The following is a 57671-nucleotide window of genomic DNA, read 5'->3' as shown; positions in this document are numbered from 1 at the left end:
GCCCGCCACCTGCCGCCGGAGAGTTCGGGCGGTCTGTTCCACGGGGGAACGGAAGCCGGTAACGGCCATCAAGGAGGAGATTCGTGAGCGTAGGGACGGGAGCCGACGTCGCATGGCTCGTCGACGGGTTCACCCAGCGGGTGCCCGGCGTCGCGCATGCCGCGGTGGTCTCCGCCGACGGGCTGCTGATGGCGAGTTCGGCCGGCCTTCCCCGTGACCGTGCCGACCAGTTGTCCGCGGTCGCATCGGGGCTGGGGAGTCTGACCAACGGCGCGGCATTGTGCTTCTCCGCGGGTTCGGTCGTTCAGACGGTGGTCGAGATGCAGGGAGGCTTCCTGCTGCTCATGGCCATCTCCGACGGTTCATGGCTGGCGGTGTTGGCCTCACCGACCTCGGACATCGGGTTGGTGGGCTACGAGATGACCATGCTGGTTGACCGGGTTGGTGATCACTTGTCGCCCGAATTGCGCCACGCCGAGTCCGACTGGGCCGGCAGGGCCTGAGATCCGGAGTCACGAACATGCCCAGACAGGCTCGCCCGGACGGCACAGATCCGCCGCCCCCTCGTAACCGGCGCGTTCATCGCACCGGCGATGCCGTGCGGCGTCGCTCGACGAGCGAGGTCGACGTGACCGGGCAGATTCCCGTGGTGCCGGACGGCCAGGCGGCACCCACGGACCCGACCGGAACCCCGCTGGACGGCTCAGGCCGAGCCGGGGGTCAGACGCGCGCCACCGGTGCCTCGGCATCGAGGACGACGCCCACGGAGCCCGCCTCCGGTGCGGACGGCGGCAGTCTGGACGCCGCAGCAGGGTTGTCGAACACCGGCCCGATGCCCGCCACCCCGGGTGGTTCGCGCGGTGGCCCCGCGCCGGTTGCCGAATCGGACTGGATGGCCATGGCCCGGCAGCAGGCCGAACTGGCCAGCCACCGGGACAGCGGCCTGGCCGCGTGGGTGCCGGGCAGCGGCCTGGACGAGGACGTGGAGATCGACCTGACCGGCTCGGCTTCCCTGGTGCGCCCGTACGCGCGGACCGGTGGCCGGACCCGTCCGGTGCGCGACCTGGACATGGAGGCGCTGGTCCGGACGACGCTGGCCGGCAAGGAGGCCTCGACCAGCCCGTGGCTCAACCCCGAACACACGAGCATCATCGAGATGAGCAGCGGCACGGTCTCGGTCGCCGAGATCGCCGCCCGGTTGTCCGTGCCGCTCGGCGTCGCCCGAGTGATCATCGCCGACATGATGGACCTGGGCCTGGTCGAGGTCATGAAGACCTCGGCCGCCGAAGGTGACGAACGTGACCCCGACTTCCTGAGGAGAGTACTCAGTGGCCTTCAGCGGCTCTGACGCGCGGCCGACCCGGTCGACCAAGATCGTTATTTCGGGCGGGTTCGGGGCCGGCAAGACCACCTTCGTGGGCGCCGTCTCCGAGATCGTGCCGTTGCGCACCGAGGCCGTCATGACGGCCGCGAGCACCGGTGTGGACGACCTGTCCGCCACGCCGCACAAGACCACGACCACCGTCGCGATGGACTTCGGGCGCATCTCCATCGACGAGCAGCTCGTGCTCTACCTGTTCGGCTCCCCCGGCCAGAACCGATTCTGGTTCATGTGGGACGACCTGGTGCGGGGCGCCATCGGCGCGATCGTGCTGGTCGACTCCCGCCGGCTCGAGGACTGCTTCGGCCCCATCGACTTCTTCGAGGCTCGCGGGTTGCCCTTCATCGTGGCCCTGAACGCCTTCGACAGCCACGTTCCGCACGCGCCCGAGGCCGTGCGTGACGCTCTGCAGCTCAGTGAGGGCACCCCGGTGATCGTCTGCGACGCCCGCGACAAGGAGTCGGCCAAGCAGGCCCTCATCGCGGTCGTGGAGCATGCCCTGCGCACCTGGTCCAAGATGGCCACCCAGGCGCAGTCCACCCCCGCCTGACTCGGCTGACGCGGCTGGTTGGGGTTCCTCGCCATCCATCGGGACCACTCGTGGCGTCCCCGACCACCTGATCACCCACCACAGGCATGATCACGTTGAAGATCACGTTGAGGGTTTCCGACGCATCGACGCAGACGACGTCCTCAACGTGATCTTCGGTGGCGCTCCAAGGCCTCACCGTGATCTTCAACGTGATCACAGGTGGTGTCGGCGCGTGCCCTCGGTGCCAGAGACGCCACTGGCCCCTCCCGTCCGAGGACGGGAGGGGCCAGTGGCGTGTGTCCGACGAACGGCTCAGGCGCCGGCCGCCGCGGGCACCTCGGCGTGCATCGCCGAGGCACGACGCTTGGACGTCGTGACCGCAGCGACGATCACCACGACGGCCACCAGGCTGATCGCCAGGCGCACCCCGGTGTTGTCGCTGGTCTGCACGATCGCGGGCGCGATCAGCACCGACACCAGGTTCATCACCTTGATCAACGGGTTGATCGACGGACCGGCGGTGTCCTTGAACGGGTCACCCACGGTGTCGCCGATGACCGTGGCGGCGTGGGCGTCCGAGCCCTTGCCACCGTGCAGGCCGTCCTCGACCAGCTTCTTGGCGTTGTCCCAGGCGCCGCCGGAGTTGGCCAGGAACACCGCCATCAGCACGCCGGTGCCGATGGCGCCGGCCAGGTAGCCGGCCAACGCACCGACGCCGAGGCCGAAGCCCACGGCGATCGGGGCCATGGCGGCCAGCAGACCGGGCGTGGCCAGCTCGCGCAGCGAGTCCCGGGTGCAGATGTCGACCACTCGGCCGTAGTCCGGCTTGACCGAGTAGTCCATGATCCCGGGGTTCTCCTTGAACTGCCGGCGAACCTCGAACACGATGGCGCCCGCGGCCCGGGTCACGGCGTCGATGGCCAGACCCGAGAACAGGAACACCACGGCTGCACCGATCATCAGGCCGACCAGCACGTTCGGCGAGACCACCTGGTAGATCAGGTCCGCGTCACCGATGGCGTCCTTGACCCCCTGGGAGGCGTCGCCCAGCGCGGTGTTCACCGCATCGTTGTACGAACCGAACAGCGCCGTCGCGGCCAGCACAGCGGTCGCGATGGCGATGCCCTTGGTGATCGCCTTGGTGGTGTTGCCCACCGCGTCGAGCTCGGTGAGGATCTGGGCGCCCTCACCGCTGACGTCGCCGGACATCTCGGCGATGCCCTGGGCGTTGTCACTGACCGGCCCGAAGGTGTCCATGGCCACGATCACGCCGACCGTGGTCAGCAGGCCACACCCGGCCAGCGCGATCAGGAACAGCGACAGGATGACCGAACCGCCACCCAGCAGGTAGGCGGCATAGACCGCGGCACCGATGGTGACCGAGGTGTAGACGGCCGACTCCAGGCCGACACCGATACCGGACAGCACGACCGTGGCCGCACCGGTCAGCGCCGTGTCGGCAACGTTGTGCGTCGGCGGGTGGTCGGTGCCGGTGAAGTACCCGGTCAGCCAGAGGATGGCCCCGGCGAGCACGATGCCGAGCACCACGGCAGAGATGGCGAGCAGGCGCGGGTCGCCGTCCAGTTTGGCGATCTCGTCGCTGACATCTGTCAGTCCGGCGAAGGTGGCCGGCAGGTAGGTGTAGGCCGCCACCGCGCAGAACACGGCCGAGATCACGGCCGACAGGTAGAAGCCGCGGTTGATGGCCTTCAGGCCGCTCTCGCCGTCCCGGGGCTTGGTCAGGTACACGCCGAAGGCGGCCGTGATGGCGCCCAGGGCGGGCACGATCAGCGGGAACACCAGACCCTCGGTGCCGAAGGCCGCCTTGCCCAGGATGAGCGCGGCGACCAGGGTCACCGCGTAGGACTCGAAGAGGTCGGCGGCCATACCGGCGCAGTCGCCGACGTTGTCACCGACGTTGTCGGCGATGGTCGCGGCGTTGCGTGGGTCATCCTCGGGGATGCCCTGCTCGACCTTGCCGACCAGGTCGGCGCCGACGTCCGCCGCCTTGGTGAAGATCCCGCCGCCGACACGCATGAACATGGCGAGCAGCGCCGCGCCGAAGCCGAAGCCCTCGAGCACAGCCGGGGCGTCACCCTTGTAGATCAGGACGACGATGCTGGCGCCCAGCAGGCCCAGACCCACCGTGGCCATGCCGACCACGCCACCGGTACGGAAGGCGACCCGCATACCGTTGTCGCGGCCGTTGGCCTCACGGGCCGCCGCGGCCACGCGCAGGTTCGCGCGCACGGCCAGGGTCATGCCCAGGTAGCCGATGCTGGCCGAGAACACCGCGCCGACGATGAAGAAGATGCTGCGCCCCAAGCGGATCGACTGGTCGTCGGCCGGCAGCAGGAACAGCAGGGCGAAGACCAGGACCACGAACGGCACCAGGGTCTTGAACTGACGGTTGAGGTAGGCGGCGGCGCCCTCTTGGACGGCGCGCGCGATGGTCTTCATCTTGTCGGTGCCCTCACCAGCAGCGAGAACTTGACCCCGGAACAGGACAGCGAGGGCCAACGCGGCCACCGAGATCGCTGTCACAACGTAGACCAGGGTCATGTTTCCGCCTGCAAGGGTGACCGCTTGGCCGTCTGCGGCCTGGGCGCTCCCCAGCATCCGTCCTCCTCGACGTGTGCGTGCGCACCCGCCCAGATGGCTCCGCTGATCAATGGGTGAAGATCAGGTATTGGACGGGGCATAGCGGCGCATCAGGTGACAACCTGTGCGGTGATCGCGGCGCAGTCTACGGAATGTGACCGGCGCCGCAAAAGCCTGCCACCTGTGACCTTACGCATGGCTCCCAAAGGTTTCGAGATGGCAACAAATGCGCCATGAACCGTAGAAGTACGGCATGCTAACCCGCTCTGTGCCAGCCGAGTTCGACCCCGGACAGCCCGCCGTCGACCTCCGGAACGAGGCGCAGCGAGTCGGACAGCGTGGCGGCCATCGCGAAGGTGACGGCGTCCTCGGGTAGCTCCACGCTGCCCGCGGGATCACAGACGCACACCTGCACGTCCGGCCCGTCGTCGAGCACCTCGACCCTGATCCGCCACCCAACCTCCGGCGGATCGACAGCCGGTGCCGCGCCGGCCCCGACCGGCACCACCGGCATGACGGGCGCAACGGGTGCGACGGATGCGGTGGCCTGCTTCGCGCAACGGTTCACGGCACGGGCGCACATCTCACCCACGGCGAGCCGGACGTCGTCCAAACGGACCTCGTCCACCCCCGCCCGGCGCGCGGCGGCCACGACCACCAAGCGGGCCATGCGCACATGTTCGGCCGCGGGGGCGAAGGTGAGCACCACGGGCGGCATGGTCGTCGTGATCGCGGATCAGTTGCCGGTGACCGGCGGCAGGTCCGATGCCGCGAGCGCATCGGCGAGCGAGGCATGGATCGGGAACACCTTGGTCAGCCCGGTGATCCGGAACACCTTGAGGATCTTCTCCTGGGTGCAGACCAGGTGGAGTGAGCCGTCCTGCGTGCGCACCCGGTTGAGACCACCGACCAGGACTCCCAGACCGGTGGAATCCAGGAAGTCCACCGAGGACAGGTCCACCACCAACCGATAGTGCCCGGCGGCGACCAGGTCGTTGATCCGTTCACGCAGTGCCGGGGCGGTGTAGACGTCGATCTCACCGACGACCGACACCACCGATCGGTCACCTTCCTGTCGGCTGGTGACGCTGAGATCCACTGGCCCCTCCCCTTGGGACGTCGGCGGGCTGACGCGGCTACCGGGCGCAGGGCTGCGCCCGGGACACCCTGGTGCCGATTCGGTGACGCTCGCGCTCCGGTCACTCGGTGTCGCGCTTGGCATTCAACACCATTCGCGAGCCCACGACGTCTTCGGAGGGTCATGTGGTGGTTCGCCACAGTGACGAAACGGTGCCCGGAGGCCGAGGGACGGCTCGCCGCGGGGCGGGACAGGGGGCCAGACTGAAGGGATGAGCGCCCCGCGGCTGCCGGCGTACCCGAGACTCGCCGACGGCCGAGGCGAACGGGTGCTGCACGCTCACACCATCCCGGCCCGGCCCGGCGAGCACTCCCCCTGGCCGACCTGGGCCGACCCGGTGGTGGTGCAGGCCTTCGGCCGGTGCGGCGTCGACCGGCCGTGGCGGCACCAGACGCTCGCCGCCGAGGCCGCCTGGCGCGGGCACCACGTGGCCCTGGCGACGGGCACTGCCTCGGGGAAGTCCCTGGTCTACCAATTGGCCGCCCTGTCCGCGGCTCGGGGCTCGACCTCGGGGTACGTCGGCGGCTCGGGGCCACGGCGTCCGGACGGCGGGAGCGGTCGTGCCACCGGCTGGGGCTCCGGCCGGGCCGCGGGCACCTTGTACCTGGCTCCCACCAAGGCGCTGGCCGCCGATCAGCTCGCCTCACTCGAGGCGTTGGGGGTGCCGGGGGTCCGAGCGGCCACCTACGACGGGGACACCCCACTCGATCAGCGCCGTTGGATCCGCGACCATGTCGAGATCGTCCTGACCAACCCGGACCTGCTGCATCACGGTCTGCTGCCGAGTCACCCACGGTGGGCCTCGTTCCTGCGCAGCCTGCAGTTCGTGGTGGTGGACGAGGCGCACCACTATCGCGGGGTGTTCGGCGCTCACGTGGCCGCGACCCTGCGGCGGCTCCGGCGGGTCGCGCGGCACTACGGCGCCGACCCGGTGTTCCTCACCGCCTCGGCCACCGCGGCCGACCCCGAACGCACCGCCGCCGACCTCACCGGCCTGGACGCCGGACAGTTCGAGGTCGTCACGCGAGACCACTCCCCGCGGGGGGCCACCACGTTCCTGCTGTGGGAACCGCCGCTGCTGCCCGGCGGTGGTGAGCACGGCGCTCCCACCCGGCGCAGCGCGATCCTGGAGACGGCCGAGCTGGTGACCGACCTGGTGGCAGCCGGCGTGGCCACCCTCGCCTTCATCCCCTCGCGACGTGGTGTCGAGACCGTCGCCGCCACCTCCCGGCGATTGCTGGCCGAGGTCGACCCGGAGTTGCCCTCGCGGGTGGCGGCCTACCGCGGTGGGTATCTGCCCGAGGAGCGGCGTGCCCTCGAGGCGGATCTGCGGGCGGGACGACTGGTGGCCCTGGCCGCCACGAATGCCCTCGAACTGGGCATCGACATCTCCGGCCTGGACGCGGTGGTGATCTGCGGCTGGCCCGGACGACGAGCCTCGCTGTGGCAGCAGGCGGGCCGGGCCGGGCGCGACGGCGGCGAGGCCCTGGCGGTGCTCGTCGCGCGCGACGATCCGTTGGACACCTACCTGGTGCATCACCCCGAGGCCATCTTCGGGCGGTCCGTCGAGGCCACGGTGCTCGACCCGTCCAATCCGTATGTCCTCGCCCCGCACCTGTGTGCCGCCGCTGCCGAACTGCCGCTGCGCGAGGTGGACGTCGACCTGTTCGGTGAGCACACGGCGTCCGTGCTCGACGCACTCACCGTGCGGGGCGCACTGCGACGCCGCCCGACCGGCTGGTTCTGGACCCGATCGGAACCGGCGAGCCGACTGGCCGATCTGCGGGGCACCGGCGGCGACCCGATCCGGATCGTGCAGCCCAGCACCGGCCGGATGCTCGGCAGTGTCGATGCCGGCGCCGCCCACCACACGGTGCACCCGGGGGCGGTCTACGTGCACCAGGGCGAGAGTTGGGTGGTGAACGATCTCGACCTGGACGACGGGCTGGCGCTGGTCGAGCCCACCGGCGACGAGATCTTCACCCAGGCCCGCGAGATCACCGATGTGCGGCTGCTCGACGTCCGGCGCAGCCGTCGGTGGGGTCGGGTCCAGCTGGCCACGGGCACCGTGGAGGTGACCTCGCAGGTGGTCTCGTATCTGCGACGCACCGTCGTCGATGGCCGGGTGATCGCCGAACAGCCGCTCGACCTGCCACCTCGCACCCTGCGCACCACCGCAGTCTGGTGGACCGTGCCCGCCGAACTGCTCGCCGAGCACGGCGTCGGCGCAACTCGGGTGCCGGGTGCCGCCCACGCCGCCGAGCACGCGGCCATCGGGATGCTGCCGTTGGTCGCCACCTGTGATCGCTGGGACATCGGTGGCGTCTCGACCGCCCTGCACGCCGACACCGGCGAACCCACGATCGTGGTCTACGACGGCCATCCCGGTGGTGCCGGATTCAGCGAGCGGGGTTTCTCGGCCGCCGCGACCTGGCTCACCGCCACCGTCACGGTGATCCGCGACTGCGAGTGCGAGAGCGGCTGCCCGTCGTGTGTGCAGTCGCCCAAGTGCGGCAACGGCAACGAGCCGCTGGACAAGGACGGCGCGGTGCGCCTGCTGAACGCCGTGCTGGCCGAGGCGGAGCCGGACGCCTGACCGGCACTAGGGTGCGCGGCCATGGGAACGGTGATCGTGCTCGCCGTCCGGCTGCTGGTGCCGTTGCTGATCCTGCGCAGGCCCTGATCGTGTTCCCCAACGTGTTCGCATGGTGGGTCCTGCTCGTGCTGCTCTGCGCCACCAGTGGGTGCTCGCGGACGTCGTCCGTGAGCTGGTGACCCGCGCCCGGTACTCCGGCGCGGGCGCGTCCCACCGCCGGTCGGCCCAGTCCGGGCACACCGATCGGAACCTGGACCGTGACGGTGACGCTGCCATCCGCGGCGACCACACACCCACTGAGCCGGCCACCGTTACGCCGGGCGAGGTCGGCCGCGACAGCGCAGGACGGCGGCTCGACCCCGGCTGCCGCCAAGGCAGCGAGATCCGCGGCGGCAGTGGCCCGATGGCGGGCGATCACGGCCAGTCCCAGGTCGCAGACCAGCAGGGCCAGCGCCGCACCCACCAGGGCGATCGCCAGGGCCAGAACCGTTCCGCTGCCCTCGTCCGATCGCGGCGCACCGCGTCGATGTCCCGCGTTCACGGCAGCCCTCCCACGCCCGGCTCGCGGGGCGCACTCGCCGTGCTCGACACCTCGACGGACGGCGCACCGGGCAGCGGCAACGTGACCGTCGCCCTCACCCCGACCGAGACCGTGGTCGCGGCAGTGACGAGCTGCACCCGGGAACCGGGAGGCCCGGCCCTGGTCGCGGTGGCGATCACCGCGCCGGCTGCCTCCCCCCGGGCCGCGACGCGTGCCCCGGCGCGGGCTGCATCGACGCACTCCACCTGAGCGGTGACGACCCGGGCGGCGGCGAAGACCACGGCGATCAGCAGCACGACCGCCGGCAGAGCGAGGGCGAGCTCGGCCGTCACCGCTCCGTCCTCGCCCCGGCGAGCTGCTGCTCGTCGTCCTGCAGACCGTCCCCGACCGCCACCCGGGCCGCACACCTCAGGCCGCCGACAGAGCTCGCGTGATGATCCCCAACAACAGCCCCCGCACCTCGCTGCCGCGCAACAAGGTCAGCAGCAGGACGGCGAAGCCGCAGGCCGCGAGGGTGGCGATCGCGTACTCCGCCGTGGCCATGCCCGCGTCGGCACGCACCCCTCGGCGTCGGCCGATGACCTCCCGGATGCCCGCTCGCACGCTCGCCACGACCCGGCGCAGTCGCGCGGTCAGGTTCCTCATGATGTCGCCCCTCTCCCCGGCCGTTCGAGACCGGAACCGGCCGACCCGATCGGGGCGGCACTGCGACTGTGCAGCCGCGACCCACCAGCGCGCTGAACGCCTCCACCACCCTGTGGACAGTGGGACGAACACCGCCGCCTGGGGACGCAACGGCACTGACGTCGCGAGGTCTGGCGTGTGGTCGACGGGGCTCACAGGTGGCCGAGCAATCCGAGCAGCAGCGGCACGACCGTGAGCAGGACGAAGGCGGGCAACAGACACAGCCCCATCGGCAGCACCGCCATCACGGCCAACCGGTTGGCCGCCGCCGCATGGGCTGCAGCCTCACGCCGTCGGTGCTCCGCAGCGGCCGCGCCGACCAGCGCTGCCGGGGCGATACCGGTGCTGGTGGCGAGGTCCAGCGCGTCGAGCACCGGGTCGGCCCCGCCCGGCCCGGCCCAGGGAGCAGGGCCGGTCTGTTCGGCGAGCAGCTCCAGAGCGGTCTCGACCGGCAACCCGGCGTCGAGCAACGCCACCATCAGGTCGGCGATCACCGCGGCCGGCAGGCCGCCGGGCACCACCGCCGAGCGCCCTCCCTCGCCGGCACCGGACGGTGCGGTCGGCCGGCTCCTCTCGTCACGCACGCGCCCGGGCACCCTCCGGTGCACCGGCAGGCGCCTCGGCCACACCAGGAACACTGTCGCCGCCAGCGCCGCCGCGACCCACACCGTCACGGTCCGCCCCCTGAACCGGTCACGTCCGGCCGTCCGCCGCCTCGGCCCGGCGTACCAGTCGAGTTGCCCACCGCCGCCCGGCCCACCACAGGCCACCGCCGATCACCAGACACAGTCGTCCGGGACTCGTCGTCAGCAGCACCGAGACCGTGTCCACCCCGGTCAACGCCCCCAATCCGAGCCCGGCCAGTGGAAGCCAGCTGAGTACCGTCGCCGTGGCCCGCGGCCCCGCCAGCGCCGCGTCACGCTCACGCGCGGCCTGCAGCTCGGCGCGCACCGCCACCGCGAGACCGTCGAGGACCCGGGCCAACGGTGCCCCGCTCGTCTGAGAGACGGCACAGGCTGCCGCCAACCAGCTCAGGGCCTGCCCGGCGCCCGGATCTGCCACCCCCTGGCCGACCAACCGGTCACCGGCCAGGCGCAGGCCCTCGGCGGTGCTCCCGCCGAGAGCGGACGTCGTCACCACCGAGCGAGCAATGACCGCGAGACCGTCGGCACCGTCGGCACGCTCGTCGCGGTCGGCCAGGATCCGCCAGACCTGCTCGGCTGTCATCCCGGCCCGAGACAGCGCCGCCACCCGGTCGGCGAGCACCGCGATGTCGGCCCCGCCGACGAGAACCTGCCGACCCGCGAACCGGGTTCCTGCCCACCGGGTGAGTGCGCCGCGGGCCCGGAACCGGGCCGGTCCGGCTCGCCCGGGGCCTTCGAGGACCGAGGGGACGCCTCGCGCGCCGGGCGAGGCGGCGAGCACGGCCATCCCCATCAGCAGCCCAGCCGTCACCGCCTGCGCCGCGATCACGGTGGCGCCGCGACCGGGGAAGAGCTCAGGCCCAGTCGTCCGGCGAGCGCCGGCCAGGCCGGACCGCCGGCGATACGCTCGTCCTCGCCGCGGACCAAGGCACGCCGGACCACCAGCCGGCCCGCCTCGTCGCTGCCGACCACGCCGAGCTCGACCACTTCACGTCGCACCGGGGTGCGCCGCACGTGCACCACCACGTCCAGGGCCGCGGCGGCCTGGGCATGCACTCCCTCCCGGCTCAGACCGGCGATGAGGCCGAGCGCCTCCAACCGTGCCGGCACCTCGGCGGCGGCGTTGGCGTGCAGTGTTCCGCACCCGCCGGAGTGGCCGGTGTTGAGCGCAGCCAACAGGTCGCGTACCTCGCTGCCGCGGCACTCACCGACCACGAGCCGGTCCGGGCGCATCCGTAGTGCCTGGCGGACGAGGACGTCGAGCCCGACCTCGCCCCGGCCCTCGACGTTGGCGTGCCGAGCCTCCAGCCGCACCACGTGGGGATGGCGCGGCCGCAGCTCGCCCACGTCCTCCACCAGCACGAGCCGCTCGGTCGGGGGCACCAACGAGAGCAGCGCGGCCAGCAGGGTGGTCTTGCCGGCGCCGGTGCCACCGGTGACCAGGAAGGCCGCCCGAGCAGAGATCAACGCGGCCAGCACCCCGGACCAGGCAGCCGGCACGCTGCCGGCGCGCACCAGGGCGTCCAGATCGGCCGGCGCGCCGCGCAACGTACGCAGGCTGATGTGGGTGCCTTCGGGGGCCACCGGGGGCACCACGGCGTGCAGCCGGATCCCACCCGGTAACCGGGCATCGACCCAGGGCAGGCTCTCGTCCAGGCGCCGCCCCGCCAGGGCAGCCAACCGGACGGCGAGGGCACGCACCTGGTGCTCGCCGTCCAGGCCGAACCCGGCATCCACCAGGCCGAGACCCCGATCGAGCCAGATCCGGCCGCCGCCGTTCACCAGGACGTCGGTGACGTGCGGGTCGTCGGCCAGTGCCTGCAGTGGACCCAGACCCTGGGTGTGTTCCCGCACCGAGTCCGCGGCGGCGCGCAGGCCCTCGGCGCCGAGCACCTGGCCGTATTGGGTGCTCACGGCCCCGAGCTCGGTGGTCAGGCGTCCGGCGCCGATCGCGTCGTCACGCCGGCTCACCCGGGCTCGCAGCGGTGCCAGCAGGTCCTCGGCGGCCGGTGGCGTCACGTCGACACCTGTGCCATCGACTCGATCTCGAGCGCGAGTTCGGCCGTCACCCGCCGGCACAACACCGCCAACGGCCCCCGGGCGCGCACCGGTGGTGCCAGCCCCCGATCGAGGGCAGCCGCGAGCCCCGATTCGGCGCGCATGTCCCCCGCCAGCGGCAGGCAGAGCGCATCGGCCACCGCTTCGGCCGACAGACCGGTCGGCGCCGGACCCCGCACCACCAGGCGAAGCCGACGGCAGAGCGGCTCCAGTTGGGCGACCACCCGACCCGCCGCTGCGGTGGCCTGAACCTCCGCCGGAACCACCAGCAGCACCTGTCCCGCCCACCGCAGCGCCGCGGTCACCGCCTCATCGAGCCGGCGCGGCAGATCCATCACGACCAGGCGGCTCTCTCGGGTGAGAGCGTCCAGGACGGCGGCGACCGCTTCGGCGCGGCAGGCGGGCTGGCCGCCCCGATCCCAGCTGAGGACCCGGACCCCGCACGCCTGGGGCAGCCCGGAGCGCAGCAGCCCCGGTTGCAGCCGCCCCGCCACCGCCGAGAGGTCATCCCACCGCAGCCCCGGTTCATCCTGGGCACCGATCACCACGTCCAGCCCACCACCCAGCGGATCGAGGTCGACCAGCACAGGCTCGAGACCGCTGCGGGCCGCCGTGACGGACAGCGCCGCGGCCAACGTGCTGGCTCCGGCTCCGCCACGTCCGCCGACCACGGCGATCACCGCAGCGGTGCGCTGCCCGCTCAGGGCGTCGAGCATCCGATCGAGCAACCAGGCGCGTGATGCCGGCAGGACGGCGACCTGCTCGGCCCCGAGCGTGAGCGCGTCCTGCCAGATCGCGGGCTCAGCCTGCTCGTGCGCCACCACCACCAGGTCGATCCGTTCTCGGTGGATGACCTCGTGACCGGAGCCCGCCGCGACCGCCTCCCCGAGGCGGTCCACACCGATCAGCACCAGGTCGCCGGGCTGGGCGCGTGCCAGGCCCGTCAGCCGGGTCAGTTCCGCTCCGGCCGCGGCCGCCAGGCCCTCCACCGGGTCGGCCAGCGCGACCTCGTCGGTGATCAGGACGAGGCGACCGGCACCCGGGCCGGGGCGGCCGATCCGACCCGGCGAGCGGGCGCCTGTTCGAGCACCGGAGCGGGGGCGGGTAGCGGGCGTCATGCGACACCCGCCGGCACTACATCGGAAATCGTCGGCACCATGCCGCGAGGCTGGCGGGTGCGGCTGCTTCGTACCACCGGGCCGGCGTCCCCTGTGGACACTGTGACGATCCATCCCGACTGTGCACGCAATGTCGGCGTCGTTGCGAGCCCCGGCTTCGGGGCGAACCCCGGCACCCCATGGCATCCACTCGACATTCATGGTGTGGGGACGCCAAACGACGACGGCCCCCGCTGGGGGGAGCGGGGGCCGTCAGCCGGTCCGGCTCGGGGGGGAGGAGTCGGACGTCGGCACGGCTCGAGGCCGTTGACAGCAAGTCTGTACCGCGGATGAACCGGCTGCAAGCGGGCTGGCGCAATTCGTACGCCGAGAGGGTGAGGCAACCCACAGTGAATTGTCCGTCAAAGAGATTCCCGGTAGTGAGAAAGCGACCTAGGTCCCGTACTCGAGGCCTGCCAGCGTTTCCGACCGCCCTGCCTATCCTGAAGGCATGTCCACCTCCGCCCAGGACTCGTTCGGGCAGCCCGGCCCGGCCCGAACCGGCCCGTCGGCTCGGGCATCGCGTCCGGCGGCGTTCTTCGACCTCGACAAGACGATCATTGCCCGGTCGAGCCTGTTCGCCTTTTCCCGGCCGTTCCTGGCGGGCGGTCTGATCACCCGGCGCGCCGTCGTCCGCAACGCCTATGCGCACTTCCTCTTCCAGGTCGGCGGCGCCGACCACGACCAGATCGAACGAACCCGCGAGTACCTCACCGCCCTGGTCGCCGGGTGGGATGTGCAACAGGTGCGCGACATCGTCGCCGAGACCTTGGAGCAGCAGATCGTCCCGGTGGTCTACCGCGAGGCGACGGAACTGATCGAGCACCACCATCGCGCCGGTCGGGACGTGGTGATCGTGTCGGCCTCCGGCAGCGAGGTGGTCGAACCGATCGGGGCACTGCTCGGCGCCGATCACGTGATCGCCACCCGCATCGTGGTCGATCACGGCGTCTACACCGGCGCGCTCGACTTCTACGCCTACGGCGAGAACAAGGCCGTCGCGGTCCGCGAACTCGCTGCCCAGCGGGGCTATGACCTGAGCTCCAGCTTCGCCTACAGCGACTCGGTCACCGATCTGCCGCTGCTGGAGGCGGTCGGCCACCCGCACGCGGTGAACCCCGATCGTCCGCTGCGCAGGGAGGCCGCCCTGCGCGGCTGGCCCGTGCTCGACTTCACCCAACCGATGAGCCTGCGCGACCGGCTGCCGCGCCTGACGCCGCCGCCACGCTCGGTCAAGGTGGCCTCGGGTGCCCTCGCGGGCGGGGTGGTTGCCGCCGCCCTCACCTATCTGGTCACCCGCCGCCGCGTCCAGCGCAGCGGCTGAGACCCCGCGGCCGCGAGTTCACGATGAGCCCACGATGAGCCGCGAGGTGCTGGGCCCGGGCGATGCGAGGGCGGACGGGGACTGGGACGAGACCTGGGACGCCTCGGTCCCGCTACCACCACCCGACGTCCCCACCCGTGCACTCCCGGTGCGTCGGCGCCGGGCTCTGGCCGGCCTGACGTTCGCCGCCGGCATCCTCGTCGGCTGGGCGGCCTTCGGCACGGCATCCTGGACACCCGCCGTCGCCGATCCGCCCGGACTGAGTCTGGCCGCCACCCTCGTCGACCTGCACGCCGCCGGCCCGGACCCCACCGGCGGCCCGCAGGGCGCCGACCCTCCCTTGTCGGTGATCGCCGACCTGGCGGTCGCCAACCTCACCGGCCAGGCGATCACCCTGGACGGCCCGGGCGCGCCCCTGACCGCCGCCCGGGTGCGTGGGCTGACACCGTCGTCCCCACGCATCGCCGCACAGGCCCATCGCCAGGTCACGGCCGCGATCGAGATCAGCTGTGGCTCGCCCCAGGCACTGGATCTGCCCCCGCTCCAGATCACGCGCGCCGACGGACGCCGAGGCAGCGTCCCGGTCGACGGGGCCGCGTCCCAACTGACCGCATGGTGCGCTCGGCAGCGCCCCGAGCAGGCGCTCCTGGTGCGTCAGGTGGTCGCGGACGGCGAGCGGCTGCGCCTCGACCTGACCGTGCCGGGCGGTCGCACCGCCCTGGTGGCCCAGATCGAGGTGGGGGGCGTCGTCCTGACCGGGCGCCCCCTGCCGGCGATGGTGGATGGGCAGGTCCGCAGCATCTGGCTCGACCCACCCGGCCGCTGTCAGGACACCTGGCTCGCGGCCGGGATCCCGACGGCGTTCGATCTCACCGTGGAGGCGCCCGCCGCCCCCGAACGCGGCGCGCGCTCGTGGTCACGGCTACCCGGCGGGGCGAGCTTGGCCCAGTGGCTGCTGGACAGCTCGTGTTCGGGCTGACCCGCGCGCCGAGCGACCGGCCGAGGTCCGGACGCCCGATCGCCGCCCTGCTCGCCTGGGGTCTGGCCGGCCTGCTGACCAGCATCGTGGCCCGATCGGTGGTCGAGGGTCCCCAGGCCCTCGAGGCGGGGCGCGCGGTGGTCGCCACCGTGACGGTGTCCGGCTTCGGCGAGGTCCCGGTGGTGCGGGCCGACCTGCAGCTGGCGGTGATCAACCGAGGCGAGGACGACGTCGCGATCGACGCCGTCACGATCGACGTCCCGGGTCGGGTCGCGCTCGTGATCGACGAGGGGGTGGTGGCCTCACCGGGCCGGACGGTCTGGCTTCGCCTCGCCCTGCCCCTGGCCTGCGGGGACGCACGCGGCGGTGCGACGGACGACTTCACGGTGCAGGTGCGCATCGCTCCGGCCGGCGCCACGGCAGGGTCGTCGGCAGGGTCGTCGGCAGGGTCACCTGTCGCGCCCTCCACCGTGGTCGCCACCCGATCGGGCCGCCCCCCGGACGGCGCGAGCCTGTGCGACCAGGCCGGCGCCACAGTGGGGCCCGCCCGCCCGCACGCCCTCGCCCGCGTGGTGTCGGCCGACCTGACCGGCACGCAGGGCACGGTGCGCGTCGCGGGCCTGCCCGCCGGGACCGTGACCTCGGCCCTGGCCGGCACCGTGTCCGTCCCGCTCGGACACCGTGTGATCGTGGCCGAGGGCGCGACGGTCGACCTGCCGCTGCAGGCACCCGACTGCCCCGTCGCGAAGGATCGTCCGGTGGCCACCGCGTTGGGGCTGGTGCTGGCCACGCCGGACGACTCGGCCCGGCTCGTACAGGTGGACGTGGGGACGAGGCTGGCCGCCTGGCTGCTGCGGCACGCTCGGGCCGGCTGCGGTGTGCCGGGCGGCTCGCAGGCCTCAGGCTGAGCCGGTGAGCGTCGGCAGCCGCCCTGCCTGCACGGCATCGCACACCGCCCGGCCCTCGGACACCCCGTCCCGGACCGCTTCACCGAACAGCTGCAACCAGGCGATCACGCCGTCCCGACCCTGCGTGGCATACGCCGCCAGGGCCAGCGGGTAGGCCGGCCCGCGGGCCAGCAGCGCGCCCTCCCAGACCGACAGCCCTGCGGGATCCAGACCCCGCCCGATCAGCACCGCCCGGGCCAGCGCCCGGGCCACCACCAGGTTGCCGGCGACGAACGGGCGGACGACAGCCACCTCGGCGTGGGCGAGTCCGGCCACCACCAGCGCCGGAACCGGCCCCGCCTCGGACAGCAGCAGTACCAACGAGTTCAACCGCGCGGTCACCGCGGCTCCCATCGGGGCCGCTACCTCGGCCCCCCGCGCGTCCAGCAGATCGTGCCCGTCGCCGGGCGGTTCACCGTCGATGCGCGGCCGCCCCAGCGCAGCGTCGTCCACCAGCCCGGCCGCGGCGGCGAGGTGCAGCGAGGCCAGCGCCTGGAGCGGCGCCCGTTGCCAGGTGGTGCCCAGCCGCTCGACCGCGGCCAGTGCCCGGATGGCGCCACGCACGGTCAGCCCGGCGGCGTCGTCCGGCAGTTCGGCCACCCCGCGGACGGCGTCACGCACCATCGCGACCGGCACACGCGCCCCCGACAACGCCGCGCTGGCGCGCGCTGCGCGCACCGAGGCCTCCGCCGCCGCCTCGGCCGTGCGCCGCCGCAGGGCCTGATGGCTGCGCAGGTCGGTCAGCGCCGCGCGAACGCTCTCGCTCACCTCGGCCAGCCGTGGGTCGGCGGCCAGTGCCGCCACGGGATCGCTCACCACCCCAGGATGGCAGGCGGTGTACTCAGGCAGTGAGTCAGACGGAGAGGCAGAGGTGAGTCAGACGGTGAGGGTGAGGGCCAGGCAGGCCGACCGCAGGCCCGCGGCACCCCGGAACAGATGAGCGTCCAGGCCGGCCCGACGGGCGGCGGCGACGGTGTCGGGGCGTCCGGCCACGAACAGGCGCGGCCCGTGCGCGGTGGGGATGTCGCGCAGCACCCGGGCCAGGAACCGCGGGTCGTTCGGGTCCTCCCCGCCGTGTTGGGTGGGCACCACCCGCAGGCCGGGCGAGGAGGCCTCGGGCCGGGCCTCGGGCGCGTCCACGGCGATCACCTTGTCGAAGGCCGTGAGCTGTTCGGCGTACTGGCCACCCCAGGCGGTCGAGGTGGTGTGGCGATTGTCGAGCCCGACCAGGTACCAGCCCCGCTCACGCAGGTCGAGGAGCACTTCCATCACCGCGACGTCGACCGATCCGTAGAGATCGGCGAAGATCGCCACCAGGTCGGCGTCGCTGCCGTGCCACTGCAGCCGCGCCCGGACGTGGCGGGCGTACTCGGACTCGCCCAGCCGTCCGGTCTCGAAGGCTCGGAAGGCGTCGTCACGCAACTGGCCGGCATCGGTCACGGCCAGAGTGCCGCCGTTGGCCTCGCGTAGTCGCTGATACACCCGATCCAGACGCACCTCACCCACGGTGGCGGCCAAGTCACAGATCAGCACGGGCATGTGACCAGAGGCTAGCCCTCCGACCGTGATCGGCCGGGCGCGACACAGGGGTTCTGTCCGTTCGGTCCGGGGAACGGCTCCCCCGATCAGGTCGACCGGTCCGCCACCGAACGGCCGGACCGTCTAGCGTTCGACCCGTGAACAACGCCGCCTCCACCTCGGTCACCGGGCTGGTGCTGGTCGCTGTGATCGTGGCCGCCGCCAGCGCCCTGGTCGCCCGGTCGGTGCTGCGCCGACGCGATCTGGGCACCACGGCCGATCGGACGACGTTCGCCACGCTGCACACCGCCGCCCTGGCCACACCTCACCTGCGCGAGGGACTGACCCGCACCGGCGCGAGCCGGGCGATCCGCCATCTGCGCACCCTGCTGGGCACCCCGGCCGTGGCCCTGACCGACACCACGTCGCTGCTGGCCTGGGACGGCATCGGCGCCGCCTCGCACGAGGGCATGGCCATGGACCACGTCAGCACGGTGATCAGCACCGGGCGCACCGCCGTCCTGAGCAGTACCACGGTCACCTGCAGCAAACCGGACTGCCCGATCCGCTCGGCCGTGGTGGCGCCGGTGATCAGCGAGGAGCGGGTGATCGGTGCGCTGATCGCCTATGCCCCCGAGGCCACCGCCGGGCTGGTGCGGGCCACCCACGAGGTCGCCCAGTGGGTCTCGGCCCAGGTCGACCTCGCCGAGCTCGACCGCTCGCGGACCCGGGCGATCGAGGCGGAGCTGCGGGCGTTGCGGGCGCAGATCAGCCCCCACTTCGTCTACAACTCCCTGGCCGCGATCGCCTCGTTCGTCCGCACCGACCCGGAGCGCGCGCGCGAGCTGCTGCTCGAGTTCGCCGACTTCACCCGCTACGCCTTCCGCCGCGGCGGCGAGTTCACGACGTTGGCCGACGAGTTGCGCAACGTCGAGCGGTACCTGGTGCTCGAGCAGGCCCGCTTCGGTGACCGGTTGCAGGTGCAGTTGCAGGTGGCCCCCGAGGTGTTGTCGGTCGCCGTACCCTTTCTCGCCGTCCAGCCGTTGGTCGAGAACGCCGTCCAACACGGTCTGGAGGGCAAGACCGGCCCCGGCCGGGTCACCCTGGGGGCCTCCGACGCCGGCGCCGAGGCACTGATCTGGGTCGAGGACGACGGCCCCGGCGCCGACCCCGAGCTGATGCGCGAGGTGCTCTCGGGCGAGAGCGTGGGCGACTCGGTCGGCATGAGCAACGTCGACGCCCGATTGCGCCAAGTGTTCGGTGACGACTTCGGCCTGGTCGTCGAGACAGCCCCGGGCGCCGGCACCAAGGTCAGCTTCCGCGTCCCCAAGTTCGCCCCCGGCGTCCGCCCCAACTGACTCCGCAACACCCCCCAAACCTGCTCATGCTCCGCAGGTGACACGCCATGCTCCGCAGGGACACCGAAAACGTGGTCTCTGCGGAGCATGGGCGCGTCACCCGCGGAGCATGAGCGGGTTGGGTGGGGTGGGTGGGTGGGCCGGTCAGGCCACCTGTCAGACCACCGGTCAGGCGGTGACGGGCTGCTCCCGCGGGGTCTTCATGGCCTCGAGCACCTCGGCCAGCACCCGCTCGCTGTCGGCATGGTCGATCTGACACGTGCCCGCCGCGACGTGACCACCGCCGCCGTAGTGCAGCATCACGTTGCCGATGTCCACCGGGCTGGTGCGGTCGAGGATCGACTTCCCCACGGCCAGAACGGTGTTCTGCTTGTTGCGGCCCCAGATCACGTGCACCGAGACCCGGCAGTCGGGGTTGAGCGCGTAGACCATGAACCGGTTGCCGGCGTGAATGGTCTCCTCACCGCGCAGATCCACCATCGCGACGTCGCCGTGCATCGTGGTGACCCGCTTCAGCTGCGCCTCGAACAGCGGACGCTGCTGCTGGAACAGCGCCACCCGCTCGGCGACGTCCGGGATCTGCAGGATGTCGTCGACGTTCTGGTGCGTTGCGCAGTACTCGATCAGCTCCATCATGAGCTGGTAGTTCGAGACCCGGAAGTCACGGAACCGGCCCAGGCCCGTGCGCGAGTCCATCAGGAAGTTCAACAGGGTCCAGCCCTGCGGGTTCAGGATGTCGTCCTTGCTGTACTGCGCCGAGTCGGCCTGGTCGACCGCACGCATCAGCTCCTCGGTGATGTCCGGGAAGGCCGAGGCCCCGCCGAAGTGCTCGTAGACCACGCGAGCCGCGGACGGCGCGTCCGGCATCAGCACGTGGTTGGCTCGCCGCGGCGAGGGCACCCCGGCCGCATCCCCCAGCCGCTCACTCTCGGAGTGGTGGTGGTCGAGCACCAGATACGCCCCGGGGGCGTAGGGCAGGTTGGTCAGGATGTCTCGATCCGTGACCTCGACGACGCCGTCCTGCACATCCTTGGGATGCACGAACAGGATGTCGCCGATCATGTTCAGCTTGCGCAGCAGGACGGCACACACCAAACCGTCGAAGTCGCTGCGCGTCACCAACCGGTACTCGCTCACGTAGTGCCTCCAGCAGTCGAGGGATCTGACCTTGCATCGGCAGCCCCCCGGCACGACTGGACCCTCCGTTCGTCCGAGATCCTTCAGTTCGAGCGAGAACCTCGGTTCGAGGACGACGAGCCCCCGGACGACGCGACCGTCGGCTGCGTCGAGCGCACCTCCTCGCCCAGCCGCACCCGCCATGCAGGCGAGGCGAACCGTCGGGCGGTCACCGTGATCGTGATCGGCTCCCCGGTGCGGGGCACGGCGACGCCCGCCTCGCGCAGCATCACGGCGTCCAGGCTCACCTGGGCGGCATCGGAGGAGTAGGTCCAGAACGAGGCGCCGCCCACCTCGTGACCGTTCAGGGCCAACACGAACTCGCCCGGCGCCCAGGCCTGGATCCGGGCCGTCAGCGTCGGCGAGTACGCCAGGGTGCGGGTCACCGTGCCGGACGTCATGCCCGCCCCGACCTCGACCGAGCGCAGCAGCTCCGGCAGGGCGATCCCGCCGTCCGGGGGTGTCGTGGGCACCGTCGCCGGCAGGGACGGCAGGGGGTAGTCGGCGACCGGGACGTCCTGGTAGACCCCCAGCAGCAGGGTCGGGGTCACCGGAGGGGTCGGTTGAGGACCGGTCACCGTGATCTGGACCGTCATCGGTGTGCCGAGCTCGACCCCGACATCGCGCCACAGCACCTGATCCCGATGCCACGGACCCCGGAAACCTCCCCCGCACCCACCACCATGGAACAACCGCTGGCCACCGACCGAGACGATGATCAGGCTGTCGAGTTGGTCGACCCGTTTTGCGTCGGGCTCGGAGCACGCGGTCGCCAGGGCCAATCCCCACGCCGTGGGGGTGACCGTCAGCGTCGCGGTCTGTCCGGACACCATCTCCACCCGGGTCTGCCCCAACAGGCGTCCACCCCGCTGGTACTCGGGCAGGCTCCCGGTCTCGCGCGTCGCCGGCTGCTGCTCGGCCCGCTCCACCGGCCAGGCCCACACCCCCCCGATCCCGGCCGCGACCGCCAGACCGGCGGCCGCGAGTCCCACCGACACCTGGCGCCGCCGGCGCCGGACGACGGCCCGCTGCACCCCTGCCAGCCGGCCGACCCGGGCTGCGGGATCGTTGATCGCGCCCTCGCGCAGGGCGGTGCGCAGCGTGTCCAGGTCGTGCAGCTCGGTGCTCATCGCGAGCCTCCCTCGAGATCAACGGCAGCCGGCGCCCAGGCGAGCGCAGGGTCGACCCGCAGCTTCGTGAGCGCCTTGGCGGTCTGGCTCTTGACGGTGCCGACCGACACCCCGAGCACCCGGGCGGTCTCGGCCTCGGTCTGGTCCTCGAAGAACCGCAACACGATGACGGCCCGCTGCCGGCGGGGCAGCGAACGCAACGCGGCCAGCAGCGTCAGTCGCACCGCCGCGTCGTCCTGAGGGTCGGCCCCGATGCCGCCGGCAGCCCGAGGCTCCGGCAACTCCCCCGTCGGCAATTCGCCGCGCCAGCGTCGCTGCCACCAGGAGCAGAAGGTGTTCATCATGATCGAGCGCACGTAGGCGTCCGGTGAGGTCGAGATCCGCTGCCACGACCCCCAAGCCTTGGCCAGGCTGGTCTGCACCAGATCCTCGGCGAGCGTGTGATCGTGGGTCAGCAGGTACGCGGTGCGGTGCAGGGCGTCGCCCCGCGCCTCGACGTAGCGCTCGAACGGGGTCGGCGGCGCACCGGGACGCCACACGGTGAGCCCGTCGTCCGTGGCAGTCATGTGAGCCCTCCACCCGTGCCGGTTCCGGCCGCCCTCGATGATCGCGAGCGTCCCACTCGGTACGACCGGATGGGGTTCCCCGATGGTTGCCACTCACCGAGATCACCGTCCCGCAGAGCCCTTCCCCCGCTTGGGGACGCTTGGTGGCCACGGCCGACCGTCCGGCTCGCGGCGCGCCCGCGCCCACCACGCACGGTGGTCGAAATGCCTCGACATCGGGCGTCCGGGGGCGAGATGTACACCACCGTGTGAGGCAAGCCTCACCACATGCTCGCGTCGACGGGCGACGGCGTCGTAGTCTCCCCCCATGCCTCCGACGTCGGCGACCGCGCCCACCCTGCGCGCCCTGGTGGTGGACGACGAGCAGCCGGCACTCGAGGAACTCGCCTATTTGTTGCGCAAGGACCCACGCATCGGGGCGCTGCGCACGGCGTCCAGCGGCGCCGAGGCGCTGCGGGCGTTGGACGCCGAAGCGGTGGACGTCGTGTTCTGCGACGTGCGGATGCCCGGTCTGGACGGCCTCGACCTGGCCCGGGTGCTCGCCCGGTTCAGTCAGCGCCCTCAGATCGTGTTCGTCACGGCGTATGACCGCCATGCCATCGATGCCTTCGACCTGCGGGCCACCGACTATGTGATGAAGCCGGTACGGCCCGAACGGCTGGCCGAGGCCGTGCGGCGCGTGGTCGAGTCGGTCAGCACCACCGCCGAGGCGACCACCCGCCCCGAGGACGAGACCATCGCCGTCGAACTCGGCGGGGTCACCCGGTTCGTGCAGCGCTCACAGGTCCGTTTCGTCGAGGCCCACGGCGACTACGCCCGGTTGCACACCACCACGAGCAGCCATCTGGTGCGCATCCCGCTGACCACTCTCGAGGAGCGCTGGGCAGACGCCGGATTCGTCCGCATCCACCGCAGCACCCTGGTCGCGCTGCCGCACGTCGACGAGATCCGGGTGGACGGCGGGCGCTGCGCCGTCCGGTTGGGCGATCGCGTGCTGCAGGTGAGCCGGCGACACACCAAGGAGCTGCGGGACCGTCTGGTGCGTGCCGCCAGCCTGTCCAAGGATCCCCGGTGAGCAGGGCGGCGCGGTGAGCCGCGGCGGCACCCCCCGCTACGGCGTCCCGCGCCCGGTGCGCCTGACCGGATCCGCACGGCCCCAACGGGTTCGGGTCACCAGTCCTCGCATGGGAACCACCACCCGGCCGCCGGCCCGATCGGCCGCCAACGAGATCGACGAGCAGACCTATCTCGGTGAGGTCTACATGCGCTCGTTGGTGCGCTCGCAGTTGCGCCTGGCCTTCACGGTCATCGCCGTGATGCTGCTGGTGCTGATTGCGCTGCCACTGTTGTTCGCCTGGCAGCCGGGCCTGTCGGCGGTGCGATTCGCGAGGGTCCCGCTGCCGTGGCTGATCGTCGGCGTGGTGGCCTACCCGGCGCTGACCCTGGGTGCCCTGTGGCTGGTGCGGGCGGCCGACCGCGCCGAGCGGGACTTCGGCGAGATCGTGGACCAGCAGTGACCTCGTTCCCGGCCTGGCCGGCCGTGGCCGCCCTGATCCTGGTCGGGGTGGCGACCCTGGGGGTCGGCACGCTGGGGTTGCGGCTGTCGCGCACGACGTCCGACTTCTATGTCGCCAGCCGCGCGGTCAGCCCGTTGTGGAACGCGTCCGCGATCGGCGGGGAGTACCTGTCGGCGGCCAGCTTCCTCGGCATCGCCGGCCTGACCCTGGCCTACGGCGGCGACATCCTCTGGTACCCGCTCGGCTACACCGCCGGGTACCTGGTGCTGCTGGCCCTGGTCGCCGCCCCGTTGCGCCGCTCGGGCGCCTACACGCTGCCGGACTTCGCCGAGATCCGCCTGGGGTCGCTGAGCGTGCGTCGAATGTCCTCGACCCTGGTCGTCGGCATCGGATGGCTCTACCTGCTGGCGCAGTTCCACGCCTCGGGTCTGGCGTTGCGCACCGTCACCGGCGCCCCGAGCTGGCTCGGTGGCACGCTGGTCTCGGTCATCGTGCTCATCAACGTGGTGGCGGGCGGCATGCGCTCGATCACCTTCGTGCAGGCGTTCCAGTTCTGGTTGAAGCTCACCGCGATCTCGATCCCGCTGATCATCCTGATCTTCGTGTGGCGAGCCGACGGCGCCCCCGATCCCGCCGGCCCCGCCGTACCCCGGGTGAGCACCCAGACCAGCGTCACCGTCCCCGAGAGCCTGCGGGTGCGGGTCACCTACCCGATCACCGTGCAGGTGGACGGCGTGGTGAACGGCACCGCCGTCGACGGACCGATGCGGTGGGAGGCCGGCGAGGTCGACCTCGCCCGCGGCACCCAGGTCACCCTGCCGGCCGGGGCACCGGTACCGCACGCCCACGGGATCGACGTCAGCGACGGCCAGGACTGGGTCACGCCGTCCTCGGGCGCCGGTGGACGCGAGTACCCGCTGTACCGGGTGTACTCGCTGCTGCTGGCCCTGCTGTTCGGCACCATGGGCCTGCCGCACGTGCTGGTGCGCTTCTACACCAACCCCACCGGCCGCGCCGCCCGGCGCACCACGCTGGCCGTGATCCCGCTGCTCGGGTTGTTCTACCTGTTCCCGCCGTTCTACGGGGCGCTCGGGCGGCTCTACACCCCTGAACTGCTACTGACCGGGCGCACGGACGCGGTCGTGCTCCTGCTGCCCAGCCGCATGGTGGGTCACCCCTGGGCCGAGATCCTCACCGCCCTGGTCACCGCAGGAGCCTTCGCCGCCTTCCTGTCGACCTCGAGCGGGCTGACCGTCTCGGTCGCCGGCGTGCTCAGTCAGGATCTGCTGCGCGGACGGCTGCGTACCAGCGTGCAGGGCTTCCGGATCGGCTCGTTGATCGCCGTGGTGGTGCCGGCGGCCCTCTCGGCGATCACGATCAAGGTGAGTATCGCCGACACCGTGGGGTTGGCCTTCGCCGTCGCGGCCTCGACCTTCTGCCCGCTGTTGGTGCTCGGCATCTGGTGGCGTGGTCTGACCCGCATGGGCGCCCAGGTCGGTCTGGTGGTCGGTGGCACCCTCGCCGTGGCCGCCACTCTGATCACCATCGCGGGCGGGACGTCGTCCCGATTGGCGAACGCACTGCTGGCCCAACCGGCCGCCTGGTCGGTGCCGATCGCCTTCGCGCTCATGGTGGGCGTCTCACTGGCCACACGGCGTACCGCTCCACCGGACGCAGCGCGTGTCCTGGTGCGGCTGCACGCCCCCGAGGGCCTCGGGCTGCACGCCGGGCCCGGCGGGGACGCCGTAACCGGTCGCTGAAGAGACCTGGACCACTTGGCGCAGAACCTCGCCCATTGAACGCATCGTGACGTCCCGCACATCGAACCTGCAGCACCGCTGGACGCCGCGGACCCCCCGGGGCTTCCCAGGACCAAAGTTCCTCCAACACAGTGAGGCCAGTCACACTGCTCCACCCACGTGCGCCATCCGGCGCGTCCATTCTGCAGGGTTACTCGCCAGCATCCCGGAGCCTCCGGACCTGCGCGGGTGCCCGCGAGAGGGAGGTCTCGTGTCTACGACGCATCCTCGCCGACCTTCGGGCGGCACGAGTTACGAGGAGGTGCAGGCCACCCCCGAGTTCGCGCAGTTGCGGTCCACCTTCCGCAAGTTCGTGTTCCCGGTGACGGCTCTGTTCCTCATCTGGTACTTCGCCTACGTCCTCCTGGCCGCCTTCGCCCCCGGCTTCATGTCGACCAAGGTCGCAGGCAACATCAACATCGGCTTGGTTCTCGGCCTGCTGCAGTTCGTCACCACGTTCGCGATCACCACCTGGTACACCCGGTGGGCCGACAAGGTGTTCGACCCGGCAGCAACCGTCCTGCGTGAGCGCATCGAGGGAGGCACCCGATGACCGCCGGTTCGTTCCTCGCCGCATCCAGCGTCGGCAACCCGAAGGTCAACATCTCGATCTTTATCCTGTTCGTGCTGTTCACCCTGGCCATCGTCATCCGCGTCTCGAAGCAGAACAAGAGCGCGGCGGACTACTACGCCGGCGGCCGCGCCTTCTCCGGGCGCCAGAACGGCATAGCCATCGCCGGTGACTACTTGTCGGCAGCCTCGTTCCTGGGGATCGCCGGCGCCATCGCCACCACCGGCTACGACGGCTTCATGTACTCCATCGGCTTCCTCGTGGCCTGGCTCGTCGCCCTGCTGTTGGTCGCCGAGCTGTTGCGCAACACCGGCAAGTTCACGATGGCCGACGTGCTGTCCTTCCGACTGCGTCAGGGCCCGGTGCGCACCGCGGCCGCAGTGTCGACCCTGGCCATCTCGTTGTTCTACCTGCTGGCCCAGATGGCCGGCGCCGGCGGTCTGGTCAACCTGCTGCTCGGTGTCTCCGGCGCTGCCGCGCAGAACATCACCATCGCCATCGTCGGCGTCCTCATGATCACCTACGTCCTGGTCGGTGGCATGAAGGGCACCACCTGGGTGCAGATCATCAAGGCCGGACTGCTGATCGCCGGTGCGGCCATCATGTCGGTCTGGGTGCTGGGCAAGTTCGGGTTCAACCTGTCCTCGCTGCTCGGCGAGGGTGCGGCCCGCGCCTCGGAGGAGGCCGCCAAGGCGACCCCGGCGCACAAGTTCCTCGAGCCCGGCCTGAAGTACGGTAAGACCACACTCTCCAAGATCGACTTCATTTCGTTGTCGATCGCCCTGGTGCTCGGCACCGCGGGTCTGCCGCACGTGCTGATGCGGTTCTACACCGTGCCTACCGCCAAGGAGGCCCGCCGCAGCGTGGTCTGGGCGATCTGGCTGATCGGCCTGTTCTACCTGTTCACCCTGACCCTGGGCTACGGCGCCATGGAGCTGGTCGGCACCAAGGCCATCAACGCCGCCCCCGGCAAGGCCAACGCGGCAGCCCCGCTGCTCGCCTTCGAACTCGGCGGCGAGATCTTCCTCGGCGTCATCTCCGGTGTCGCCTTCGCGACGATCCTGGCGGTGGTGGCGGGTCTGACGATCGCCGCCTCGGCGTCCTTCGCTCACGACATCTACTCCACCGTGATCAAGAAGGGGCAGATCAACCCGGACGACGAAGTCCGGGTGGCCCGCATCACCGCCGTCGTCATCGGTGTCATCGCCATCTTCGGTGGCATGCTCGCCAAGGACCAGAACATCGCCTTCCTCGTGGCCCTGGCCTTCGCGGTGGCGGCGTCGGCGAACCTGCCGACGATCCTGTACTCGCTGTTCTGGAAGAAGTTCACCACCCGCGGCGCGGTGTGGAGCATCTATGGCGGTCTCATCTCGTCGCTGACCCTGATCATCTTCTCGCCCGTCGTGTCCGGCAAGGCCCCCGTGGCCCCGGCCAAGGTGAGCGCGTCGATGATCACCGACCCGAGCATCGACTTCAGCTGGTTCCCGCTGGAGAACCCGGGTCTGGTCTCGGTCCCGCTGGCCTTCTTCCTGGGCTGGCTGGGATCGGTCACCAGCAAGGAGCAGCCGGACCTGGCGAAGAACGCCGAGATGGAGGTTCGTTCGCTCACCGGTGCCGGCGCCGAGAAGGCCGTCTCGCACTGACGTCACACATCCCGACCCCGGTGGCCGGTGTGCGTGCCTCCCGACGCGCGCCGGCCACCGGCCCGTTTGCCCCCACATCACGCTCGTCCCCGGTGAGCGCGATGTCACGTTGCACTCGTCCAGCGAGCGTGACGTGACATTGCGCTCGTCCGGGATGAGCGCGATGTCACGTTGCGCTCGTCCGGGATGAGCGCGGTGCCAGCCCGGCGCCCGCCCGAACCAGGTGAAGTCGGCAGTGGCGGCGAATCAGGTTACGGTTGCGTAGCCTGTCTCGGGGACGCAGGCACCCGCCGTCCCCGACAATGCGGTGGAGCCCACCGTTCGCGGCGGGCCCCGCTGCACCGCCGTCCACCCCCTTCGAGTGCCCAGAAGGTGTCATCCATGACCGCACAGGCCCCCGCACGCCCGCCCGTCGTCATCCAGGGCGGCATGGGGGTCGGGGTGTCGTCCTGGCAGCTGGCCAACGCCGTCGCCCGGTCCGGCCAGCTGGGCGTCGTCTCGGGCACCGCGCTGGACGCCTCCGTCGCCCGCCGGTTGCAGGACGGCGACCCCACCGGCCACCTGCGCCGCGCCGTGGCGCACTTCCCGCTGCGAGCGCTGGCGCAGCGGGTACTGACCAAGTACTTCCGCCCGAACGGGCTGGACGGCGCGCCCTACCTGCCGGTGCCCCGGCTGGCGATCCACACCGGCCCGAACGGCACCGCCCGCACCCACAGCGAGCGCGACAGCGACGACCTGTCGGTGCTGGGCAACTTCGTGGAGGTCTGGCTGGCCAAGTACGGCCACCACCCGGTGCCGGACGACCCGGCGAGCGATCTGCTCGGCCCGGACGCCGAGATGTCCGGCCTGGTCGGGGTCAACTACCTCGAGAAGCTGCAGATGGCGACCCCGGGTGCCGCCTACGGCGCGGTGCTGGCCGGCGTGGACTACGTGCTCATGGGCGCGGGCATCCCCCGCGAGCTCCCCCAGTTGCTCACCGACCTGGCCGCCGGACGCCCCGGCACCATCAGCGTCGACGTCTCGGGCGGATCGGCGATGCCGCAGACCCTCGACCCGGCCGCGTTGCTGGGCGAGGGCGAGGCGCTGCCGACGACGCGCCGTCCGCAGTTCCTGGCGATCGTCTCCTCCCACGTGCTGGCCCAGTTCCTGTCCCGCGACCCGGCCACCAAGCCCGACGGTTTCGTGGTCGAGGGCCCGACCGCCGGCGGTCACAGCGCCCCGCCCCGGGGTCAGATGGAGCTGGACGAGCACGGCCAGCCGATCTACGGTCCGCGCGACGAGGCCAACCTCGGCATGCTCGCCAAGATCGGACTGCCGTTCTGGCTCGCGGGTGGGTACGGCGAGCCCGACAAGGTGGCCGAGGCGCTGTCACTCGGTGCGGCCGGCGTCCAGGTCGGCACCCTGTTCGCGCTCTGCCACGAGTCGGGGCTGGCCGACGACCTGCGCGAGAAGCTGCTCGGTGAGTTGCGCGAGGGCACGTTGGTGGTGCGCAACAGCGCAGGTGCCTCGCCCACCGGGTTCCCGTTCAAGGTGGCCCAGCTGCCCGGCACCCTGGCCGACGCCGAGGTGTACGCCGCCCGCCCACGACTGTGTGACCTGGGCTACCTGCGCACGCCGTACGTGCGCGGCGAGAACATCGGCTACCGCTGCCCCGCCGAGCCGCTGGACGTCTTCGCCCGCAAGGGGGGCGACGCCGCCGGCGCCGAGGGGTCGAACTGCCTGTGCAACGCCCTGATGGCCGACGTCGGACTGGGCCAGAACCGCAAGGATGGGTACAGCGAGGTTCCGCTGGTCACCCTGGGCTCCGACCTCACCGGTGCCCGCAAGCTGGACGGCGAGAACGCGCAGCGAGGCGGCGACCCGCAGAGCTGGTCCGCCGCAGAGGCGGTGGCGTGGTTGACGAGTGGACTACCCGCACCGACGCCCGACGCTCGACCGGACGCCTGAGCCGTCCGTCGCAGGGACAGCCGCGCTGACCGGCATCCTTGGGCGACAGGGCCTGTTCCCCAGCTCACACCGTGACTAGCCTCACGTGCTAGTTCACTGTCATCCAGGTGCCTTTCGCACCGAGAGCTGCCGCCACGTGCCGATCCATGGAGGCCACCGCATGTCCAGCGACGCCATCGAGAACCTCAGCCACGAGGACCGACGCTTCCCACCCGACCCCGAGTTCTCCGCCAACGCCATCGGCCAGGCCGACCTCTACGACAAGGCCGCCGCCGACCGTCTGGCGTTCTGGGACGAGCAGGCGCGCAACCTGACCTGGAACAGCGACTGGTCCCAGGTGTTGGACTGGAGCAACGCCCCCTTCGCGAAGTGGTTCGTCGGCGGCACGCTCAACGTGGCCTACAACTGCGTCGACCGCCACGTCGAGGCCGGCAACGGCGACCGCGTGGCCATCCACTTCGAGGGTGAGCCCGGCGACACCCGCACCATCACCTACGCCCAGCTCAAGGACGAGGTCAGCCAGGCCGCCAACGCGCTGGCCGCGCTGGGTGTCGGCACGGGCGACCGGGTCGCCATCTACCTGCCGATGATCCCCGAGGCCGCGATCGCGATGCTGGCGTGCGCCCGCCTGGGTGCCCCGCACTCGGTGGTCTTCGGTGGCTTCTCGGCCGAGGCGCTGCGCAGCCGCATCCAGGACGCCGAGGCCAAGGTCGTCATCACCTCCGACGGTGGCTACCGCCGCGGCGCGCCGTCCGCGCTCAAGCCCGCCGTCGACGAGGCCATCACCGAGTGCCCGACCATCACCAACGTGCTCGTCGTCCAGCGCACCAAGCAGGACGTCGCCTGGACCGAGGGCCGCGACATCTGGTGGCACGACGCCCTGGCGGCCGCCTCCACCGAGCACACCCCCGAGCCGATGGACGCCGAGCACCCGCTGTTCATCCTGTACACCTCGGGCACCACCGGTAAGCCCAAGGGCATCCTGCACACCACCGGTGGCTACCTCACCCAGGCCGCCTACACCCACAGGAACGTCTTCGACCTGCACCCCGAGACCGACGTCTACTGGTGCACCGCGGACGTCGGCTGGGTCACCGGGCACACCTACATCACCTACGGTCCGCTGGCCAACGGCGCCACCCAGGTGATGTACGAGGGCACCCCGGACAGCCCGCACCAGGGCCGCTGGTGGGAGATCGTGCAGAAGTACGGCGTCACGATCCTCTACACCGCTCCCACCGCGATCCGCACGTTCATGAAGTGGGGCGAGCAGATCCCGAACAAGTTCGACCTGTCGACCATCCGCGTGATGGGCAGCGTCGGTGAGTCGATCAACCCCGAGGCCTGGATCTGGTACCGCCGGGTCATCGGTGGCGACAAGGCCCCGATCGTGGACACCTGGTGGCAGACCGAGACCGGCGGCATCATGATCAGCCCGCTGCCGGGCGTCACCACCGCCAAGCCCGGTTCGGCGCAGAAGCCGCTGCCCGGTATCGCGGCCGACGTGGTGGACGACGAGGCGCACTCGGTGCCCAACGGCGGCGGCGGCTACCTGGTGCTGACCGAGCCGTGGCCGGCCATGCTGCGCGGCATCTGGGGCGACCCCGAGCGCTACAAGGAGACCTACTGGTCGCGGTGGCCCAAGCTGTACTTCGCCGGTGACGGGGCGAAGAAGGACGAGGACGGCGACATCTGGCTGCTCGGCCGGGTGGACGACGTCATGAACGTCTCCGGCCACCGGCTGTCGACCACCGAGATCGAGTCGGCGCTGGTCTCGCACCCGAAGGTGGCCGAGTCGGCCGTCGTCGGCGCCACCGACGAGACCACCGGGCAGGCCGTCGTGGCCTTCGTCATCGTGCGCTCGGGGGCCATGGAGGGCACCGACGAGAAGACGGTGATCGCCGACCTGCGCAACCACGTCGCCAAGGAGATCGGCCCGATCGCCAAGCCGCGCCAGATCATGATCGTCTCGGAGCTGCCCAAGACCCGCTCCGGCAAGATCATGCGCCGGTTGCTGCGTGACATCGCCGAGGGCCGTGAGGTCGGCGACGCCACGACGCTGGCCGACGCCGGCGTGATGTCGCTGATCGCCAAGGGCATGGCCAAGCCGTCCGAGGACTGATCCTCACCGGCTCGACCCGAACACCAGATCGGCCCCCCGGCACCACACGGGGGGCCGATCTGCGTCCCGGCCAGAGGTCTCCGGACGATGGTGAGACTCAAGGTGATGCGCTGGTGAGCCGACGCCCAACCACGACGGTCATCGATCCGTGGCGCGGGTCGCGCCAAGGGCAGCTGGGAAGGGGTCCATCCGGTGCGTCAGGCCACCATCGAGCCCACGGGTGTCGAGCGACACCTACCGGCGGACGATTTCATCGTCACCAAGACGGACACCCGAGGTGTGATCACGTACGCCAACGATGTCTTCATCACCATCAGTGGCTACCGCCAGGACGAGTTGCTGGGCAAGCCGCACAACCTGGTGCGCCACCCGGACATGCCCATGACGGTGTTCAAGCTGCTCTGGGACACCATCGACGCCAAGCGCGAGATCTTCGCCTATGTGATCAACATGGCCAACAACGGCGACCACTACTGGGTGTTCGCCCACGTCACCCCGACCTTCAACCGCTCGGGCCAGGTGATCGGCTACCACTCCAACCGGCGGGCACCCCACCCGGCCTCCATCGCCGCCGTCGTGCCGCTCTACCAGAAGATGCGTCAGGCGGAACGCTCGCACGCCACCCCACGTGAGGGCATGGCGGCCTCGACCGAGGTCCTGATGGACTTCCTGCGGGACAAGGGCATGACCTACGACGAGCTGATCTGGGCGGTGACCCCGTGAACCCGATGGCCAAGACCCCGTCCACGTCCTCCACGTCCTCCATGTCCTCCATGTCCTCCATGGCCCGTCGACGCGCCAAGCAGGCCAAGGTCGTGCCGGTGATGGACAAGGACGTCCGGACCGCGCTGCGGAGCCTGACCAAGATCTGCACGGCGGCGTCCTACGGCGACCTGGAGCCCCGCTACATCGTCCAGACCGAGGACCCCGACATCCACGCCGCCTCCTCGGCCGTCAACCGGCTGCTCGACATCATCGACGCCTACGTCCGCGAGGGCGCCGCCGCGGTGTCCAGCGTCAGCCAGGGGGTGACCTACCGCCGCATGCTGCAGACCGGCCTGCAAGGCGCCTTCGGCGACAGTGCCCGCATCATCGACGAGGGTCGTCGGGCCATGCAGACGTCGCAGCAGCAGCTCGCCGAGTCGAGCGCCGAGCGCCAGGAGCTCGGGGCCGAGCTGGACAGCGCCGTGTTGAAGGTCTGTGACCAGCTCGCCGAGTCGGCCGGCACCATGGGTGGCGTCGCCGCCGGGGTGGTCGACTTCGCCCGTGAGGCGGTGGACGACGCCTCGCGCGTCACCGACACCGTCGAGGGGCTGCGCACCAGCTCACAGGAGATCCGCCGGGCCGTCGACCTGATCACCCAGGTCGCCGTCCAGACCCGCATGCTGGCCCTGAACGCCACCATCGAGGCGGCTCGGGCGGGCCGGTCCGGTCGGGGCTTCGCGGTCGTGGCCTCCGAGGTGAAGGCGCTCGCCGACGAGGCGACGTCGTCCAGCGAGGCGATCATCACGCGGGTCGAGGCCGTCCAGGAGGCCGCAGCGGAGGCCATCCGCGCCCTGGAGGCGGTCACCCAACGCATTCGTGACATGGACCAGCAGGTGGGCGGGATCGCCACCTCGATCCGTGGCTCCAGCGACGGCGCCGCCGAGGACGACGGACTCGTCGGGCTGGCCGAACACCTGCGTTCGGAGGTCGGCCGGTTCATCCACCAGATCAGCGGTCACTGACGCCGTTCGACATCGTTCGATGCCGTTCGACGGGGCTCGACGCTGGACAACGAGACGGTTTCGCCGGGCACTGCCGAGAGGTCACCACGTCGATCAGGCCGTAGGCTCGACGCGCAGGGGAGTCCGACGCGGAGGAGTTGAGATGGCCGAGCCGACGACAGCCACGAGCCAGGAACGCACGCTCGGCCAGCTCGTGGCCCAGGCGACCGACGACATGTCCGCCATCCTGCGGGCAGAGATGGCGCTGGCGAAGGCCGAGATCGCGGCCGACGTACGCAATGGGGCGGTGGCAGGGGGTCTGTTCGGCGCCGCCGGATACCTGGGGCTGCTCGCGAGCATCCTGCTGAGCATCGCCGCCGGGTACGGCCTGGTCGCCGTGGGGCTGGCGCCGTGGCTGGCCTTCCTGGTGGTGGCGCTGGTGTGTCTGCTGCTGGCCGCCGTCCTCGTTCTCGTCGGCAAGTCCCGGGTCTCTCGGGTCGGGCCGCCCGAGCGCGCGATGCGCTCGGCGCGCCAGACCATCGCCGCGGTCACACCGACCCGCAGCCGGTGACCGTCGACGCGGCCGAGATCCTCGTCGAGGGGCCGTGGCGACATCGGCTGGTCAGCGCGAACGGGGCGCGCTTCCATTGCGTCGAAGGGCTGGCCGGCCACGGCTCGGCCGAGCCCGCCGGCAACGGCAACGGCATCGGCATCGACGCCGGCATCGGCATCGGCATAAACGGGGATTCGCCGGGTCACACGTCCCGTGCGGCCGCCGGACCACTCGTGCTGCTGCTGCACGGTTTTCCGCAGTTCTGGTGGGCCTGGCGACATCAGATCCCCGACCTGGCCCGGGCCGGGTATCGCGTGGTGGCGATGGACCTGCGCGGATACGGCGCCAGCGACAAGCCCCCTCGCGGGTACGACACCGAGACCCTGGCGGCGGACGTGGCCGGGGTGATCCGCGCGCTGGGCGAGCCGGACGCCGTGATCGTGGGTCACGACTGGGGGGCCTGGATCGCCTGGGCCTGCGCCAACCTGCAGCCCCGCACCACCCGCGCGATCGGCGTGCTGTCCATGGGCCACCCGCTCACCATGCGCAGCGCCATGGTGCGCGGCGGCAGTTGGCGTACCTTCGCTCAGGTGCTGGCGTTCCAAACCCCCTGGCTGGCCGAGCGTCGCCTCACCCGGGGTGACGGGGTGGCCGAGCTGATGCGACGGTGGTGGGGCGACGGGGCACCCGATCCGGCGGCCACGGTGCGCTACCAGCGCGCGATGCGGCTGCCGTTCGTGGCCACCACGTCCCTGGAGTACTTCCGTCGAGCTGCCCGCAGCATCGGACGGCGCGAGTCACGCGAGCTCGTCGAGGCCCTCGACCGGCCGATCGCCTGCCCGGTGCTGCAGCTGCACGGAGCGCGCGATGTCTGGGTGCCGCCGCGCGCTGCCGCCGAGTCGAGACGCTGGGTCGAGGGCCCGTTGAACGCCCAGATCCTTTCCGGCGCAGGGCATTTCCTACCCGAGGAAGCACCTGATGCGGTGACCTCGCGCGTGCTCGACTGGTTGTCGGACGTCGCGCCGCGGCCGACCGCCACGACGGCGCGCCTGCTCACTCCCAGGCCAGTACCCCGCAATTGAGATTGTCGTCGCTCATGTCGACCTGGGCGGGCAGCGTCCGGCGAATCAGGTCCGGGAACGGCGCCGCCGACCGGTTGTAGTCGATCACCGCGGCGAGGCAGTGGTACTGGACAGCGACGAGCTGGAAGGCGTCACCGGTGCGCACGTAGGCGGTCCCCGCATACCGCTTGTCGGCCCGGGCAGCCAGCCTGCGGCGCTCGGCATTCGTGGTGGCCACGGCGGACCAGCGGGCCGGGACGCCCAGGCTGGTGAAGCTCGCCGACAGCTCCGTCGAACGCGCCTGATAGCTGCTCCGACGTCGATCGAACTCGGCGACGTGGTCGGCGTGGGCAGCCGTCAGGGACTCGATCTCGCGATCGCGCGCCTGCCGTTGCTGCCCCGACCACACCGCGACCGCAGCGATCAGCAGGACCAGAACCAGGGCGGCCGCGCTCAGCGGCGTCACCAATCGGCTCACCAGGTCCGGCTGGTCGTCCTCGACCTCCGGCACCTCGAAGGGCACCGGCGAGCGCACGGTCCCGATCCCGGTGACAGGGGTGTCCGGAACCGTCGCGGGTGCCGACGGCGATGTCCCTGCGGCGTCGGGCGGCGCGCTGTCACGGGCGGCCTCGACCTGCGGCCGCAGGCCGCTGACCGGGGTGTCCTCGTCCTCGGCCGAGGGGTCCGGCGCCACGTCGTCCAGCCCGTCGGGGGCCGCCGCAGCCTCGGAACCACCCTTCTCCGGCTCGAAGTCCGGCTCGAGGTCCGCCTCGAGGTCCGGCTCGAGATCGGCCTCGTCGTCCACAGCCTCGTCGACAACGGGCTCGTCGACAACGGCCTCGCCGTCCACGGCCTGCTCGTCCAGGCTGACCTCGTCGTCGGCCGGCCCCGCGGCATCCGCCGGCTGCGCGGCCTCGCTCACCTGCGCGGGCTCGGCCGTCTCTGCCGCCTCGACCGTCTCGGGTTCGTCGACCGTCTCGGCTTCTTCGACCGTCTCGGCTTCTTCGACCATCTCGGGTTCGTCGACCGTCTCGGGTTCGTCGACCATCTCGGGGTCGGGTGCTTCGTCGTCCTGCGGTGCCGGCCCCGGCGTGGCGGCCTCGCCCTCGTCGGCCGTGATCTCGATCGAGAGCCGGTCCGGTCCGCTGCCCACGGAATGGACGACGGCCAGCGGCGTCTCGTCCACCGTCGTCGCCCCCGGCGCCGGTTCGGGTAGCGGCGGCGGGATCAGACGCTCGGCGCTCACAGCGATCCCGCCTTGGCACGCCGGTCGATGGTGGCCCTGCCACAGTCCGTGGCGTCGGCCGTCAGATCGATCGCGGACGGCAACCCGGCCAATTGTGCGGCGGCGAACCGGGCCGCCAGCCGGTCATAGGAGTCCACGCGGAACATGCACCGCCCCAACGCCTTCCACACCTGCGAGAGCTCGGTGTCACCCCGCAGCCAGGTGGAGATCTCGGTGTCGACCGCGCGGTCGGCCTCGCGAACCGCGGCGAGGTCGCTGGTCAACTGGGCGCGGGCGCCGGCGTCGAGGTCAGGCGTGGTACCCAGATCCGGCGGCGGGGTCTCCGCGGCGTCCCGGCGCTGCTGCTCGCGCAGCGAGGTGAGCTGGACGGCTTGCCGGTTCAGATCGGAGCGAGCCGTCAAGCTGATGGTCAGGGCGCCACCGATCAGCAGGCCGATGAGCACCGCGAGCGCCCCGACGAGCACGATCCGCCCCCGCCGACTCGTTCGGGCCGTCGATCCTGCGTCTCCCATCCGCTCCCCCGTGATCCAGCCGGCCCCTCGGGTGGAGGAGCGGGACCTATGTTGCGATCACGATACCGAGGCTCACACCGGACGTCTCATCCGATCCCGGCCAGGTCCCGACAGTCCGGTCGCTCCTGGTCACTGCCGCATAACGGTTCGATCAACACCCGGTCATCACCCGGTCACCGACCACCGGTCACCCCGCGGCGCAGCGCCCGGTACCGATCGGGGTCGTGGCGGCCACGCCCCGCGCGATCTCGTCCCGCACCTCGTCCATGGTCAGTGCGTACCCGGTCTGCTCGTCGTCCAGCGACTTGGCGAACACGATGCCGGCCAGCGTCCCGTCGGCGGCGATCAGGGGACCGCCCGAGTTTCCCTGGTGCACCGTGGCGAACAGGGAGTACACCTGCCGCTCGGCTCCGGATCCACCGTAGATGTCCTCGCCACTGGCCTGCAGGATCGCGCGAACGCGCGCCGGCACGACGCGGTACGGGCCGTTCTCCGGGTAGCCGGCGACCACGGCGTCCGCGTTGCGCTCCAGGTTGTCCCCCAAGGGCAGGGCAGGCGCCGTCAGGTCGGGCACCGCGAGCACGGCCAGATCGGTGCGCGGGTCGAACAGGACGACGCGGGCCGCGTGGCGCCGGTCCGACCCGGCCAGCATCACCTGCGGCGCGTTCACCGCCGCCACCACGTGGGCGTTGGTCACCACGCGGTGGGGGGCGACCACGACACCGCTGCCCTCCTGGCCCCGACCGCACGAGCGGGCGTCACCGACGATCTTGACCACCGAACGCTTGATCTTGGCCTGGACGGCGGCCGGAACCGCCTTGGAGTTCGGCGGCGACACCGGCTGGATCCGCTCTCGGGCGACCCCTTCGAACACCCGCGGGAACGGCGAGTCCGACACCGCCTGCCGGAACCCGCCGGCCCAGCCGGCCATCCAGGACGGCACCACGGCGTCGATCACGTGCAGCACGCGCGATCCGGAGACGGCCCGGGCCAGGGTGGGGTTGGGTAGCTGACGCACCGCTCCGCCCACGAACCAGAGCACCAGCGAGATCGCCAGCAGGCCCGCCACACCGCCGAGCACCTGATCGAGCGTCCCCGCCCCGGAGCGAGCCATGGTGCGCCGTACCCGCCCGCCGAGCACCGACCCGAGCACCTGGCCGAGCCAGGCGGTCACCAGCACCCCGACCAGCAGCACCACCGAGCGTGATGCGCCGGTGAGCAGCCGGTCGGCGATCATCGGGATCACTCGCATGCCGAGCACGGCACCGCCGATGAACCCGCCCAGCGACAGCGCGCCCACGGCCAGTCCCTGCTTCGTCCCCGCGATCGCGTACCAGACGATCACCACCAGCATGAGCAGGTCGATCACGAACCACCACCGGCCTCGATGGTGTCCACCTGCGCCGGTTCGGGGACCGCGGGGACCTCGCGGCGTTTGGTGTGGTCCCAGGGCTGTTCCCAGCCCGCCAACCGCAGCACCCGGTCCAGGATGCCGGCCGTGAAGCCCCAGACGAACAGTCCGCGCACCGCGAAACCCGGCCCGACGAAGCCGCTGGGGTGGTGCACCAGGAAGCGGTTCACCGGATCGACCAGCTCACTCACCGGAACCCGGACGACGCGTGCCACCTCGCCGGGATCGACCACCCCGACCGGGCTCGGCCGCGCCCACCAGGCCACCACCGGCGTCACGACGTAATCGCTGGGGGGGAGATAGAGATCGGGAAGGCTGCCGGCGACCGTCACGCCGTCCGGCTCGAGCCCGGTCTCCTCCTGCGCCTCGCGCAACGCGGCCGCGACCGGGCTGGCGTCGGTCGGGTCCAGCCGGCCGCCGGGAAAGCACACCTGGCCCGCGTGCGAGCGCAGCGTCGACGAGCGCTCGGTCAACAGGATGTCCACCCCGGTGCCGCCGGCCGGAGGGTGCACCCCGGCGGGGCGAGCGGCGTGGTCGTCGTCCAGACCGTGCCCGAACAGCAACAGCACGGCCGAGTGCCGATGATGCCCGGGGGGCGGGCTGAACCGGCTCAACTGGTCGACCGTGGCCACGTCGAGCACGTGCTGCAGCGGCGCGAACCAGGCCGGGGCGTGGTCGGCGTCCGCCGGGACCTCGGTGGGCATCATGCGTCGGCCTCGACCCGCGGCTGGATCGGCGGCTGGACCGGCGGCTCGACCAGCACGGGTCCCTTGACCAGCCCGGCAGCCTTGGCCGGGTCCGTCTCGCCGATCCCGGACGACGGGCACAGGCTGCGCCCGGCCAGGGGGCAGGCACCGCAGGCCGGACGACGCGCGTGGCAGATCCGCCGGCCGTGAAAGATCATCCGATGGCTGAGCATGGTCCAGTCCCGACGCTCGAACAGCGCCCCGATCTCGTGCTCGATCACGACCGGGTCCTCCGACGTCGTCCAGCCGAAGCGCCTCGCGAGCCGTCCGACGTGGGTGTCGACCGTGATCCCCGGGACGCCGAAGGCGTTGCCCAGCACGACATTGGCGGTCTTGCGACCCACCCCGGGGAGTGTGACCAGCTGCTGCAACCGGTTCGGTACCCGACCGTCGTGGTCGATCACCAACGCGGCCCCGAGCGAGATCAGGGAATTCGTCTTGGCTCGAAAGAACCCGGTCGGCCGGATCAGCTCCTCGACCTCGCTGCGGTCGGCGGCGGCGTAGTCGGCCGCCGTCGGGTAACGACGGAACAGCTCGGGCGTCACCTGATTGACCATCTTGTCGGTGCACTGCGCGGACAAGATGGTGGCCACCAGTAATTGCAGCGGCGAGGCGTGGTCGAGTTCGCAGTGCGCGTCCGGGTGGCGTTCGGCCAGCACCCGGTGCATGCGGCGGGCACGACGCACCAGCGCGACATCAGGCCGAACGCCACCGGGCCGCCCACTGCGCGGCGTCACCACGTCGTCACCACCACCTGCCCGAGCCACCCCGACAGCCTACGTCGCCGCCGTCCGGACACCGGCCGTGGCCGTCCTCACGCCGGGCGGGTGAGCGTCCTGAGCCGCAAGGGTGGTCCACCGCCCGCCTCTGTCAAGGCTCTGACCTGCGACGACGATCCACTCCGCAGATCGGGACACGATTCAGGGGAGCCACAGGTGAGCGGAACCGACGCGACGATGAGCAGGCCGATGGGCACGACCGTCGGGCTCGGGGCGCACCACGGACGTGCCGGACGTGCTGGACGTGACGGACGTGACGGTGGCGACGGCGGTGACCACGGTGACCACGGTGACCACGGTGACCACGACGGGGGACGGATCAGCGCCGAGCTGCGCGAGGTCGAGTACTGGCGCCGGCTGGTCGCCGCCCGGCTCGACCTGGCGGTCGCCGCGGTGACCTCGCTGGACGAACCCGTGGTCCGCGAGCTGCCCTCGGTGCCACGGCTGCCGTGCAATCTGCGGCGCCTGGTCGGCCTGCCCCAGACCGATGCGCTGGGTGAGGTCGGGGTCCTCGAGCAGCTGCGCGCCGTCCTGCACGATCTCGACAGCTACGCCCTGGCGCTGCGGTCCTGCGCCTGCAGCCCCGGACACTGATCGACACTGATCCGAACGGATCCGACCCGAATCCGGGGAGAAACAGCAACCGCACGGCGCGAATCCCCACAAAAACTGGCGTCTGAGCCTGCTCAGCAGCCAGTGAACAGTCAACTGCGGCTACCGGCGTCCGGCCACGGACGGTAGCGTTCCCTTGGCCGGAGCGCATCACACCGTCGGGCAGTTCGAGAGGGGTAGCCAGGTGGACGACGACGTCGTACGTCAGGCGCCGTTGTTTGCGGCGCTCGACGACGAAGCGGCAGCAGCACTCAAAGCCACGATGACCACACGCGAGGTGGGCCGCGGCGAGGTGCTGTTCACCGAGGGCGATCCGGGCGACCGGCTGTACATCATCGTCGACGGCAAGATCAAACTGGGACGCGCCTCCGGCGACGGTCGCGAGAACCTGCTGGCGATCCTGGGCCCCGGCGAGATGTTCGGCGAGCTCTCGCTGTTCGATCCCGGTCCCCGCAACGCCACGGCGACCGCCGTCGCCGACACCTCGCTGCTCGGCGTGGGCAGCGACGACCTCGCCACCTGGCTGAACGGCCGCCCGGACGTCGCGCGCCAGCTGCTGCGTTCGCTGGCCCGGCGGCTGCGGCGCACCAACGAGGCGCTGGCCGATCTGGTGTTCTCCGATGTGCCGGGTCGGGTGGCCAAGGCCCTGCTGGACCTGTCCGAGCGCTTCGGCACGCCGACCGACGAGGGGTTGCGCGTCACCCACGACCTCACCCAGGAGGAGTTGGCCCAGTTGGTCGGCGCCTCACGCGAGACGGTCAACAAGGCCCTGGCCGACTTCGCCGCCCGCGGCTGGCTGCGCCTGGACCAGCGCGCCGTCCTGCTGCTGGACATCGACCGCCTCCGCCGCCGCGCCCGCTGACCAAACCACCCCCCAAACCCGCTCATGCTCCGCGGGTGACTGCTCATGCTCCGCCGATGACGCATTTCGGCGTCATGACCTCGTTGTCGCTGGTCACCTGCGGAGCATGAGCAGGTTTCGCACCGGTTGGCCCCGGGTCGGTGGGCGAGTCAGTCCGCGGCGCGATCCAGATACGCCAGGGCCGCACGGACACTGCGCTCGGCGGCGGGCCACAGCCGCGGGTTGACGTCGGCGTAGATGAACCCGACGACCTCGGACGCCGTGCGCGCCCCGGCGTTCAGCGCCGCCTGCACCTCGTCCAGGCGATCCAGACGATGCTGGTGGTAGCCGGCCAGCACCGCGACGGGATCGTCCAGCACTGGACCGTGGCCCGGTAGCAACGCTCGGCACCCGAGGTCGGTGGCCAGGGCCTCCAACCGGCGCAGCGAGGCCAGGTAGTCGGCCAGCACGCCGTCCGGGTGATAGATCACCGCGGTTCCCCGGCCCAGCACGGTGTCGCCGGTGAGCACCACCGTCTCGGCATCGTGCACACCGGCATCCGGGGCATCCCGGCCGAGGACGAAGCACAGGGAGTCGCCGGTGTGTCCCGGAGTGGCCACCACGTCGACCCGCAGGTCACCGACCTCGAGCGCGTCGCCGGCCGCCAGGCCCTCGCTGCCCAGCCGGTGCGCCGGGTCCAGCGCCCGCACCCCGATCCCGAACGAGCGCGCGAACCGGCCTGCCCCGGCGCTGTGATCGGCATGTCCGTGCGTCAACAGCACGGCCGCCACCGACCGGCACCCGCGCCGCTCGACCGCCTCCCGGACGGCGCGCAGGTGCGCCGCGTCGTCCGGCCCGGGGTCGATCACCACGGCTCGATCCGACCCCGGCGCCGACAGCACCCAGGTGTTGGTTCCGTCCAGCGTCATCGGGCCGGGGTTGGGTGCCAGGACGCAGTGCGCCGCTACCCCGACGTCCCCGCCGGACCAGGGCGCCGATGACCCGAACGCCCAGACCGCCGCCCCACTCACGGTGCCCGTCCGCCGCCGGCGCCGTCCAGGTCGACCCGCAACACCATCCGGCCCGCACCGTCGGCGCCGGGCACCTCGACCGGCCACGGCAACACCGGCTGCGGACGTCGCGGCACGGCCAGCACGGCGGCGACCGACGATGCCGCTGCCAGTTCCTCCAAGCACACCAACGTCGGCGGCAACATGGCCAGATCGCCGGCGCGATGGCGGGCCACGGCGGCGGCGGCGCCGAACCAGCCGCCCTCCGCCCGCGCGGTCGCCGGACCGTCGACCCCGTCCATGCCGTCCTCGGCCTCACGACCGAAGGTCTGCACCTGTTGCCCCGCGGGCATCGCCGCGACGAAGAACCGGGTGTCGAACCGGCGGGACTCGAAGTCCGGGGTGATCCAGTGCGCCCAGGGGCGCAGCAGGCCGGCCCGCAGACCGGTTCCGGTGGACCGCAGCACCCCGGCCAGGTCGGTGCGCCCGGCCAGCAGGGCCTCCCGAGCCTCGGCGAGACCCGGCGCCGGGACGGGGCTCGAGGCGTCCTCGGGCACGGCGATCAGGACGCCACACTCCTCGAAGGTCTCTCGGACGGCGGCCACCAGCACGCCGTCCAGCGGTCCACCCACCGCGTCCGGCCCGCCGAGGGCGCGCGCCAGGGCGTGATCAGCGGGCTCGACGGCACCCCCGGGGAAGACCAGCATTCCCGGGGCGAAGGCCAGGCTGCGGTGACGACGAAACGCGATCACCCGCACCCCACCCTCGGGCAGATCGTCCACCAGCATCACCGTGGCGGCATCCCGCGCGGGCACCGGCGGCACGACCGGCACAGCGCGAACGGCACTGGCGTCGGCCCGATGAGCGGCCAGCCGGGCGGACAGCGCCGCCGACAACGGGAAGTCACGCAACACAGTGCCATCCTCACCCGAGGTACCCCGGTGGCGCATCGGCCATCGACCGTGCATCACGATCCACCACGATCCACAGGGCGCCGATCAACGCTCTAGACTGCCTGAATCGTCACAATCCGACCATGTAGGTCACACTGATCACCACCGGCGCCGTGTTCCGGGGGCTACCGGCGAGTATTCGACGCCCGGACGATGACCTGTCACATTTGGGTCCGGGTTTTCTGAACAACGCGTTAGAGTACGTCCCGGCACGTTGCGCTACCACGGTGATTCACGATCTGCACGGGAACTCGGGGGCGCCCACCAGTGGGTGAGACCTGCAAGAGCGGGTGTAGGGGGAAGTTCACGGATGACGCCACAGAAGTCACGCACGTTCACGCTGCCGCAGTTGGCCGAGGCAGCGGCCATGACGGTTCGCAACGTGCGGTCCTACCAAACCCGCGGGCTCATCCCCCCGCCGGTCCGTCGCGGTCGGCACTCGATCTACGACTCGCGGCATCTCGAGCGGCTGCGTGAGATCCACCAGGCCCGCGAAAGCGGCGCTTCCCTGAACCTGATCGCCGGGTATCTGTCGGACGGCGGCTCGCTGGCCACCGGTCTCGACCGCGCCTGGCTGCCGAGCCGGGGGGCGCTGTCCCGCCGCGGCGGCCGGACGGCCGAACCGGCGCCACCCCGCACCGCGACCGCCTCGCTCGAGACCATTCTGAGCCGGGTCGACGTCGCCGACCCCGCGCGCTTCGACAAGACCCTCGACGACCTGGCCCGGGCCGGCGTGGTGCGGCGCTCACGAGGGCGACTGATGGCCGAGCGACCGTTCGTCACCATGGTGGCCGGCCTGGTCAAACACGGTGTGCCGGTCGAGCGCGCGCTCGAGGTGGCCGCCGCGGCCGCCGAGGCGGGCCAGAAGGTGCGCGCCGCCGCCGGCGATGCCCTGGACGGCATGGCGGACGACGACCGCACCCGCGGTGACGTGCTCAGCCTGGCCACCGGGGTGTTCGCCTCCGTGGTCGTACTCGACCTCACCACCGCCGAGAACCGCGCCACCCGCGATCGCTGAGCGGCCGACCGCCCGAATCGGGACGGCGACCTCCACGACCTCCCTCAGGGGCGGATGCGGGCGACCAACTCGATCTCGACCGGGCTGTTCAACGGCAGGACGGCCACCCCGACCGCGCTGCGCGCGTGCACCCCGGCATCGCCGAACACCTCCTGCAGCAGGCCGCTGGCACCGTTGGCCACCAGGGGCTGGCCGGTGAAGCCGGGCGCGCTGGCCACGAAGGCCACCACCTTGACGATGCGTTCGACGCGGTCGAGGTCGACCACCGATCCCACGGCGGCCAGGGCGTTCAGGGCACAGATGCGGGCCAGCGCGGCGGCGTCCTCGGGGCTGACCTGCCCTGCCTCGCTGCCCACCAGGCCGGTCTGCGGCAGGGCGCCGGCCACGAAGGGCAGCTGCCCGGCGGTCCAGACGAGACCGTCGTCCAGGACGGCGGGAACATAGGCGGCCACCGGCGTGGCCACCGACGGCAGCGCGAGTCCGAGCTCGCTCAGACGGTCGAGGATGCGGGTCATCGGGTCACCGTAGCCGCCGGGCGCAACTAGGCTCACCACTGTGACCTCGAGCCCGACACCTGCGTCGTCCGCCCGATCCCGGGTGCGACTGCACGTGGTGACCGGCAAGGGGGGCACCGGCAAGACGACCGTTGCCGCGGCGCTGGCGCTGGCGCTGGCCGCCGGGGGCCGCCGGACGCTGCTGTGCGAGGTCGAGGGACGCCAGGGCATCGCGCAATTGTTCGACGTCCCGCAGCTGCCCTACGGCGAGCAGCGGATCGCCGTGGCTGCGGGCGGGGGCGAGGTCTGGGCGCTCGCCATCGAGCCCAAGGCGGCCCTGCTGGAGTACCTCGAGCTCTTCTACCACCTGGGCCGGGCCGGCAAGGTCCTCGAACGCCTCGGGGCCATCGACTTCGCCACCACCGTGGCCCCCGGGCTGCGCGACGTCCTGCTCATCGGCAAGGTCTACGAGGCGACCCGGCGCCGCGAGGGAGCGACGCCGCGCTACGACGCCGTGGTGCTGGACGCCCCGCCGACCGGGCGCATCGGCCAGGTACTCAACGTGAACGAAGAGGTCGTCGGCCTGGCCAAGGTGGGTCCGATCCGCAACCAGGCCGGATCGATCATGAACCTGCTGCGCTCGTCCCTGACCGCCGTGCACCTGGTCACCGTGCTGGAGGAGATGCCGGTGCAGGAGACCCACGATGCGGTGGCCGAACTGGCCCGCATCGGGCTGCCGGTGGGCTCGATCGTGGTGAACATGATGCGTGAGCCGCTGCTGCCCGAGGCAGAGCTGGTCGCGGCCGGCAAGGGCCGGCTGCCGGTCACCCGGGTGATGGCGGGCCTCGAGGCCGCGGGCCTGGGACGACGCGCCGCACGCCCCGGTGAGTCCGCGGCCGCCCGGACCGCCCGGGTTCGGGCCACCGCCGAGGCGCTGATCGCCGAGGGCGTCGAACACGCCCAGCGGGTGCAGCTCGAACGCGAGCAGCGCGTCGTGCTGGAGGGTCTGCACCGTCCCCTGGTCGAGTTGCCGGCACTGGCCGAGGGCATCGACCTGGGCGCGCTCTACGACCTCGCCGAGCGGTTGCGCGCGCAAGGACCGGCATGAGCGCCGTGATGCAGGTGTGGGATGTCGATGCCCTGCTGAGTGATCGCGGCACCCAGGTCGTGGTGTGCTGCGGCGCGGGTGGGGTGGGCAAGACCACCACCTCGGCCGCGCTGGCCCTGCGGGCCGCCGAACACCACGGACGGCGCGTGGTGGTGCTGACCATCGACCCCGCCCGGCGGTTGGCCCAGTCGATGGGCCTGGCCGAGCTCGACAACACCCCACGGCCGGTGGCGGAGGTCGACTCGGCGGCCGGCGGCAGCCTCGACGCGATGATGCTCGACATGAAGCGCACCTTCGATGAGGTGATCAGCGCTCATGCCTCACCCGAGAAGGCCCAACAGATCTTCGCCAACCCCTTCTACCAGGCGCTGTCGAGCTCGTTCGCGGGCACGCAGGAGTACATGGCGATGGAGAAGCTGGGGCAGCTGCGCGCCCGGGCCGGGGCGATGCGCGCCGGTGGCGCCCCCGAGAACGGGTGGGACCTGATCGTGGTCGACACCCCGCCGTCCCGCTCGGCCCTGGACTTCCTGGACGCCCCGCAACGGCTCGGGTCGTTCCTGGACGGCCGGCTGATCCGGCTGCTCTCGGCACCGGCCCGCGCGGGCGGGCGGGCCTACCTGAAGGTGATGTCGGTAGCGGTGAACAGTGCCACCGGGGTGATGACCAAGCTGTTGGGAGCGCAGGTGTTGCGCGACCTGCAGACCTTCGTCGCGGCGCTGGACACGGTGTTCGGGTCGTTCCGCGAGCGCGCCGAGCGCACCTATGAGTTGCTGCAGCAGCAGGGGACGGCGTTCGTCGTCGTCTCGGCACCCGAGGCCGACGCGCTGCGGGAGGCGTCGTACTTCGTCGAACGGCTGCGGGAGGAACGCATGCCGCTGGCTGGATTGGTGCTCAACCGGGTGCACACCAGCCACGCGGACAGCCTGAGCGCCGAGCGTGCCGCGGCGGCCGCCGAGGAGTTGGAGGACGCCGAGTCCGAGGTGAGCGGCCGAGCCCTCACCGCGGGGCTGTTGCGGGTGCACGCCGATCGGATGCGCCGTCGCCGTCGCGAACAGGCGTTGGCGGCCCGCTTCACCGGAGCCCACCCGGATGTGGCCGTGGCCGAGGTCAGGGCGATGGCCGAGGATGTTCACGATCTGGCCGGGCTGCGCGAGGTCGGCGCGAACCTCTCGAGGTGAGTTCGCCGGAGCTGAACCGGGCCGTCAGCCGGGTTCAGCCGCAGAAAACCGTGACCGAATCGTGATTCTCAGATTCGGACAGATGCGACGTCTGGGACAGGGTCAGGCGGAGACGGCGGTGCTCACGCCGACGACCTGCTCGTGCTCGGCCCGAGCGATCTCGAGCAGGCGACGCCACGAGGCGACATTGGGACGACGGCGCAGCAGCGCCCGGCGCTCACGCTCGGTCATGCCACCCCAGACACCGAACTCGATCCGGTTGTCGAGCGCGTCAGCCAGGCACTCGGTCCGCACCGAGCAGGCCATGCACACGGCCTTGGCGCGATTCTGCGCCGCACCCTGCACGAACAGCATGTCCGGGTCAGCCGTACGGCAAGCACCCTTGGCAGCCCAGTCGTTCGCGCTGTTCATCTGCGTTGTCCTCCCATGTGTTCCCCCGCGAGGGTGAACCCCGACCTATCGCCCGCACTCACAGTAATGTCACTCGCAGTGTCTGGCCTACGGCCCAGACGGATGATATTCCCCTCACCTGGCCAGGGAACGTCACCGTCCGTAGCTCTTTCTCACACCAATGCAGACCCGTTCGCGCATACGGCCCATCGCGCGAACATCCCGCTGCGTTACACCATGCGAAACGGTACAGCCCCGCGACCCGCCGATGGTTGAGCCGAATGGGGATCTCCCGCCGTAGTCTGACCCCGTCACACCTGCGACGAGGAGCCGCTGGCCATGCGCTTGCCCCGACCCGACGACGTCTCCGCGGCACGCCCCGGGGCGGGTGCCCGCGAGGGCAGCTCTCGGCTGCCGGCCCTGCTGGCCGCCTTCCTGGCGACCAGCCTGGTGGCCGGAGCCCTGGTGGCCGGGCTGCTCCTGCCCACCGTCGGGGCGGCCGGATCGTTCACGCGGGACGCCATCGGCTTCTACAACTCGATCCCCGCCGACCTCGAGGACCTGCCCCTGCCGGAGGGTTCCACGCTCTACGCCCGCGACGGCAAGACCCCGATCGCGACGTTCTACGAGGAGAACCGCGTCGTCACGCCGTTGATCCGGGTGGCGCCGATCATGCAGCAGGCCGTCGTGGCGATCGAGGACTCGCGGTTCTACGAGCACGGCGGGGTGGACCCCAAGGGCCTGCTGCGGGCGCTGGTGAGCAACAAGCTCAACGACGGCCAGGTGCAGGGTGCCTCGACGCTGACCCAGCAGCTGGTGAAGAACAAGCTGGTCGAGAGCGCGGTCGGCGAGGGTGACAAGGAGGGTGTCAAGGCGGCCACGGCGCGTAAGAACGCCCGCAAGGTCAAAGAGATCCGCATGGCGATCGAGCTGGAGAAGACCAAGTCCAAGGGCGAGATCCTCGAGGGCTACCTGAACATCGCCGCCTTCGGCCAGAACAACTACGGCGTCGAGGCGGCCTCGCAGTACTTCTTCAAGACCACCGCGGCGCGGCTCACCCTGCCGCAGGCGGCGTTGCTCGCCGGCATCGTGCAGTCCCCGGAGTCCTACAACCCGTTCAAGCACCCCAAGGCCGCCAAGAACCGCCGCGGGCAGGTGCTCACCCGGATGGCCGACCTGAAGGTGATCAGCGAGGCGCAGCGGGCCGCGGCCGACAAGGCCCCGCTGCCGACCACGCCCCAGGTCGCCAAGGCGGGCTGCATCACGGCCGGGGCGTCGGCGTACTTCTGCCAGTACGCGCTGCAGATGCTGCTCACCGACCCGCGGTACGCCGTCCTGGGCAAGACCGAGGACGCCCGCGAGAGCGCCATCCGCCGGGGCGGGTACAAGATCGTGACCACGCTGGATGCGCGGCTGCAGAAGGCCGCCACCGCGGCGCTGATGAAGAAGATCCCGCCGGCGGACGACTCCGGGGTGGCCACCTCGGCGGTGACCGTGCAGCCGGGCACCGGGCAGGTGCTGAGCATCGCGCAGAACACGAACTTCAACCCGCAGCGCGGGCCGGGCCAGACCGAGCTGAACTACGGCGTCGACAAGGTCTACGGCGGGGCAGCGGGATTCCAGGTCGGCTCGACCTTCAAGCCGTTCACGCTGGCCACCTGGCTCAGCAAGGGCAAGGGGCTGTTCACCAACGTCACCGGCGACCAACAGTCCTGGAGCGGGCGCGACTTCAGCGCCTGTGGTGAGCCGCTCGGGACCCCGCGGTTCAAGGTCAGCAACTCCGAGGGCAGCGGCCCGCCGTCGATCAGCGTCATGCAGGCCACGTTCAACTCGGTGAACCTGGCCTACATGGACATGGCCAGCCGCCTCGACCTGTGTGACATCACCAAGACCGCCGAGGCGATGGGGGTGCACCTGGCCTCGCCGCCGACCCAGGCGGTGGCCGACTGCTACAAGGACGGCACACCGGTGGCGGGCAAGCTGCCGACCCAGTGCCCGGCAATGATCCTCGGGGCGCTGCTGATCTCGCCGCTGACCATGGCCAACGCCTACGCCACCTTCGCCGCCGAGGGCACCTACTGCCCGCCGACACCGGTGCTGTCGGTGCTCGATCGCTCGGGCAAGGCCCAGTCGATCGGGGCGACCAAGTGCGTGTCGGAGGCCATCCCGACCAACGTGGCCCGCGGTGTGATCTATGCCGGCAAGAGGGTGTTCACCGAGGGCACGGCCCGCGGCCGAGGCATCCGCTGGCCCGCCGCCGGCAAGACCGGCACCACCGACAACTCGGTTCGCACCTGGTTCGTGGGCTACACCAAGCAGCTCGCCACGGCCGTCGTGGTCGCCGACCCCAAGGACTACCCGGAGGCGCGCTACGCCGGCGGGCGCAGCCTGAACAATCGACGCATCGGTGGGGTCGGTTACGGGCACGTGTTCGGTGCCACCATCGCGGCGCCGCTGTGGCAGTCGATCATGACCACTGGCATGGACGGGTTGCCGCGAGAGGACTGGCCCGCCCCGCCCGCCAAGATGCTGGAGGGCAGCGGCATCAAGGTGGCCGAGGTGGTCGGGCGCACGCTCGGCGAGGCCACCGGCATCCTGCAGGGGCAGGGCTTCAAGGTGCGCGTCGGACCGCCGACCGCGTCGTTCATCGGCCCCGACCGGGTGGCCAAGAGTTCGCCGTCGGCCGGCGGACGCCTGGAGAAGGGCTCCACCGTGGTGATCTACCCCGGTGACGGCAGCGCAGCGCCGCCGCCCGGCAACGAGTTCCCCGGCGGCGGCGACGGCTTCCCCGGCATCGGCAACGGGAATGGCAACAACGGCAACGGCTTCGGCCGCGGCCGCGGCTAACCCCCGCTCTCACCCCACTCTCACCCCTGACGAGCGCAATGTCACGTTGCGCTCGTCAGGCGAGTGCAACGTGACATTGCGCTCGTCGGGGATGAGAGTGATGGGCGACTAGGCCCCGGTACCGGTGACGCCGAGTGACGAAACTCAGCCGGCGGCGAGCTGCCGCTTCACCTCGGCAGCAATCCGCCCGCCCTCGGCGCGCCCGGCCACCTGCGGCTGAACGGCTTTCATGACGCGGCCCATGGCAGCCATGCCGGAGGCGCCGGCCGCCGCGGCGTCCGCGATCGCCGAGGTGACCAGGGCGGCCAGGTCGTCGTCCGAGAGTTGTTGCGGCAGATAGCCTTCCAGGACGGCGAGCTCGGCCAGCTCGCGCGCGGACTGCTCTGCGCGGCCGGCATCGGCGAACGCGGTGGCCGCCTCGCGACGCTTCTTGCCCTCCTTGCCGAGCACGGCCAGCACCTCGTCGTCCGACAGCTCGCGAGCGACGGTGCCGGCGACCTCGCCGGAGCGGATGGCGGTCAACGCCATCCGCAGGGTGGCAGCGGTGACCTCGTCGCGGGAACGGATCGCCTCGGTGAGATCGGACTGCAGACGCTGCTTCAACTCGGCCATGGCGCTCATCCTCGCACCTGCGGCCGAGCCGTTCCGAGCGATATTCGCCGGAGCCGGCCGGCCGGCCGGGTGCGCATGAACGAGCAGGCCGCGCGGTCATGAGGTAAGCATGAACTCCGCGAATCATCAGCAATCAGGAGAAATCGATCACCAGGTTCCTCACCCCGGAGGCGTGACCGAGCGCCCTTGCGCATCCGGGTCCACCGATGTCGCAGGAGGAGCGGTCATGTCCGTTGTCGGGCGGGATCGAGCCCCTCGGGGCCGTCGCCTCATCCGTCGGCGCCTCGGCGCCGTCCTGGTCGCAGCGTTCGTCGCCACCGGTCTCGCCGCCTGTGGCGGTCAGGACGGTGGGGCGCCGCGACTCACCTGGTACACCAACCCCGATTCCGGCGGGCAGGCCGAGCTGGCCCGGCGGTGTACCGCCGCCGCGAGCGGTGCCTACACCATTCGCACCGCGGTCATGCCCCGTGAGTCGTCCGAGCAGCGCCAGCAGCTGGTGCGGCGGTTGGCGGCCAACGACTCATCGATCGACCTGATGAGCCTGGACCCGCCGTACATCCCCGAGTTCGCCGAGGCACGCTTCCTCGCGCCGGTGCCCGCCGATGTCGCGGCCCGCGTCTCGCAGGGAGTGGTCGACAGTGCACGACAGGGGGCCACGTGGCGCGGGACGCTGGTGACGGTGCCGTTCTGGGCCAACACCCAGCTGCTCTGGTATCGCAAGTCCGTGGCCACGGCGGCAGGCCTCGACCTGAGCCGGCCCGTCACCTGGCAGCAACTGATCGACGCCGCGCGTGGCCAGGGCCAGCAGTTCGCCGTCCAGGGCCTTCGCGCCGAGGCACTGACCGTCTGGGTGAACGCCCTGGTCGCCTCGGCCGGCGGGGCGATCGTCACCGACCCCTCGCCGGACAACCCCGCCCAGATCAAGCTGGGGCTGGCCGATCCGCCGGCCGCCGAGGCCGCTCGGGTGATGCGGGCGGTGGCCGATGCGGGCGTCGGCGGTCCGGCCCTCTCGACCTCGGGCGAGGATGCCAACGTCAATGCGTTCGAGGCCGGCGAGGCGGCCTTCATGGTCAACTGGCCCTTCGTCTGGCCGCGCGCCCAGGCCGGGGTCGAGGGCGGCACGCTCGACGCCTCGGTGCCCGCCGACTACGGCTGGGCGCTCTACCCGCGGGTGCAGGCCGACCGCCCGAGCACTCCGCCCTACGGTGGGATCAACCTCGGAGTGGGCGCGTTCAGCGAGCATCCCGATCTGGCGTACGCGGCGGCCGAGTGCATCACCAGCGAGCAGAACCAGGCCTACTACTTCATCAGCAACGGCAACCCCGCAGCCCGTGCCGCGGTGTACGACGATCCTGAGGTGCTGCGCGAGTTCCCGATGGCCCCGGTGATCCGTGAGTCCCTCGAGCAGGCCGCACCGCGACCTCAAACCCCTTACTACAGCGAGGTTTCCGAAAGCGTCCAACGCATCTATCACCCACCGTCCCAGGTCGACCCGGCCACCACCGGACGGCGCGCCGCTGATCTGATCAGCGCGGTGCTGGCCAAGAAGGAGCTGCTGTGAGCACCACGACGCTGCCGCCGAGCGGCCGGACGACGCATCGTCCCGCCGTCCGCGCCCGGGTCAGTGACCGTTCGCGGGCCGAGCGACGACTCGGCTGGATGCTCGCCGGACCGGCCTTCGCCGTGATGCTGTTGGTGACCGCCTATCCCATCCTGCAGGCGGTTTACGACTCCCTGTTCGACTTCCGACTCACCGACCCCGGCAACCGCTCCTTCAACGGGCTGCAGAACTACTCCGTGATCCTCACCGACCGCATCTGGTGGACCTCGCTCGCGGTGACACTGTTCATCACCGCGATCACCGTGGCCGTCGAGTTGGTGTTGGGCTTCGGACTCGCCCTGGTGATGATGAAGGCGCTGCGCGCCATCCGCCCGGTGGTCCGCGCCGCGATCCTGATTCCCTACGCGGTCATCACGGTGGTCTCGGCGTTCGCCTGGCAGTACGCGTTCGCGCTCGACTCCGGCTTCGTGAACAGCTGGCTGGGCTGGCTCCCCGGGATCAGCGCCGACACCGACTGGTTCGGCGGTACCTGGAAGGCCCTGTTCGTGGTGTGCGTGGCCGAGATCTGGAAGACCACGCCGTTCATCTCGCTGCTCTTGCTGGCCGGGCTGGCCCAGGTTCCCGAGGTGTTGCAGGAGGCAGCGAAGGTGGACGGCGCCACCTGGTGGCAGCGACTGAACCGGGTGACGATCCCCAACATGAAGGCGGCCATCATGGTCGCCCTGCTGTTCCGCACCCTGGACGCGTTCCGGATCTTCGACTCGATCTTCGTGATGACCGGGGGCGCGAACAGCACCGAGACGGTCTCGTTCCTGGCATACCGGCAGACCATCTCACGACTCGAGATCGGGCTCGGCTCGGCGGTTTCGGTGCTGTTGTTCGTGTGCGTCGTGCTGATCTGCGCGTTGTTCATCAAGGGGTTCCGGGTCGACCTGGCCTCGGCGCGAGGGGAGTAGCGATGTCGCGACGCGAGAAGGTCGGGTGGCTGATCGGCGGTCTGGCGATCGTCGTCTACGCGCTGTTCCCGGTGGCGTGGATCGTGTCGCTGTCGTTGAAGGCGCCGTCCGACATCGCCAACCGCCAGTTCCTGCCCACGGTCGGCACCTGGGAGAACTACCGGCTGATCCTCACCGGCGAGGCCAGCGAGCTGTTCCTGCCGGCGCTGCGCAACTCGTTCGGCATCTGCCTGATCGCCACCGCGATCTCGTGCGTGCTGTCGATGTTCGCCGCCTATGCCATTGCGCGCCTGGACTTTCCGGGCAAGCGGCTGATCCTGTCGACGGCGTTGGCGGTGGCCATCTTCCCGGTGATCTCGATCGTCACCCCGCTGTTCAACCTGTGGCGACAGATCGGGCTGTACGACACCTGGCCGGGCCTGATCATCCCGTACCTGTCACTGACCCTGCCGCTGGCGATCTGGACGCTGTCGGCCTTCTTCCGCGAGATCCCGTGGGAGATGGAGCAGGCAGCGCAGGTGGACGGCGCGACGTCCTGGCAGGCGTTTCGCAAGGTGATCGTCCCGTTGGCCGCGCCCGGGGTGTTCACCACGGCGATCATCGCGTTCTTCATCGCCTGGAACGACTTCATCTACGGCATCTCGCTCACCTCGACCGAGGCATCGCGCCCGGTGCCGGCGGCGTTGGGGCTGTTCTCCGGTGCCTCACAATTCGAGGCGCCGAACGGCCCGATCGCGGCGGCGGCGGTGATCGTGACCATCCCTGTGGTGGTGCTGGTGTTGCTGTTCCAGCGCCGGATCGTCGCCGGCCTGACCAACGGTGCGGTGAAGGGATGACCAGATCGACTCATCCGCCCCTCTGACGAACCTCACGCCCGGGAGCGAGCACATGTCCGAGATCACCCTCAAGAACCTCGTCAAGCGATACGGCGACGGCTTCGCCGCCGTCAACGACATCAGCCTGGACATTCGCGACGGGGAGTTCGTCATCCTCGTCGGGCCGTCCGGGTGCGGCAAGTCCACGCTGCTGCGCATGGTGGTCGGCCTGGAGGACATCACCGAGGGCGAGCTGCTGATCGACGGCCAGCGCGTCAACGACAAGGCGCCGCGAGATCGCAACCTGGCCATGGTGTTTCAGAACTACGCGCTCTACCCGCACCTGTCGGTGTACGAGAACATCGCCTTCCCGCTGCGGCTGGCCAAGGGCAAGTACTCCGAGGCGGACATCGACGAGCGCGTGCAGCGAGCCGCCGATCTGCTCGAACTGCGCGACCATCTCGATCGCAAACCCGCCAACCTGTCCGGCGGGCAACGGCAGCGGGTGGCCATGGGGCGGGCGCTGGTACGCGAGGCCGACGCGTTCCTGTTCGACGAGCCGCTGAGCAACCTGGACGCGAAGCTGCGCGGTCAGATGCGTACCGAGATCTCACGCATCCAACGACGGGTGGGCACGACGACCATCTACGTGACCCACGACCAGACCGAGGCGATGACCCTCGGCGACCGGGTCGCCGTCCTCAAACGCGGAGTGCTGCAGCAGGTGGCCAGCCCGCGGGAGCTGTACGAACAGCCGGTCAACCTGTTCGTCGCGGGCTTCATCGGCTCGCCGCCGATGAACTTCCTGCCTGCCCGGGTGGCCGGCGACGTGCTGCACCTGCCGATCGGCGACGTCCGGCTGTCCGCGCAGCGGGCGCGCCTGCTCGAGGGACGAGAACTGGTGATCGCCGGCATTCGGCCGGAGCACTTCGAGGACGCGTCGGTCATCGACGAGCGCCGACGCGAAGGGGGTATCGAGGTCGAGGTCGAGGTCGATGTCACCGAGTGGTTGGGCAACGAGCTGTATGCCTATGTGCCCTACGAGCAGGACGCCGCCGTGGCCCAACAGCTCGACGAACTCGATCGCGACCTGGACGGCGAGGGCATGCGGAGCCAGCTGGTCGTGGCCCTCGACGCCATGAGCCGGGTGCGCGAGGGACAGCGTGCCCGGCTGTGGTTCGACCCGGAGCGGATGCACCTGTTCGACCCCGAGAGCGGAGTCACGCTCACCCGAGACGAGCAGGAGGCGCGCCGAATCGAGGAGGAGAACGAGCAGCTGCGCCAGCAGGCTCTGGCGCGGGGCCGCGAGTCTGCCTCGGTGTGAGGCGTTCGCCGGGCGGGCCGCGGTCTTGGCACGGCCGATCAGGTGTCGGCTGCCGGTGCCACCGGCAGCCGATGAGAGGATGGGCGGATGCGTTCAGAGCGTGCCCTCACCTCTCGGCTGCCGTTGGCGGCCGCGATTCCGCTCGCCGTCGCGGCAGCGGGGGCGACCGGGTTGGGGTATGCCTGGCTCGAGGCACGCCACTTCGTGTTGCGCCGGGCCAGCCTGCCGGTGCTGCCCCCGGACGCCGACCCGCTGCGGGTGTTACACCTGTCGGACCTGCACATGGTGCCGCGCCAGCATCGCAAGCAGGCCTGGCTGCGCGGGCTCGGTGACCTCGAGCCCGACCTGGTGGTCTCGACCGGGGACACCTTGGCCGACATGGACGCCGTCGAGACGGCGCTCGAGGCCCACAGCGAGCTGCTGCACCGGCCCGGGGTGTTCGTGCTCGGGTCGAACGACTACTACGCGCCGCGGGTGAAGAACCCGGCGCGGTACCTGCTGCGTCATGGCGGGCAGAAGCGGATCATCGGTGAGCGGTTGCCCACGGATGATCTGGTCAAGGGCTTCCTGGACGCCGGATGGACCGACCTGAACAACCACCGCACCACGCTGGACGTCGCCGGGGTGCCGCTCGAGTTCGTCGGCGTCGACGACCCGCACATCCAGCGCGACCGCTACCACCGGGTGGCCGGGCCGCCCTCGCCGGACGCCGCGCTGACCGTCGGGGTGATGCACGCGCCGTACCGGCGGGTGCTCGATGCGATGACCGCGGACGGCGCGGGGTTGCTGATCGCCGGGCATACGCATGGTGGGCAGCTGTGCCTGCCCGGGTTCGGCGCGTTGGTCACCAATTGCGACCTGCCGAGGCGCCAGGCCAAAGGGGTGTCCCGCTGGCCGTCGCGGGCTTCGGACGGCGCGTGGACCCGGGGACGGGACGCCGCGGCGTCCGTGCCTGGTTCGGGGGCATCGGCGGCCTGGATGCACGTGTCGGCCGGGCTGGGGACGCCGCCGTACGCGGCGGTGCGGTTCGCCTGCCGACCCGAGGCGACCCTGTTGACCTTGGTGCCCCGCGAGCGCTGAGCGCGAATGCGTCCCAGCTGGGACGTCCCAGCTGGGACGTCGGGAACCGGTCCTGGTGACTCACGTCAAGATGCCCGCTTGGGGTGAGTCGTTGACTCATCGGTGGATGCCCGCGGGGCCTGGGGTGGTTTGATCTTGGTTTTGGACAGGTAGACGGCGTTGGTCTTGGCGCGGCGTTGGATGCTGCCGCGGCGGCGGGCCAGTTCGAGCAGGCTGGCCTGGACGGCGGCGATGCGGCGGGCCAGGCCGGCCGGGTTGAGGACGTCGAGTTGGTGGCGCAGGGCGTGGGCGTCGGTGGGGGTCAGGACGTCGGGGTGGTCGCGGGCCAGGCGGGTGGCGGGGGTGGCGGCCTTGTCGTAGGTCTTGGTCACCTTGGCGCCGTCGCGGGTCTTGGTGAGCAGTTTCTGTTGGGGCAGGAACAGGTTGGTCAGTTGGGCTTGGAGGGGCCATAACTCGTTGAGCAGGGACAGTTCTCGGGCCGTGTCGTAGCGGTGGTAGCCGACGGCGTGACGGACGGTGGTCCAGTTCTTCTGCTCGATGTGGGCCTGGTCGTTGGAGTGGGAGGGCCGGCCTCGGGTGAAGGTGATCTGCCGGTCGGTGGCCCACTTCAGCAGGTGGTGGTTGATGAACTCGCTGCCGTTGTCGGAGTGGATGCCCAGCAGGGCGAACGGGAACCGGACCTGCAGGCGGGTCAGGGCCGCTGAGACGGTCCGTTCGCCTTTGGAGGCGATGCTGATCGCCTCGGTCCAGCCCGTGGCGACGTCGGTGGCGTCCAGGGTGTAGTGGAAGGCGCCGTTGGCGTCGCCGCCTTCGTGGCCGACCAGGTCGATCTCGATGAACCCCGGTGCCGTGTCGTCCCATTCGTGCCAGGTCTTCAACGGGATCGAGGACTTCAACAGGCTGCCCGGTCGGGTCAGGGACCGGCCCTT

Annotated in this window: 56 protein-coding genes and 1 pseudogene (2 of these 57 cut by a window edge); 31 read left to right on the top strand and 26 right to left on the bottom strand. The window is 71.1% G+C overall.

Going from position 1 to position 57671, the window contains the following annotated elements; translation table 11 throughout:
• The 4 genes in view from IPK24_08410 to IPK24_08395 are tightly spaced (at most 17 nt apart) and all read left to right on the top strand, a layout consistent with a single transcriptional unit that may run on beyond the window.
• On the top strand, positions 1-87 hold the 3' portion of the coding sequence (locus IPK24_08410) for a hypothetical protein (GenBank protein ID MBK8075574.1). 3717 nt of this gene lie to the left of the window's left edge; 87 of the gene's 3804 nt are visible here — the last part of the coding sequence; the start codon falls outside the window, past its left edge; it ends in the stop codon at positions 85-87.
• Entirely contained in the window at positions 84-503 is a 420-nt protein-coding gene (locus IPK24_08405; GenBank protein MBK8075573.1) for a roadblock/LC7 domain-containing protein, read from the top strand. Before IPK24_08410 ends, IPK24_08405 begins: the two co-directional genes overlap by 4 nt.
• Before the next feature lie 17 nt (positions 504-520).
• A complete protein-coding gene (locus tag IPK24_08400) occupies positions 521-1348 on the top strand; it encodes a DUF742 domain-containing protein (GenBank protein ID MBK8075572.1) in 828 nt (275 codons plus the stop codon).
• Entirely contained in the window at positions 1329-1931 is a 603-nt protein-coding gene (locus IPK24_08395) for an ATP/GTP-binding protein (GenBank protein MBK8075571.1), read from the top strand. The genes IPK24_08400 and IPK24_08395 overlap by 20 nt, the downstream gene beginning before the upstream one ends.
• Positions 1932-2225: 294 nt before the next feature.
• Here the strand turns inward: IPK24_08395 and IPK24_08390 are convergent, their stop codons facing one another.
• The 3 genes from IPK24_08390 to IPK24_08380 all read right to left on the bottom strand — a co-directional run bounded on the left by IPK24_08390 (position 2226) and on the right by IPK24_08380 (position 5613).
• Positions 2226-4532 (bottom strand): sodium-translocating pyrophosphatase, encoded by a 2307-nt coding sequence (locus IPK24_08390; protein MBK8075570.1) that lies wholly within the window; start codon positions 4530-4532, stop codon positions 2226-2228.
• 238 nt (positions 4533-4770) lie between these two features.
• Entirely contained in the window at positions 4771-5223 is a 453-nt protein-coding gene (locus IPK24_08385) for an ATP-binding protein (GenBank protein MBK8075569.1), read from the bottom strand.
• Between the two features lie 27 nt (positions 5224-5250).
• Complete coding sequence (locus IPK24_08380) at positions 5251-5613, bottom strand: STAS domain-containing protein (protein MBK8075568.1); 363 nt, start codon at positions 5611-5613, stop codon at positions 5251-5253.
• Between the two features lie 250 nt (positions 5614-5863).
• Between IPK24_08380 and IPK24_08375 the strand changes: the two genes are divergently transcribed.
• Entirely contained in the window at positions 5864-8248 is a 2385-nt protein-coding gene (locus tag IPK24_08375; GenBank protein ID MBK8075567.1) for a DUF1998 domain-containing protein, read from the top strand.
• A 193-nt stretch (positions 8249-8441) separates the two neighbouring features.
• On the opposite strand, the pseudogene IPK24_08370 reads toward IPK24_08375, so the two are convergent.
• The 7 genes and pseudogenes from IPK24_08370 to IPK24_08340 form a co-directional block, all read right to left on the bottom strand.
• A pseudogene (locus IPK24_08370) lies at positions 8442-8789 on the bottom strand (flp pilus-assembly TadE/G-like family protein).
• A complete protein-coding gene (locus IPK24_08365) occupies positions 8786-9121 on the bottom strand; it encodes a pilus assembly protein (protein ID MBK8075566.1) in 336 nt (111 codons plus the stop codon). The pseudogene IPK24_08370 and the gene IPK24_08365 overlap by 4 nt, the downstream one beginning before the upstream one ends.
• A gap of 76 nt (positions 9122-9197) precedes the next feature.
• Positions 9198-9434 carry a DUF4244 domain-containing protein gene (locus IPK24_08360; GenBank protein MBK8075565.1) on the bottom strand — a complete coding sequence of 79 codons (237 nt, stop codon included), beginning with the start codon at positions 9432-9434 and terminating at the stop codon, positions 9198-9200.
• Between the two features lie 191 nt (positions 9435-9625).
• Entirely contained in the window at positions 9626-10147 is a 522-nt protein-coding gene (locus IPK24_08355) for a hypothetical protein (GenBank protein ID MBK8075564.1), read from the bottom strand.
• A gap of 19 nt (positions 10148-10166) precedes the next feature.
• Positions 10167-10946: a type II secretion system F family protein gene (locus tag IPK24_08350; protein MBK8075563.1), complete on the bottom strand. Its 780-nt coding sequence runs from the start codon at positions 10944-10946 to the stop codon at positions 10167-10169.
• Complete coding sequence (locus tag IPK24_08345) at positions 10943-12196, bottom strand: TadA family conjugal transfer-associated ATPase (GenBank protein ID MBK8075562.1); 1254 nt, start codon at positions 12194-12196, stop codon at positions 10943-10945. Before IPK24_08345 ends, IPK24_08350 begins: the two co-directional genes overlap by 4 nt.
• Positions 12133-13293: a hypothetical protein gene (locus tag IPK24_08340; GenBank protein MBK8075561.1), complete on the bottom strand. Its 1161-nt coding sequence runs from the start codon at positions 13291-13293 to the stop codon at positions 12133-12135. Before IPK24_08340 ends, IPK24_08345 begins: the two co-directional genes overlap by 64 nt.
• 490 nt (positions 13294-13783) lie before the next feature.
• On the opposite strand from IPK24_08340, the gene IPK24_08335 reads away from it, so the two are divergent.
• Genes IPK24_08335 through IPK24_08325 form a run of 3 tightly spaced genes read left to right on the top strand, consistent with a single transcriptional unit; the run spans position 13784 to position 16543 of the window.
• Entirely contained in the window at positions 13784-14656 is an 873-nt protein-coding gene (locus IPK24_08335) for an HAD family hydrolase (protein ID MBK8075560.1), read from the top strand.
• 34 nt (positions 14657-14690) lie between these two features.
• Positions 14691-15635, top strand: coding sequence for a hypothetical protein (locus IPK24_08330; GenBank protein MBK8075559.1), 945 nt, complete (start codon positions 14691-14693; stop codon positions 15633-15635).
• Positions 15605-16543, top strand: a complete 939-nt coding sequence (locus IPK24_08325) for a hypothetical protein (protein MBK8075558.1) — start codon at positions 15605-15607, stop codon at positions 16541-16543. The genes IPK24_08330 and IPK24_08325 overlap by 31 nt, the downstream gene beginning before the upstream one ends.
• Here the strand turns inward: IPK24_08325 and IPK24_08320 are convergent.
• A complete protein-coding gene (locus IPK24_08320; protein MBK8075557.1) occupies positions 16535-17398 on the bottom strand; it encodes a hypothetical protein in 864 nt (287 codons plus the stop codon). The two genes, IPK24_08325 and IPK24_08320, sit on opposite strands and share 9 nt — an antisense overlap.
• Positions 17399-17458: 60 nt before the next feature.
• A complete protein-coding gene (locus tag IPK24_08315; GenBank protein ID MBK8075556.1) occupies positions 17459-18121 on the bottom strand; it encodes a hypothetical protein in 663 nt (220 codons plus the stop codon).
• Between the two features lie 170 nt (positions 18122-18291).
• On the opposite strand from IPK24_08315, the gene IPK24_08310 reads away from it, so the two are divergent.
• The gene (locus IPK24_08310) at positions 18292-19458 is read left to right on the top strand and encodes a histidine kinase (GenBank protein MBK8075555.1); all 1167 of its coding nucleotides are present in this window, start codon (positions 18292-18294) and stop codon (positions 19456-19458) included.
• Between the two features lie 168 nt (positions 19459-19626).
• Here IPK24_08310 and IPK24_08305 read toward each other — a convergent pair whose 3' ends face one another.
• The 3 genes from IPK24_08305 to IPK24_08295 form a co-directional block, all read right to left on the bottom strand.
• A complete protein-coding gene (locus tag IPK24_08305) occupies positions 19627-20577 on the bottom strand; it encodes an exopolyphosphatase (protein MBK8075554.1) in 951 nt (316 codons plus the stop codon).
• Positions 20578-20678: 101 nt separating this feature from the next.
• Positions 20679-21764 carry a hypothetical protein gene (locus IPK24_08300; protein ID MBK8075553.1) on the bottom strand — a complete coding sequence of 362 codons (1086 nt, stop codon included), beginning with the start codon at positions 21762-21764 and terminating at the stop codon, positions 20679-20681.
• On the bottom strand, positions 21761-22330 hold the full coding sequence (locus IPK24_08295) for a SigE family RNA polymerase sigma factor (protein ID MBK8075552.1): 570 nt from the start codon (positions 22328-22330) through the stop codon (positions 21761-21763). Before IPK24_08295 ends, IPK24_08300 begins: the two co-directional genes overlap by 4 nt.
• Positions 22331-22637: 307 nt before the next feature.
• Between IPK24_08295 and IPK24_08290 the strand changes: the two genes are divergently transcribed.
• From IPK24_08290 to IPK24_08240, 11 genes are all read left to right on the top strand, one after another.
• Positions 22638-23405, top strand: a complete 768-nt coding sequence (locus IPK24_08290) for a response regulator transcription factor (protein ID MBK8075551.1) — start codon at positions 22638-22640, stop codon at positions 23403-23405.
• 109 nt (positions 23406-23514) lie between these two features.
• The gene (locus tag IPK24_08285) at positions 23515-23847 is read left to right on the top strand and encodes a hypothetical protein (protein MBK8075550.1); all 333 of its coding nucleotides are present in this window, start codon (positions 23515-23517) and stop codon (positions 23845-23847) included.
• Positions 23848-23870: 23 nt separating this feature from the next.
• Positions 23871-25607, top strand: a complete 1737-nt coding sequence (locus IPK24_08280) for a cation acetate symporter (GenBank protein ID MBK8075549.1) — start codon at positions 23871-23873, stop codon at positions 25605-25607.
• 250 nt (positions 25608-25857) lie between these two features.
• Positions 25858-26199 (top strand): DUF485 domain-containing protein, encoded by a 342-nt coding sequence (locus IPK24_08275; GenBank protein MBK8075548.1) that lies wholly within the window; start codon positions 25858-25860, stop codon positions 26197-26199.
• The gene (locus tag IPK24_08270) at positions 26196-27860 is read left to right on the top strand and encodes a cation acetate symporter (GenBank protein ID MBK8075547.1); all 1665 of its coding nucleotides are present in this window, start codon (positions 26196-26198) and stop codon (positions 27858-27860) included. Before IPK24_08275 ends, IPK24_08270 begins: the two co-directional genes overlap by 4 nt.
• A gap of 429 nt (positions 27861-28289) precedes the next feature.
• Positions 28290-29807: a nitronate monooxygenase gene (locus IPK24_08265; protein ID MBK8075546.1), complete on the top strand. Its 1518-nt coding sequence runs from the start codon at positions 28290-28292 to the stop codon at positions 29805-29807.
• Positions 29808-29967: 160 nt separating this feature from the next.
• The gene (gene acs, locus IPK24_08260) at positions 29968-31929 is read left to right on the top strand and encodes an acetate--CoA ligase (GenBank protein MBK8075545.1); all 1962 of its coding nucleotides are present in this window, start codon (positions 29968-29970) and stop codon (positions 31927-31929) included.
• Positions 31930-32121: 192 nt separating this feature from the next.
• The gene (locus tag IPK24_08255; protein MBK8075544.1) at positions 32122-32652 is read left to right on the top strand and encodes a PAS domain-containing protein; all 531 of its coding nucleotides are present in this window, start codon (positions 32122-32124) and stop codon (positions 32650-32652) included.
• Between the two features lie 506 nt (positions 32653-33158).
• A complete protein-coding gene (locus tag IPK24_08250; GenBank protein ID MBK8075543.1) occupies positions 33159-33656 on the top strand; it encodes a hypothetical protein in 498 nt (165 codons plus the stop codon).
• 142 nt (positions 33657-33798) lie between these two features.
• Entirely contained in the window at positions 33799-34206 is a 408-nt protein-coding gene (locus IPK24_08245; GenBank protein MBK8075542.1) for a phage holin family protein, read from the top strand.
• Entirely contained in the window at positions 34203-35270 is a 1068-nt protein-coding gene (locus IPK24_08240; protein MBK8075541.1) for an alpha/beta hydrolase, read from the top strand. The genes IPK24_08245 and IPK24_08240 overlap by 4 nt, the downstream gene beginning before the upstream one ends.
• Here the strand turns inward: IPK24_08240 and IPK24_08235 are convergent.
• The 5 genes from IPK24_08235 to nth all read right to left on the bottom strand — a co-directional run bounded on the left by IPK24_08235 (position 35242) and on the right by nth (position 39832).
• Complete coding sequence (locus IPK24_08235) at positions 35242-36495, bottom strand: hypothetical protein (protein ID MBK8075540.1); 1254 nt, start codon at positions 36493-36495, stop codon at positions 35242-35244. The genes IPK24_08240 and IPK24_08235 overlap by 29 nt on opposite strands.
• The gene (locus tag IPK24_08230) at positions 36492-37007 is read right to left on the bottom strand and encodes a hypothetical protein (GenBank protein MBK8075539.1); all 516 of its coding nucleotides are present in this window, start codon (positions 37005-37007) and stop codon (positions 36492-36494) included. Before IPK24_08230 ends, IPK24_08235 begins: the two co-directional genes overlap by 4 nt.
• A gap of 187 nt (positions 37008-37194) precedes the next feature.
• Positions 37195-38376 (bottom strand): MarP family serine protease, encoded by a 1182-nt coding sequence (locus tag IPK24_08225; protein ID MBK8075538.1) that lies wholly within the window; start codon positions 38374-38376, stop codon positions 37195-37197.
• Entirely contained in the window at positions 38373-39122 is a 750-nt protein-coding gene (locus IPK24_08220; GenBank protein ID MBK8075537.1) for a CoA pyrophosphatase, read from the bottom strand. The genes IPK24_08225 and IPK24_08220 overlap by 4 nt, the downstream gene beginning before the upstream one ends.
• Positions 39122-39832, bottom strand: a complete 711-nt coding sequence (nth, locus tag IPK24_08215; protein MBK8075536.1) for an endonuclease III — start codon at positions 39830-39832, stop codon at positions 39122-39124. Before nth ends, IPK24_08220 begins: the two co-directional genes overlap by 1 nt.
• A gap of 267 nt (positions 39833-40099) precedes the next feature.
• Between nth and IPK24_08210 the strand changes: the two genes are divergently transcribed.
• Complete coding sequence (locus IPK24_08210; protein MBK8075535.1) at positions 40100-40537, top strand: hypothetical protein; 438 nt, start codon at positions 40100-40102, stop codon at positions 40535-40537.
• 280 nt (positions 40538-40817) lie between these two features.
• On the top strand, positions 40818-41417 hold the full coding sequence (locus tag IPK24_08205) for a Crp/Fnr family transcriptional regulator (protein ID MBK8075534.1): 600 nt from the start codon (positions 40818-40820) through the stop codon (positions 41415-41417).
• A gap of 149 nt (positions 41418-41566) precedes the next feature.
• Here IPK24_08205 and IPK24_08200 read toward each other — a convergent pair whose 3' ends face one another.
• Together IPK24_08200 and IPK24_08195 are read right to left on the bottom strand one after the other, a co-directional pair.
• Complete coding sequence (locus IPK24_08200) at positions 41567-42325, bottom strand: MBL fold metallo-hydrolase (protein ID MBK8075533.1); 759 nt, start codon at positions 42323-42325, stop codon at positions 41567-41569.
• A 98-nt stretch (positions 42326-42423) separates the two neighbouring features.
• Positions 42424-43320: an NUDIX hydrolase gene (locus tag IPK24_08195; protein MBK8075532.1), complete on the bottom strand. Its 897-nt coding sequence runs from the start codon at positions 43318-43320 to the stop codon at positions 42424-42426.
• A 349-nt stretch (positions 43321-43669) separates the two neighbouring features.
• On the opposite strand from IPK24_08195, the gene IPK24_08190 reads away from it, so the two are divergent.
• Positions 43670-44377 (top strand): MerR family transcriptional regulator, encoded by a 708-nt coding sequence (locus IPK24_08190; GenBank protein ID MBK8075531.1) that lies wholly within the window; start codon positions 43670-43672, stop codon positions 44375-44377.
• Between the two features lie 44 nt (positions 44378-44421).
• On the opposite strand, the gene IPK24_08185 is transcribed toward IPK24_08190, so the two are convergent.
• On the bottom strand, positions 44422-44892 hold the full coding sequence (locus tag IPK24_08185) for a RidA family protein (protein MBK8075530.1): 471 nt from the start codon (positions 44890-44892) through the stop codon (positions 44422-44424).
• Positions 44893-44974: 82 nt separating this feature from the next.
• On the opposite strand from IPK24_08185, the gene IPK24_08180 reads away from it, so the two are divergent.
• Together IPK24_08180 and IPK24_08175 are read left to right on the top strand one after the other, a co-directional pair.
• Positions 44975-45979 carry an ATPase gene (locus IPK24_08180; protein ID MBK8075529.1) on the top strand — a complete coding sequence of 335 codons (1005 nt, stop codon included), beginning with the start codon at positions 44975-44977 and terminating at the stop codon, positions 45977-45979.
• Positions 45976-47157, top strand: a complete 1182-nt coding sequence (locus IPK24_08175) for an ArsA family ATPase (GenBank protein ID MBK8075528.1) — start codon at positions 45976-45978, stop codon at positions 47155-47157. The genes IPK24_08180 and IPK24_08175 overlap by 4 nt, the downstream gene beginning before the upstream one ends.
• A 102-nt stretch (positions 47158-47259) precedes the next feature.
• Here IPK24_08175 and IPK24_08170 read toward each other — a convergent pair whose 3' ends face one another.
• Positions 47260-47568, bottom strand: coding sequence for a WhiB family transcriptional regulator (locus IPK24_08170; protein ID MBK8075527.1), 309 nt, complete (start codon positions 47566-47568; stop codon positions 47260-47262).
• 318 nt (positions 47569-47886) lie between these two features.
• Between IPK24_08170 and IPK24_08165 the strand changes: the two genes are divergently transcribed.
• Positions 47887-50394 (top strand): penicillin-binding protein, encoded by a 2508-nt coding sequence (locus IPK24_08165; GenBank protein MBK8075526.1) that lies wholly within the window; start codon positions 47887-47889, stop codon positions 50392-50394.
• A gap of 144 nt (positions 50395-50538) precedes the next feature.
• Here the strand turns inward: IPK24_08165 and IPK24_08160 are convergent, their stop codons facing one another.
• Positions 50539-51006: a GatB/YqeY domain-containing protein gene (locus IPK24_08160; protein ID MBK8075525.1), complete on the bottom strand. Its 468-nt coding sequence runs from the start codon at positions 51004-51006 to the stop codon at positions 50539-50541.
• 226 nt (positions 51007-51232) lie between these two features.
• On the opposite strand from IPK24_08160, the gene IPK24_08155 reads away from it, so the two are divergent.
• The 5 genes from IPK24_08155 (at position 51233) to IPK24_08135 (ending at position 56742) form a co-directional block, all read left to right on the top strand.
• Positions 51233-52567: an extracellular solute-binding protein gene (locus IPK24_08155; GenBank protein ID MBK8075524.1), complete on the top strand. Its 1335-nt coding sequence runs from the start codon at positions 51233-51235 to the stop codon at positions 52565-52567.
• Positions 52568-52665: 98 nt separating this feature from the next.
• The gene (locus IPK24_08150; GenBank protein MBK8075523.1) at positions 52666-53523 is read left to right on the top strand and encodes a sugar ABC transporter permease; all 858 of its coding nucleotides are present in this window, start codon (positions 52666-52668) and stop codon (positions 53521-53523) included.
• Positions 53524-53525: 2 nt separating this feature from the next.
• Positions 53526-54359: a carbohydrate ABC transporter permease gene (locus tag IPK24_08145; GenBank protein MBK8075522.1), complete on the top strand. Its 834-nt coding sequence runs from the start codon at positions 53526-53528 to the stop codon at positions 54357-54359.
• Positions 54360-54411: 52 nt separating this feature from the next.
• On the top strand, positions 54412-55662 hold the full coding sequence (gene ugpC, locus IPK24_08140; protein MBK8075521.1) for a sn-glycerol-3-phosphate ABC transporter ATP-binding protein UgpC: 1251 nt from the start codon (positions 54412-54414) through the stop codon (positions 55660-55662).
• 87 nt (positions 55663-55749) lie between these two features.
• Positions 55750-56742, top strand: coding sequence for a metallophosphoesterase (locus tag IPK24_08135; GenBank protein ID MBK8075520.1), 993 nt, complete (start codon positions 55750-55752; stop codon positions 56740-56742).
• Between the two features lie 65 nt (positions 56743-56807).
• Here the strand turns inward: IPK24_08135 and IPK24_08130 are convergent, their stop codons facing one another.
• On the bottom strand, positions 56808-57671 hold the 3' portion of the coding sequence (locus tag IPK24_08130; GenBank protein MBK8075519.1) for a transposase family protein. The gene runs 441 nt beyond the window's last position; 864 of the gene's 1305 nt are visible here — the last part of the coding sequence; the start codon falls outside the window, past its right edge — the gene reads right to left on this strand; the stop codon is at positions 56808-56810.

It is taken from the genome of Kineosporiaceae bacterium (assembly GCA_016713225.1).
GTDB lineage: Bacteria > Actinomycetota > Actinomycetes > Actinomycetales > Kineosporiaceae > JADJPO01.
Note: the sequence above shows the minus strand (reverse complement) of the source record. Positions and strands in the feature narration are given on the sequence as shown.

Bases quoted from the DNA above. Each gene is read 5' to 3' on its own strand.
- IPK24_08400 (MBK8075572.1), top strand. From the start codon at position 521: ATGCCCAGACAGGCTCGCCCGGACGGCACAGATCCGCCGCCCCCTCGT.
- IPK24_08390 (MBK8075570.1), bottom strand. From the start codon at position 4,532: ATGCTGGGGAGCGCCCAGGCCGCAGACGGCCAAGCGGTCACCCTTGCA.
- IPK24_08375 (MBK8075567.1), top strand. From the start codon at position 5,864: ATGAGCGCCCCGCGGCTGCCGGCGTACCCGAGACTCGCCGACGGCCGA.
- IPK24_08360 (MBK8075565.1), bottom strand. From the start codon at position 9,434: ATGAGGAACCTGACCGCGCGACTGCGCCGGGTCGTGGCGAGCGTGCGA.
- IPK24_08340 (MBK8075561.1), bottom strand. From the start codon at position 13,293: ATGACGCCCGCTACCCGCCCCCGCTCCGGTGCTCGAACAGGCGCCCGC.
- IPK24_08335 (MBK8075560.1), top strand. From the start codon at position 13,784: ATGTCCACCTCCGCCCAGGACTCGTTCGGGCAGCCCGGCCCGGCCCGA.
- IPK24_08330 (MBK8075559.1), top strand. From the start codon at position 14,691: ATGAGCCGCGAGGTGCTGGGCCCGGGCGATGCGAGGGCGGACGGGGAC.
- IPK24_08315 (MBK8075556.1), bottom strand. From the start codon at position 18,121: ATGCCCGTGCTGATCTGTGACTTGGCCGCCACCGTGGGTGAGGTGCGT.
- IPK24_08300 (MBK8075553.1), bottom strand. From the start codon at position 21,764: ATGAGCACCGAGCTGCACGACCTGGACACGCTGCGCACCGCCCTGCGC.
- IPK24_08295 (MBK8075552.1), bottom strand. From the start codon at position 22,330: ATGACTGCCACGGACGACGGGCTCACCGTGTGGCGTCCCGGTGCGCCG.
- IPK24_08290 (MBK8075551.1), top strand. From the start codon at position 22,638: ATGCCTCCGACGTCGGCGACCGCGCCCACCCTGCGCGCCCTGGTGGTG.
- IPK24_08285 (MBK8075550.1), top strand. From the start codon at position 23,515: ATGGGAACCACCACCCGGCCGCCGGCCCGATCGGCCGCCAACGAGATC.
- IPK24_08270 (MBK8075547.1), top strand. From the start codon at position 26,196: ATGACCGCCGGTTCGTTCCTCGCCGCATCCAGCGTCGGCAACCCGAAG.
- IPK24_08265 (MBK8075546.1), top strand. From the start codon at position 28,290: ATGGGGGTCGGGGTGTCGTCCTGGCAGCTGGCCAACGCCGTCGCCCGG.
- acs (MBK8075545.1), top strand. From the start codon at position 29,968: ATGTCCAGCGACGCCATCGAGAACCTCAGCCACGAGGACCGACGCTTC.
- IPK24_08250 (MBK8075543.1), top strand. From the start codon at position 33,159: ATGGGTGGCGTCGCCGCCGGGGTGGTCGACTTCGCCCGTGAGGCGGTG.
- IPK24_08245 (MBK8075542.1), top strand. From the start codon at position 33,799: ATGGCCGAGCCGACGACAGCCACGAGCCAGGAACGCACGCTCGGCCAG.
- IPK24_08230 (MBK8075539.1), bottom strand. From the start codon at position 37,007: ATGGGAGACGCAGGATCGACGGCCCGAACGAGTCGGCGGGGGCGGATC.
- IPK24_08220 (MBK8075537.1), bottom strand. From the start codon at position 39,122: ATGCCCACCGAGGTCCCGGCGGACGCCGACCACGCCCCGGCCTGGTTC.
- nth (MBK8075536.1), bottom strand. From the start codon at position 39,832: ATGCACCGGGTGCTGGCCGAACGCCACCCGGACGCGCACTGCGAACTC.
- IPK24_08205 (MBK8075534.1), top strand. From the start codon at position 40,818: ATGACCACACGCGAGGTGGGCCGCGGCGAGGTGCTGTTCACCGAGGGC.
- IPK24_08200 (MBK8075533.1), bottom strand. From the start codon at position 42,325: ATGACGCTGGACGGAACCAACACCTGGGTGCTGTCGGCGCCGGGGTCG.
- IPK24_08190 (MBK8075531.1), top strand. From the start codon at position 43,670: ATGACGCCACAGAAGTCACGCACGTTCACGCTGCCGCAGTTGGCCGAG.
- IPK24_08185 (MBK8075530.1), bottom strand. From the start codon at position 44,892: ATGACCCGCATCCTCGACCGTCTGAGCGAGCTCGGACTCGCGCTGCCG.
- IPK24_08175 (MBK8075528.1), top strand. From the start codon at position 45,976: ATGAGCGCCGTGATGCAGGTGTGGGATGTCGATGCCCTGCTGAGTGAT.
- IPK24_08170 (MBK8075527.1), bottom strand. From the start codon at position 47,568: ATGAACAGCGCGAACGACTGGGCTGCCAAGGGTGCTTGCCGTACGGCT.
- IPK24_08165 (MBK8075526.1), top strand. From the start codon at position 47,887: ATGCGCTTGCCCCGACCCGACGACGTCTCCGCGGCACGCCCCGGGGCG.
- IPK24_08160 (MBK8075525.1), bottom strand. From the start codon at position 51,006: ATGGCCGAGTTGAAGCAGCGTCTGCAGTCCGATCTCACCGAGGCGATC.
- IPK24_08155 (MBK8075524.1), top strand. From the start codon at position 51,233: ATGTCCGTTGTCGGGCGGGATCGAGCCCCTCGGGGCCGTCGCCTCATC.
- IPK24_08150 (MBK8075523.1), top strand. From the start codon at position 52,666: ATGCTCGCCGGACCGGCCTTCGCCGTGATGCTGTTGGTGACCGCCTAT.
- IPK24_08145 (MBK8075522.1), top strand. From the start codon at position 53,526: ATGTCGCGACGCGAGAAGGTCGGGTGGCTGATCGGCGGTCTGGCGATC.
- ugpC (MBK8075521.1), top strand. From the start codon at position 54,412: ATGTCCGAGATCACCCTCAAGAACCTCGTCAAGCGATACGGCGACGGC.
- IPK24_08135 (MBK8075520.1), top strand. From the start codon at position 55,750: ATGCGTTCAGAGCGTGCCCTCACCTCTCGGCTGCCGTTGGCGGCCGCG.